General features: G+C 61.2%; 52 protein-coding genes and 1 tRNA gene (2 of these 53 cut by a window edge). 23 read left to right on the forward strand and 30 right to left on the reverse strand.

Translation table 11 applies throughout. From position 1 onward, the window contains the following. The 5 genes from lnt to miaB form a co-directional block, all read right to left on the reverse strand. Positions 1–1460: the 5' portion of an apolipoprotein N-acyltransferase gene (gene lnt / locus BM194_RS12090; RefSeq protein ID WP_092847104.1), read on the reverse strand. It extends 13 nt beyond the left edge of the window; 1460 of the gene's 1473 nt are visible here — the first part of the coding sequence; it begins with the start codon at positions 1458–1460; the stop codon falls past the left edge of the window. Between the two features lie 80 nt (positions 1461–1540). Continuing rightward, entirely contained in the window at positions 1541–2425 is an 885-nt protein-coding gene (locus BM194_RS12095) for an HlyC/CorC family transporter (protein ID WP_092847106.1), read from the reverse strand. Between the two features lie 49 nt (positions 2426–2474). Beyond that, a complete protein-coding gene (gene ybeY / locus BM194_RS12100; RefSeq protein WP_092847108.1) occupies positions 2475–2972 on the reverse strand; it encodes an rRNA maturation RNase YbeY in 498 nt (165 codons plus the stop codon). Beyond that, positions 2969–4048, reverse strand: coding sequence for a PhoH family protein (locus BM194_RS12105; protein ID WP_092847110.1), 1080 nt, complete (start codon positions 4046–4048; stop codon positions 2969–2971). Before BM194_RS12105 ends, ybeY begins: the two co-directional genes overlap by 4 nt. Positions 4049–4124: 76 nt before the next feature. Next, complete coding sequence (miaB, locus tag BM194_RS12110) at positions 4125–5468, reverse strand: tRNA (N6-isopentenyl adenosine(37)-C2)-methylthiotransferase MiaB (protein ID WP_092847112.1); 1344 nt, start codon at positions 5466–5468, stop codon at positions 4125–4127. Between the two features lie 220 nt (positions 5469–5688). On the opposite strand from miaB, the gene BM194_RS12115 reads away from it, so the two are divergent. The 3 genes from BM194_RS12115 (at position 5689) to tmpT (ending at position 7548) form a co-directional block, all read left to right on the forward strand. Beyond that, complete coding sequence (locus BM194_RS12115; RefSeq protein WP_092847114.1) at positions 5689–6018, forward strand: DUF1820 family protein; 330 nt, start codon at positions 5689–5691, stop codon at positions 6016–6018. A gap of 213 nt (positions 6019–6231) precedes the next feature. After that, positions 6232–6843 carry a TIGR04211 family SH3 domain-containing protein gene (locus BM194_RS12120; RefSeq protein ID WP_092847116.1) on the forward strand — a complete coding sequence of 204 codons (612 nt, stop codon included), beginning with the start codon at positions 6232–6234 and terminating at the stop codon, positions 6841–6843. Between the two features lie 54 nt (positions 6844–6897). Next, positions 6898–7548, forward strand: a complete 651-nt coding sequence (gene tmpT, locus BM194_RS12125; protein WP_092847117.1) for a thiopurine S-methyltransferase — start codon at positions 6898–6900, stop codon at positions 7546–7548. Here the strand turns inward: tmpT and BM194_RS12130 are convergent. From BM194_RS12130 to ggt, 7 genes are all read right to left on the reverse strand, one after another. Then, positions 7545–8138: a YajG family lipoprotein gene (locus tag BM194_RS12130; protein WP_092847118.1), complete on the reverse strand. Its 594-nt coding sequence runs from the start codon at positions 8136–8138 to the stop codon at positions 7545–7547. The two genes, tmpT and BM194_RS12130, sit on opposite strands and share 4 nt — an antisense overlap. 98 nt (positions 8139–8236) lie before the next feature. After that, complete coding sequence (locus BM194_RS12135) at positions 8237–9319, reverse strand: sulfate/molybdate ABC transporter ATP-binding protein (protein ID WP_092847119.1); 1083 nt, start codon at positions 9317–9319, stop codon at positions 8237–8239. After that, positions 9316–10143, reverse strand: a complete 828-nt coding sequence (gene cysW, locus BM194_RS12140) for a sulfate/thiosulfate ABC transporter permease CysW (RefSeq protein WP_092847120.1) — start codon at positions 10141–10143, stop codon at positions 9316–9318. The genes BM194_RS12135 and cysW overlap by 4 nt, the downstream gene beginning before the upstream one ends. Continuing rightward, the gene (gene cysT, locus BM194_RS12145; RefSeq protein ID WP_092847122.1) at positions 10143–11000 is read right to left on the reverse strand and encodes a sulfate ABC transporter permease subunit CysT; all 858 of its coding nucleotides are present in this window, start codon (positions 10998–11000) and stop codon (positions 10143–10145) included. Before cysT ends, cysW begins: the two co-directional genes overlap by 1 nt. After that, positions 10997–12019: a thiosulfate ABC transporter substrate-binding protein CysP gene (gene cysP / locus BM194_RS12150; RefSeq protein ID WP_177223403.1), complete on the reverse strand. Its 1023-nt coding sequence runs from the start codon at positions 12017–12019 to the stop codon at positions 10997–10999. Before cysP ends, cysT begins: the two co-directional genes overlap by 4 nt. Positions 12020–12155: 136 nt before the next feature. Further along, positions 12156–13334 (reverse strand): MFS transporter, encoded by a 1179-nt coding sequence (locus BM194_RS12155; protein WP_092847124.1) that lies wholly within the window; start codon positions 13332–13334, stop codon positions 12156–12158. A gap of 108 nt (positions 13335–13442) precedes the next feature. Next, positions 13443–15179 carry a gamma-glutamyltransferase gene (gene ggt / locus BM194_RS12160; protein ID WP_092847126.1) on the reverse strand — a complete coding sequence of 579 codons (1737 nt, stop codon included), beginning with the start codon at positions 15177–15179 and terminating at the stop codon, positions 13443–13445. A gap of 109 nt (positions 15180–15288) precedes the next feature. On the opposite strand from ggt, the gene rpe reads away from it, so the two are divergent. Beyond that, positions 15289–16020, forward strand: coding sequence for a ribulose-phosphate 3-epimerase (gene rpe, locus BM194_RS12165; RefSeq protein WP_244890952.1), 732 nt, complete (start codon positions 15289–15291; stop codon positions 16018–16020). Then, positions 16001–16294 carry a GIY-YIG nuclease family protein gene (locus BM194_RS12170; RefSeq protein WP_244890953.1) on the forward strand — a complete coding sequence of 98 codons (294 nt, stop codon included), beginning with the start codon at positions 16001–16003 and terminating at the stop codon, positions 16292–16294. The genes rpe and BM194_RS12170 overlap by 20 nt, the downstream gene beginning before the upstream one ends. Positions 16295–16316: 22 nt before the next feature. Here the strand turns inward: BM194_RS12170 and BM194_RS12175 are convergent, their stop codons facing one another. Then, entirely contained in the window at positions 16317–17615 is a 1299-nt protein-coding gene (locus tag BM194_RS12175) for an NAD(P)/FAD-dependent oxidoreductase (RefSeq protein WP_092847130.1), read from the reverse strand. A gap of 194 nt (positions 17616–17809) precedes the next feature. Between BM194_RS12175 and BM194_RS12180 the strand changes: the two genes are divergently transcribed. The 9 genes from BM194_RS12180 (at position 17810) to trpC (ending at position 26216) form a co-directional block, all read left to right on the forward strand. Then, positions 17810–18475, forward strand: coding sequence for a phosphoglycolate phosphatase (locus BM194_RS12180; protein WP_092847132.1), 666 nt, complete (start codon positions 17810–17812; stop codon positions 18473–18475). Between the two features lie 231 nt (positions 18476–18706). Then, positions 18707–20206: an anthranilate synthase component I gene (trpE, locus tag BM194_RS12185; RefSeq protein ID WP_092847306.1), complete on the forward strand. Its 1500-nt coding sequence runs from the start codon at positions 18707–18709 to the stop codon at positions 20204–20206. 95 nt (positions 20207–20301) lie between these two features. Further along, positions 20302–21408, forward strand: a complete 1107-nt coding sequence (locus BM194_RS12190) for an acyl-CoA dehydrogenase family protein (protein ID WP_218155395.1) — start codon at positions 20302–20304, stop codon at positions 21406–21408. Next, on the forward strand, positions 21405–22172 hold the full coding sequence (locus BM194_RS12195) for a PIG-L deacetylase family protein (protein ID WP_092847134.1): 768 nt from the start codon (positions 21405–21407) through the stop codon (positions 22170–22172). The genes BM194_RS12190 and BM194_RS12195 overlap by 4 nt, the downstream gene beginning before the upstream one ends. Continuing rightward, positions 22169–22768, forward strand: coding sequence for an SAM-dependent methyltransferase (locus tag BM194_RS12200; protein WP_092847136.1), 600 nt, complete (start codon positions 22169–22171; stop codon positions 22766–22768). Before BM194_RS12195 ends, BM194_RS12200 begins: the two co-directional genes overlap by 4 nt. Positions 22769–22791: 23 nt before the next feature. Beyond that, a complete protein-coding gene (locus BM194_RS12205; RefSeq protein ID WP_092847138.1) occupies positions 22792–23454 on the forward strand; it encodes a glycosyltransferase family 2 protein in 663 nt (220 codons plus the stop codon). A gap of 272 nt (positions 23455–23726) precedes the next feature. Next, on the forward strand, positions 23727–24317 hold the full coding sequence (locus BM194_RS12210; protein WP_092847140.1) for an anthranilate synthase component II: 591 nt from the start codon (positions 23727–23729) through the stop codon (positions 24315–24317). Positions 24318–24357: 40 nt separating this feature from the next. Continuing rightward, entirely contained in the window at positions 24358–25386 is a 1029-nt protein-coding gene (gene trpD / locus BM194_RS12215) for an anthranilate phosphoribosyltransferase (RefSeq protein WP_092847142.1), read from the forward strand. Between the two features lie 23 nt (positions 25387–25409). After that, positions 25410–26216 (forward strand): indole-3-glycerol phosphate synthase TrpC, encoded by an 807-nt coding sequence (gene trpC / locus BM194_RS12220; protein WP_092847144.1) that lies wholly within the window; start codon positions 25410–25412, stop codon positions 26214–26216. 60 nt (positions 26217–26276) lie between these two features. Here trpC and BM194_RS12225 read toward each other — a convergent pair whose 3' ends face one another. From BM194_RS12225 to BM194_RS12240, 4 genes are all read right to left on the reverse strand, one after another. Further along, on the reverse strand, positions 26277–28352 hold the full coding sequence (locus tag BM194_RS12225) for a TonB-dependent receptor family protein (protein WP_177223409.1): 2076 nt from the start codon (positions 28350–28352) through the stop codon (positions 26277–26279). A 90-nt stretch (positions 28353–28442) separates the two neighbouring features. Further along, positions 28443–30245: a cation:proton antiporter gene (locus tag BM194_RS12230; protein ID WP_092847146.1), complete on the reverse strand. Its 1803-nt coding sequence runs from the start codon at positions 30243–30245 to the stop codon at positions 28443–28445. A gap of 124 nt (positions 30246–30369) precedes the next feature. Beyond that, a complete protein-coding gene (locus BM194_RS12235) occupies positions 30370–30570 on the reverse strand; it encodes a DUF2905 domain-containing protein (protein WP_092847147.1) in 201 nt (66 codons plus the stop codon). Positions 30571–30642: 72 nt separating this feature from the next. Further along, positions 30643–33888 carry an FAD-binding and (Fe-S)-binding domain-containing protein gene (locus BM194_RS12240; RefSeq protein ID WP_092847148.1) on the reverse strand — a complete coding sequence of 1082 codons (3246 nt, stop codon included), beginning with the start codon at positions 33886–33888 and terminating at the stop codon, positions 30643–30645. Positions 33889–34056: 168 nt separating this feature from the next. Between BM194_RS12240 and crcB the strand changes: the two genes are divergently transcribed. Next, entirely contained in the window at positions 34057–34434 is a 378-nt protein-coding gene (crcB, locus tag BM194_RS12245) for a fluoride efflux transporter CrcB (RefSeq protein ID WP_092847149.1), read from the forward strand. A gap of 24 nt (positions 34435–34458) precedes the next feature. Next, positions 34459–35736, forward strand: a complete 1278-nt coding sequence (serS, locus tag BM194_RS12250; RefSeq protein WP_092847151.1) for a serine--tRNA ligase — start codon at positions 34459–34461, stop codon at positions 35734–35736. A gap of 74 nt (positions 35737–35810) precedes the next feature. Here serS and BM194_RS12255 read toward each other — a convergent pair whose 3' ends face one another. Both BM194_RS12255 and cobO read right to left on the reverse strand, forming a co-directional pair. Continuing rightward, a complete protein-coding gene (locus BM194_RS12255) occupies positions 35811–36584 on the reverse strand; it encodes an SIMPL domain-containing protein (RefSeq protein ID WP_092847152.1) in 774 nt (257 codons plus the stop codon). Between the two features lie 37 nt (positions 36585–36621). Beyond that, positions 36622–37221 (reverse strand): cob(I)yrinic acid a,c-diamide adenosyltransferase, encoded by a 600-nt coding sequence (cobO, locus tag BM194_RS12260; RefSeq protein WP_092847153.1) that lies wholly within the window; start codon positions 37219–37221, stop codon positions 36622–36624. 314 nt (positions 37222–37535) lie between these two features. Between cobO and BM194_RS12265 the strand changes: the two genes are divergently transcribed. Further along, positions 37536–39053, forward strand: a complete 1518-nt coding sequence (locus BM194_RS12265; RefSeq protein WP_177223404.1) for a sensor domain-containing diguanylate cyclase — start codon at positions 37536–37538, stop codon at positions 39051–39053. Positions 39054–39067: 14 nt separating this feature from the next. Here BM194_RS12265 and BM194_RS12270 read toward each other — a convergent pair whose 3' ends face one another. The 6 genes from BM194_RS12270 to BM194_RS12295 form a co-directional block, all read right to left on the reverse strand. After that, complete coding sequence (locus BM194_RS12270) at positions 39068–40135, reverse strand: PA0069 family radical SAM protein (RefSeq protein ID WP_092847156.1); 1068 nt, start codon at positions 40133–40135, stop codon at positions 39068–39070. Between the two features lie 76 nt (positions 40136–40211). Then, positions 40212–41825 (reverse strand): OpgD/OpgG family glucan biosynthesis protein, encoded by a 1614-nt coding sequence (locus tag BM194_RS12275; protein ID WP_092847157.1) that lies wholly within the window; start codon positions 41823–41825, stop codon positions 40212–40214. A gap of 93 nt (positions 41826–41918) precedes the next feature. Next, positions 41919–43163, reverse strand: coding sequence for a NupC/NupG family nucleoside CNT transporter (locus BM194_RS12280; protein WP_092847159.1), 1245 nt, complete (start codon positions 43161–43163; stop codon positions 41919–41921). A gap of 125 nt (positions 43164–43288) precedes the next feature. Beyond that, positions 43289–43951: an OmpA/MotB family protein gene (locus BM194_RS12285; protein ID WP_092847161.1), complete on the reverse strand. Its 663-nt coding sequence runs from the start codon at positions 43949–43951 to the stop codon at positions 43289–43291. A gap of 3 nt (positions 43952–43954) precedes the next feature. After that, positions 43955–44767 carry a motility protein A gene (locus BM194_RS12290; protein ID WP_092847163.1) on the reverse strand — a complete coding sequence of 271 codons (813 nt, stop codon included), beginning with the start codon at positions 44765–44767 and terminating at the stop codon, positions 43955–43957. A 71-nt stretch (positions 44768–44838) separates the two neighbouring features. After that, positions 44839–45588 (reverse strand): glycerophosphodiester phosphodiesterase family protein, encoded by a 750-nt coding sequence (locus BM194_RS12295; RefSeq protein WP_092847165.1) that lies wholly within the window; start codon positions 45586–45588, stop codon positions 44839–44841. 144 nt (positions 45589–45732) lie between these two features. Here BM194_RS12295 and BM194_RS12300 point away from each other — a divergent pair, with 144 nt between their 5' ends. Continuing rightward, entirely contained in the window at positions 45733–46302 is a 570-nt protein-coding gene (locus tag BM194_RS12300; RefSeq protein ID WP_092847166.1) for a hypothetical protein, read from the forward strand. Between the two features lie 24 nt (positions 46303–46326). Here the strand turns inward: BM194_RS12300 and kduD are convergent, their stop codons facing one another. Then, a complete protein-coding gene (gene kduD / locus BM194_RS12305) occupies positions 46327–47079 on the reverse strand; it encodes a 2-dehydro-3-deoxy-D-gluconate 5-dehydrogenase KduD (protein WP_092847168.1) in 753 nt (250 codons plus the stop codon). 116 nt (positions 47080–47195) lie between these two features. Between kduD and BM194_RS12310 the strand changes: the two genes are divergently transcribed. Together BM194_RS12310 and BM194_RS12315 are read left to right on the forward strand one after the other, a co-directional pair. Then, positions 47196–48320, forward strand: coding sequence for an NADPH:quinone reductase (locus tag BM194_RS12310; protein WP_092847170.1), 1125 nt, complete (start codon positions 47196–47198; stop codon positions 48318–48320). Further along, a complete protein-coding gene (locus tag BM194_RS12315; protein ID WP_092847173.1) occupies positions 48317–48703 on the forward strand; it encodes a septal ring lytic transglycosylase RlpA family protein in 387 nt (128 codons plus the stop codon). Before BM194_RS12310 ends, BM194_RS12315 begins: the two co-directional genes overlap by 4 nt. Before the next feature lie 79 nt (positions 48704–48782). On the opposite strand, the gene BM194_RS12320 is transcribed toward BM194_RS12315, so the two are convergent. Next, complete coding sequence (locus tag BM194_RS12320) at positions 48783–51233, reverse strand: acyl-CoA dehydrogenase (RefSeq protein ID WP_092847176.1); 2451 nt, start codon at positions 51231–51233, stop codon at positions 48783–48785. 265 nt (positions 51234–51498) lie between these two features. Here BM194_RS12320 and BM194_RS12325 point away from each other — a divergent pair, with 265 nt between their 5' ends. Further along, the gene (locus BM194_RS12325) at positions 51499–52401 is read left to right on the forward strand and encodes a DMT family transporter (RefSeq protein WP_092847177.1); all 903 of its coding nucleotides are present in this window, start codon (positions 51499–51501) and stop codon (positions 52399–52401) included. 88 nt (positions 52402–52489) lie between these two features. On the opposite strand, the gene betA is transcribed toward BM194_RS12325, so the two are convergent. The 3 genes from betA to betI all read right to left on the reverse strand — a co-directional run bounded on the left by betA (position 52490) and on the right by betI (position 56397). Then, on the reverse strand, positions 52490–54175 hold the full coding sequence (betA, locus tag BM194_RS12330) for a choline dehydrogenase (protein WP_092847179.1): 1686 nt from the start codon (positions 54173–54175) through the stop codon (positions 52490–52492). Positions 54176–54262: 87 nt separating this feature from the next. After that, positions 54263–55747, reverse strand: a complete 1485-nt coding sequence (gene betB, locus BM194_RS12335) for a betaine-aldehyde dehydrogenase (protein WP_092847181.1) — start codon at positions 55745–55747, stop codon at positions 54263–54265. Between the two features lie 47 nt (positions 55748–55794). Further along, positions 55795–56397 (reverse strand): transcriptional regulator BetI, encoded by a 603-nt coding sequence (gene betI / locus BM194_RS12340; protein ID WP_177223405.1) that lies wholly within the window; start codon positions 56395–56397, stop codon positions 55795–55797. Positions 56398–56614: 217 nt separating this feature from the next. Between betI and BM194_RS12345 the strand changes: the two genes are divergently transcribed. Further along, positions 56615–57568 carry a choline ABC transporter substrate-binding protein gene (locus tag BM194_RS12345; RefSeq protein WP_092847185.1) on the forward strand — a complete coding sequence of 318 codons (954 nt, stop codon included), beginning with the start codon at positions 56615–56617 and terminating at the stop codon, positions 57566–57568. Positions 57569–57670: 102 nt separating this feature from the next. After that, a tRNA-Met gene (locus BM194_RS12350) sits at position 57671 on the forward strand; it runs 76 nt beyond the window's last position.

A 57671-nucleotide genomic window follows, 5' to 3' on the forward strand; every position in this document is an offset into this window, starting at 1 on the left:
CGACTCCGCTGCCAGCGTAGCCCGGGCACGATCAGCAATGCGGCCAGCAACCAGGTGGGCCAGCTACCGATCCGCGTGAATGGAGTCAGCCCTTCCATCGCCCATACTTCAGCGCTGATGCTCGTCGTTTCGAAACGTGGTGCTCGTGTTGTTACCTCGCCAAGCGGGTCGATGATGGCGGTAACGCCATTGTTGGTTGCCCGGATGACATAGCGACCATTCTCGAGGGCGCGCAGGCGCGCCATCTGCAGGTGCTGCAACGGGCCGATGGAGTCGCCGAACCAGGTATCGTTGGAAACGGTGAGCAGCACATCGGCATCGGCGGCCCGGTTAGCAACGAGTTCTGGATAAATGATCTCGTAGCAGATCGCCGTGCCGATGCGCAGGCCCGCGGCCTGTATCGGTGCCTGGTCCGATGCGCCCGCCGAAAAGTCAGACATGGGCAGGTCGAAGAAATTGATGATGCCCCGCAGCAGACTATCCAGCGGCAGGTATTCGCCGAACGGCACCAGGTGCTCCTTGCGATAATCCCCGTCGACATTGCCCAGGCCGATCACGGCATTGTAATAACGGCCTTTCGGATCGCGCTGGACGATACCCGTGAGCAGGGCCGACTCCGGCGGCAACGTGGCCTGGATTCGTTCAAGTATCGGCATGGCCTGCTGCTGGAACATGGGCAGCGCGGTTTCCGGCCAGATGACCAGATCGATGTCGTCACTCTGCTCGCGTGTCAGCGCAGCATACGTATTGGCGGCGTTGCGCTGGCCCTCGGCGCTCCACTTCATCAACTGGGGCAGGTTGCCTTGCAACAGGGCGACCCGTGGCGACGCGCTTCCCTGGGTGGTCCATTGTTGGGGCAGTGCCAAGGGGATCAGCCATAGTGCAGCGATAGGCAGGGCGGCCCACCAGCGCCGACGCAGGAACTCCACGCCCAGTGTGCCGGTCAATGCCGTGATCAGGGTCAGCAGGTATACGCCACCGACCGGTGCCAGGGAGGCCAGGGGAGAGCCGACATGCGCACTGCCCAGCAGTAGCCAGGGAAAGCCGGTAAACAGGTAGGTGCGCAGTACCTCGGCAACTACCCATAGGCCGGCGAAGCTGAGAAAGGCCAGGCGCGGGCCGGTAAAGCGCCGATAGGCCCAGAACGGGACGGCATAGAACAGCGCCAAGGTCACCGCGAACAGGCCTGTCAGGAACACGGCCAGCGGAACGCCGGTGTAGCCATAGTCGTGGATCGAGACGTAGATCCATGAGCTGCCGGTGGCGAACAGCGCCGTGCCGTAGCACCAGCCACGTAGGGCTGCCTGGCCTGGTGTCAAGTCGTGCAGGCCGATGTACATCAGTCCCACGGCAATCGGGCCGAGCCACCACAGCTCGAAGGGAGAGAAGGTCAGCGTGGTCAGGCCACCGGCGACCAGGGCAGCGAGATAGCCTACCCAAGGGCGAGAATAAGACAGCATCGAAGGGGCACTCCTTGTCAGACGTGCCCCTTATACCAGAGCCATTGCATGAACACGACTCGAAGCGTGTCCGGGGTGAGTTATCGGTCGCTGTCCTCGCTGGCGGCGACTTCCTCGAGCCGTTCGGCCTGGAGGAGACGGATTCGGCGATTGTCGGCGCCCAGCACTGTGAAGCGCCACCCTCCCAGGTCGGCGTACTCGCCACGGCGAGGTAGGTGCCCAAAGCGCTGCATGACCAGGCCGCCCACGGTATCGAACTCCTCGTCGGAGAACTGGGTATCGAAGCGGTCGTTGAAGTCGTCGATCGGGGTCAGGGCGCGGATGGCGAAGATCCCGTTGCCCATGTCCCGGATATCTTCTTCTTCCTCGATGTCGTGTTCGTCCTCGATGTCGCCGACAATCTGCTCAAGAATGTCTTCGATGGTGACGATGCCGGCAGTGCCTCCATACTCGTCGACGACTACCGCCATGTGATTGTGCGTATCGCGAAATTCCTTGAGCAGGCTGTTCAGCCGCTTGGACTCGGGGATGAACATGGCGGGACGAATCACGTCGCGCAGATCTATCCTGCCCCGGGTTCCGTCCTGTATCTGAAGCAGGGGTAGCAGGTCCTTGACCAGCAGGATACCCAGCACTTCATCGATATTCTCGCCGATGACGGGATACCGGGAATGACCGGTGTCGAATATGACCGGCAGGTAATCGGCGGGATCCTGGTCGACTTCGAGGGCAGTGACCTGCGAGCGAGGAATCATCACCTCGCGAGCCTGCTGGTCACTGATCTGGAATGCCCCCTCGATGATGGTCAGGGCATCCTGATCGAGACGAAGCCGGGCACCGGCTTCGCGCAGGAAGACAAGCAACTCGTCACGTGAGCTGGGTTCGTCGGAGTCGCTGGAAAAGGCGCTGAACAATTTATCGAGCCAGGACTTGCTGCCCTGGCCGCTCGATCGGTCTTCGCTCATGCGTCTGGTCTCATATCCTCGTTGTCAGGCGTTGCCGCGAGCCTCGGAACTAGTCTTGTCGAGCATCCGAGGCATAGGGATCGGCGATGCCGAAGTCGCTGAGAATCTCGCGCTCGAGCGCTTCCATCTCCTCGGCCTCTGCATCTTCTATATGATCGTAGCCCAGCAAATGCAAGGTGCCGTGTACGACCATATGGGCATAATGGTGAGCGAGCGGTTTGTGCTGCTCCTGTGCTTCGCAAGCGACCACGGCATGACAGACGATCAGGTCGCCCAGCAGGGGCGCAGCCTCTACGCCAGGGGGCATCTCGAAAGGGAAGGAAAGTACATTGGTCGGCTTGTCCTTGCCCCGGTAATCGCGGTTGAGCGCCCGGCTTTCCTCGCAATCCACCAGGCGGATCGTCACCTCGGTGTTCGGCGCCACCTCGTGGCGGGCGAGGACGGCGCCCACCCAGGCTGTCAGTGCCGTCTCATCAGGCAGCCATGCGGGCTCGTCGCCACTCACAGCGACCTGCAGGTCGACGATCGGGGCCGGGGCGGGGCTCATGCCGAGTCGCCCCCGTCGATACCATTGCTGCGTGCCTGGTCCTCCCGGCGGGCCTGCTCGCGTGCCTCCTTGCGGGCACGTTGCTGGGCCTCCTGCTCGGCTTCGAACAGGTCGTAGGCCTCGATGATGCGCTGGACCAGCGGGTGACGGACGACATCCTTGGCGGCGAAATGGGTGACGCCGATCCCCGGGGTATCCTTGAGGACATCCAGTACCTGGATCAGGCCGGAGGACTGGCCGCGAGGCAGGTCGACCTGCGTCACGTCACCGGTGATGACCGCCGTGGAGCCAAAGCCGATACGCGTCAGGAACATCTTCATCTGTTCACGAGTGGTGTTCTGACTTTCGTCGAGAATGATGAATGCGTTGTTCAACGTCCGCCCACGCATGTAGGCCAGCGGCGCGATCTCGATGACCTGGCGTTCGATGAGCTTGCCGACCTGTTCGAAGCCGATCATCTCGTAGAGCGCATCGTAGAGCGGACGCAGGTAGGGATCGATCTTCTGGGCCAGGTCACCGGGCAAGAAACCCAGTTTCTCGCCGGCCTCGACGGCCGGGCGGACCAGCAGGATACGCCGCACTTCCTGAAGATTCAGCGCTTCCACGGCGGCGGCGACGGCCAGGTAGGTCTTGCCGGTACCGGCCGGGCCTATGCCGAAGTTGATGTCGTGCTTGCGAATGCTCGACACGTAACTCTGCTGGTTGTTGCCACGGGGCTTGATCAACGAGCGCGGGGTACGGATCACCACCTCGCCGTCATCGGCAACACCTTCTTCTTCCTCGAGGGCCTCGATACCGGACTCCTGAAGAAAAAGATGCACGGTATCCGGTTCGAGCTGGCTGCCTTCGGTTTCGCGATACAGGTGTTCGACGACGTTGGCGGCTGCCTTGACCCGTGGTCCCGGGCCGGCCAACTGGAAGGTATTGCCCCGGTTGCGAAGCGTTACCCCGAGACGGGACTCGACCAGCTTGAGGTGCTCGTCCTGCTGGCCGCAGAGATTGGCCAGCCGCATGGGGTCGTTGGGTTCGAGGGTCAGCGTAAGGATGCGATGTGCCTGAGAACTGTTTTGACTCAAGACGAGAAGGCCCGTTGTGTGCGAAATGGTAAGTTGAGCTTATGCCCCAACCAAGATTGGGGCAATGGCACAATTTTCAATGAACCTCTGCTGTTACCAGTTCACCGCGCAGCGAATTGGGCAGGGCTTCGCTGATCTCGACATCGACGAAACTGCCGATCAGCTCGGTAGGGTCAGGAGCGCGGAAGTTGACGACTCTGTTGTTCTCGGTACGCCCGGAAAGCTGGCCAGGGTCCTTGGGCGAGAAGCCGGTGACCAGGATGCGTTGTGTCGTGCCGACCATGCGCCGGCTGATCTGCATGGCATTCTGAGTGATGCGCTCCTGCAGGATGGCAAGGCGCTGCTTCTTGACCGCTTCCGGCGTGTCGTCTTCCAGGGCGGCGGCCGGTGTCCCGGGACGGGCCGAATAGACGAAACTGAACGAGACGTCGAAGCCGATGCGGTGGATCAGGTCCATGGTGTCTTCGAAGTCCTGCTCGGTCTCGCCCGGAAAACCGATAATGAAGTCCGACGAGAAGCTGATATCGGGGCGCAGCGCGCGGATACGTTCCAGCTTGGCCACGTATTCCTCGACTTCATGGCCACGCTTCATGGCCGCGAGAATACGGTTGGAGCCCGACTGTACCGGCAGGTGCAGGTGACTGACCAGTTCCGGGATTTCGCCGTAGGCTTCGATCAGGCTGTCAGAGAACTCCACCGGGTGCGAGGTGGTAAAGCGAATCCGGTCGATACCGTCGACAGCGGCAATGCAGGCGATCAGCTCGGCCAGGTCGATTTCCTCGCCGAGGTCGTTCTCGCCGCGATAGGCATTGACGTTCTGGCCCAGCAGGTTGACTTCACGTACGCCCTGATCGGCCAGATGCATGATTTCGTCCATGACCGCCTCGAAGGGGCGCGAGACTTCTTCACCACGGGTATAGGGCACCACACAGAACGTGCAGTACTTGGAGCATCCTTCCATGATCGAGACGAAAGCCGTCGCCCCGTCCGAGCTCGGCTTGGGAAGGTGATCGAACTTTTCTATCTCGGGGAACGTCACGTCGACCACGGAAATCTGGTTGTCGCGACGAGAGTCGAGCATCGACGGGATACGGTGAAGGGTTTGCGGGCCGAACACCATGTCGACATGTGGGGCGCGCTTGCGCAGGTTCTCGCCTTCCTGGCTGGCCACGCAGCCACCGACACCGATGACCAGGTCGGGATTGGCCTGCTTGAGCTTTTTCCAGCGTCCGAGTTGGTGGAACACCTTCTCCTGGGCCTTTTCGCGGATCGAGCAGGTATTGAGGAGGATGACGTCGGCTTCGCGCTCGTCGTCGGTCAGCTCCATCTTGTGGGATTCGCCGAGCAGATCCGCCATGCGGGCGGAGTCGTACTCGTTCATCTGGCAACCGTGTGTCTTGATGAAGAGTTTCTTCGTCATAGCGTGCCGTCGGGACGATAAAGGCCCGACTTGTCCGTGATAGGAGTGAATGCGTGGCCGATGTGGCCGGACCCAAGGTGTCCGACAGGCCATGGAACAGGATATGGCGATGAATTATACGTAGGGGACAGGGGGCTTGACCAGTCTTCCCCCTGTGCGCTTCGAAGCGCGAGCGTCTGTGATATTCTTGGCGCTTTGCCAATGAGCAGATGGGAGCGGTATGGCAGCGAAGCCGATTTATCGGGTGGTTTTCTATAACCAGGGTGAAATCTGGGAACTTTACGCCCGCGACATCTTCCAGAGCGATCTGTGGGGCTTCATCGAAGTCGAGACCTTTGTCTTCGAAGACAGTTCTAAGCTGGTCGTCGACCCGTCGACGGAGAAGCTCAAGCGGACCTTCGAAGGCGTCAGTCGCAGTTATATTCCGCTCAATGCGATCGTGCGTATCGACGAGGTGGAACGGGAGGGAACGCCCAAGGCCGTCACGGCCCAGGGCAAGGTGGCCGAGTTCCCGCGCCCGTTCAGCTTACCGCCCAGAGAAGATAATTGATGGTCAAAATTTGACCGAATCGTGGCCTTGCCAGGCAGTTCGCCGTTCCCGAAATGACCCGGCCGAGGTTTTCCCAAGGTTTATCCACAGAAAGTGTGGATGAGTGCCGGATCTGCCATGGCACCCTCGGGCCTGAATGGATTGATAGCCCGGACATCGCGTGGAGCAGTAGTTCCCAGAGCCATCCAAAGGTCAAGATGACGGCAGTTTAAAATGCGTAAAATCAAATGCTTGTTTGCCTGTTTGACGCTCAGCCTGGCGGCTCTCGAAAGTCAGGCCCAGGAAATCCGCTGGGTCGCGGATGACCTGGAAACCTATGTGCGCAGTGGACCCACCAATGAATACCGTATCGTCGGCACGTTGACCTCCGGCGACGAAGTGACCGTACTCGAGACCCAGGGCGACTATAGCCGGGTCAGGGCGCCGAGCGGCGACGAAGTGTGGATAGAAAGTGATCAGCTTCAGGCGGAGCGCAGCGTCAGTGAGCGCGTACCCGAGCTTCAGGAAAAAGCCGAGACGCTGAGCACGCGCCTCGAGGGGATCGACGAAGAGTGGCAAGATCGTGTCGCGACCATGACCGAAACGCTCCAGCAACGTGAGGCCCGTATTGCCAAGCTGGAGAGTCGCAACGCCGAATTGAATCAGCAGGCCAGTCAGGCCATGGAGCAGATCCGTGGTCTACAGGCTCGCCTCGACACGCAGGAGCAGGATCTGCTGATGCGCTATTTCATGTATGGCGGTGGCGTAGCCGGCGCCGGGCTGGTAGTCGGTTTATTGGTCCCGCACCTGCCGCGTCGTCGCAAGAAGCGCGATCGCTGGTTCTGAGTGGCCCATGTACGTGCGGTGACAACTTCACCGTGACAAGCCGGAAGGACGACGATGCCTCAAGAATGGCTGCAGCGCTGGCGTGAAGGACGTATCGGCTTTCATCGCAGCGAAACGCACCCCGTACTGCGCAAATACTGGAAGACGTTGGGCGTGCCGGTAGGTGCCAAGGTGCTCGTGCCGTTATGCGGCAAGAGCCTGGACATGCGCTGGCTGGCCGAGCAGGGCTATCCGGTGCTGGGCATCGAACTTGCCCCCGAGGCCATCGAGCAATTCCTGGCCGAGGGGGAGGGTGAGGTATCCCGCTATCATCAGGGCTATTTCGGGGTTTATCGGCAGGCCAATGTGGAGCTCTGGTGCGGTGATTTCTTCCACGTGCATGTGGAGCAGGCCAAGGAGTTCCAAGCCTTCTACGATCGTGCGGCTCTGATCGCCTTGCCGCCCGCTACACGCCAGCGCTATGCATTTCATCTAGCTCAGCTTTTGCCGCCGGGAGCGCGTGGGCTGCTGGTCTCGTTGACCCATCCCGGTGGGCCGGATGCCGGGCCACCGTTCTCGGTAGGTGAGGAAGAAGTGCATCAATTGCTTGCACCCAATTTCGAGCTGGTACTGCTGGAAACCTGCCCGCCCGACGACCGGGGCCTCAGCGAGCAGGTCTGGTCTTTATGCCGCCGTGGCCCCGGTCGGGTAGACGAGGGGGCTTAACGAGCCAGTAGCTGGCCAACCTGCGGGTCATTGAAAGTTCGCGCCAGAGCGCGACTGAGGACGTCATTGACCATTTCGGTATTGGCTTCGCGGTTTGGCGAGAGCGCAGTGGTCTGCTCACGCTTAGCGGTGTAGGTGCCGGTATAGACGAGACTGTCGTTGGCGACTTCGGCGCGCAGGCGAGCCAGCAGCTGCGTCTTGTCGATGACGGGCTCGGCGTCGGCCTTGTCGTAGCTCAGTTGGGCCAGTGTCAATGTCATGCTCGGGCGGTTCGGAGCGGGTTCCGTCGTTGGAGAGAACCCCATCTGCGATAATGCCGCCTCGGCCTGGGCCTGTAGCTTGGGAATCACGTCATAGGCCTCGACGGTAATGGTGTCGTTGGCCATGGCAGCACCGCTGCGAGTGCCTAGGACATTGGACTCCCGGCCATCCACGACCGTGACTGTCACACGCTGGCCACTGCCCACCTGGGGCAGGTTGCCGCTTACCTTGGGGTTGGTCTGCAGGTAATGGGGGCTGCTCGCGCATCCGGCCACGATCATGAAGGCCAGCAATCCGCCCAGCCAGGCTACCGTCTTGAACAAGCGCATAAGGAACTCTCCTCGCTATCAATGAATACTGCCGCACGATGGCATATCGTGCGGCAGTATAACGTTGGTCAATACAGAAGCGCAGGTCGTCTGCAGTTTCAAGAGATCAGGCTAGCCCGGGAGCGATGGGCCGCTGAATCCTCGAAGCGGTGCCAGCGGCGCGGTGTGACGAACAGACGCTGGCCGCGCTTGATGGTCAGGCGTTCGAAATCAGCATGTCTTACCGTGGCCATCCATGGCTCGGCCAACCAGTCGGCTTCCAGCTCGACGCGAACTTCCGCACCTACCGGTGATACTGCGGTCACGGTAACCGGCAGATGGGCATGGTTGCTGGCGCTTTCGCTCAGCTTGAGCTCATGGGGGCGCAGCAGCAGTTCATGGGGGCCGTCGTCGAGATCGACGGAAAGCCTGGCATCGCCGCAGGTCAGCGTGCCGTTACGAATCGTGCCTTCCAGGCGATTTACGTCACCCAGGAATTCGAAGACGAAGCGGTTGGCCGGCTGGCGATACAGGGTATCCGGATCGTCGATCTGCTCGATTCGCCCGTTGCTCATCACAACGACGCGGTCGGACAATTCCAGCGCTTCCTCCTGATCGTGCGTGACGAATACACTGGTGAAGTTGAGTTCGTCATGCAAGTGACGCAACCAGCGACGCAGGTCCTGACGAACCTTGGCATCCAACGCCCCGAAGGGCTCGTCGAGCAACAGCACGTCAGGCTTGAGGGCCAGCGCGCGGGCCAGCGAGACTCGCTGTTGCTGTCCGCCGGAAAGCTGGGCCGGGTAGCGGTTGGCGAACTCTTCGAGACGTACCATTTCCAGCAGGCGATGAACGCGGGCGCGAATATCGCCGCTTGAGGGGCGAGTGCGACGGGGCAGCGCAGTGAGCCCGAAGGCGACGTTGTCGAACACGCTCATGTGCCGGAACAGGGCATAGTGCTGGAATACGAAACCGATGCGCCGGTCGCGCACGTGCATGCGCGTGACGTCGCGGTCGCCGAAACGGATCGTGCCGCTATCGGCCTGCTCGAGGCCGGCAATGATCCGCAGCAGCGTGGTCTTTCCCGAACCGGAGGGACCGAGCAGACCAACGAGCTCGCCCTCGGCGATGTCCAGAACCAGCGGCTCCAGCGCCGTGTTGCGGCCAAACGTCTTGGCAACGTTCTCGAGACGGATGCTCATGCGGCATTCTCCCGGCGCGTGGCGCGCCATTCCAGAAAGGCCTTGGCGGCCAGCGTGAACAGGGCAATCAGGGCCAGTAACGCAGCCGCGGTGAAGGCGCCGACCGTATTGTAGTCCTGATAAAGCAGTTCGACGTGTAGAGGCAAGGTGTTGGTCTCGCCGCGAATCGAGCCCGACACGACGGAGACGGCACCAAACTCGCCCACGGCGCGGGCGTTGGTCAAAATCACGCCATACAGCAGCGCCCACTTGATATTGGGTAGCGTGACTCGGCGAAAGACGGTCCAGCCCGAGGCGCCGAGCGTGACGGCCGCTTCCTCCTCTCGGGCTCCTTGGGCCTGCATCAGCGGAATCAGCTCACGGGCCACGAACGGGCAGGTAACGAAGATGGTCACCAGTACGATACCCGGCCAGGCAAACATGATCTGGATGTCATGGCTGTCTAGCCAGCCCCCGATCCAGCCATTGCGTCCGTAGAGCAGAAGGTAGACCAGGCCAGCCACCACTGGCGACACCGCAAACGGTATGTCGATCAGGGTCTGCAGCAGGCGTCGCCCCGGAAACGCGAAGCGCGTTACCAGCCAGGCCAGGAAAACACCGAAGACCAGATTGACCGGGATGGTCAGCGCCGCAACGAACAGCGTCAGTCCGATCGCCGCCAGGGTGTACTCGTCGCTGAGGTTGGCCCAGAACATTTCCAGCCCTTCGGCAAAGGCCTGGGCAAAGATGGCTACCAACGGCAGGAGTAGGAACAGTGCCGAGAAAAATATGGCTAGCCCGACCAGCACCCGCCGGACGCGTGGCGAATCACCGATACGTTGCATCAGCCCTTGCCTCCATGCAGCCGGCGAATGAAGCGGCCCTGCCAAAGGTTGAGTACCAGCAGCAGCAACAGCGACACTGCGAGCACAACCGAAGCAATGGCCGACGCGCCGACGTAATCGTATTCCTGCAATTTGACGAAGATCATCAGGGAAGTGATTTCCGTCTCGTAGGGCATGTTGCCGGCAATGAAGATGACGGCACCGAATTCGCCAAGCGAACGCACGAAGGCCAGGCCGGTGCCTGTGACCAAGGCCGGCCACAGGTGGGGCAGGATCACGCGACGAAACGCCATGGCATCACTGGCACCCAGGGTCAGGGCGGCTTCGTCGACCTCGCCTGGCATGTCCTCAAGGACAGGCTGGACGGTACGCACCACGAACGGGATGCTGGTGAAGCCCATCGCCAGGGCGATGCCGACCCAGGTATAGGCGACTTCGAAGCCCAGCGGTGCCAGTAGCTGGCCCATCCAGCCATTGCTGGAATAGAGCGTGGCCAGGGTGATGCCGGCCACGGCAGTCGGCAGGGCAAAGGGAAGATCCATCAGGGCATCCAGCAGACGCTTGCCGGGGAATTCGTAGCGCACCAGCACCCAAGCCATCAGCAGGCCGAACAGGGCGTTGAATAGGGCCGCAACTGCAGCGGCGCCAATCGTCACCAAATAGCTGGCCACGACACGCCCTTCGGTGATGATGGCCCAATATTCCGCCAGGCTAAGGCCGGACAGTTGACCGACCAGGCTGGTCAGCGGAAGCAGCAGGACCAAGGAGATGAAAAGCAGCGTCACCCCCAGCGAGAGCCCGAAACCCGGGAGCACTCGCTTGGGGGAGGCCGCCGTCAGGGAGGCGATCCTGTTCATCGACGCTGCAGCTGATCCAGTTCGCCGCCGCTGGCAAAGTGCGTTTCCATCACCTCATTCCAGCCACCGAAGACATCTTCGACACGCAGCAATTCGGTTTCAGGAAACTCGTCGGCGAATTCGGCCTTCACGGTCTCGTCATTGACCCGGTAGTTGAAACCGGCGAGCAGGCGTTGGGCCTCTTCCGTGTAAAGGTAGTCGAGATAGCCGCGCGCCAGGTCGAGGTTGTCGTTGCGCTCGGCATACTCCTTCACCACGGCCACCGGGAATTCCGCCAGGATACTGACCGGCGGCACGACGACATCATAATCGTCCTGTCCGTATTCCTTGCGGATATTGTTGACCTCGGACTCAAAGCTGATCAGCACGTCGCCGATGCCACGCTCGACGAAGGTTGTCGTGGCGCCGCGACCGCCAGTATCGAAGACCTTGACGTTGTCGAGGAACTGATTCATGAACTCGTGAATCTTTTCTTCGTCACCATCGAACGCCTTGTCCGCATACGCCCAGGCAGCCAAGTAGGTGTAGCGTCCATTACCTGAGGTCTTGGGATTGGGGAAGACAATCTCGACATCGTCACCGACCAGGTCGTCCCAGCTCTCGATGCCCTTGGGGTTGCCCTCGCGGACCAGAAAGGCCGTCGTCGAGTAATAGGGGGAGGCATTGTTGGGAAATTGCTGTTGCCAATCCTCGGCCACGAGTCCGGCATCGGCCAGAACATTGACGTCGGTGACCTGATTGTAGGTGACCACATCGGCGGAAAGGCCCTGCAGGATGGCACGCGCCTGCTTTGATGAGCCGCCATGGGACTGTTTGACGTTGATCGCCTCGCCGTGCTGCTCCTGCCACCAGTCGATGAATTCGGGGTTGATGGTAGCGAACAGTTCGCGAGCGATATCGTAGGAGGAGTTCAACAACTCGCGATCGGCTGCCATGGCAGGTGCTGCTACGCCAGTCGCCAGGGTGGCGGTCAGCGCGCTGGCAAGCGTGCCACGGCGTAAAATCATAACGAAGTTCATGATTGCTCCAATAAGGAATGGATTCTTTGAGCCAAGGCTAAACCAGTCAATATGGAATGACAATGTAGTCGCTTATTCATAATTATAATAAGCAATGATGGGCGAACACTATCGCCATCGACCCGCGCCAGTGGGGTCAGGCGGCTTCAGGCATGTCGGTAATGGGCTGCCGGATCAGCCAGAGCCCCGCGAGCGGACCCGGCAGGAGTAGCCAGGCAACCCAGTGCTCCAATAGGGGCCATACGGGAACGAGCAGGACCAGTGAAAGCACCGAGATGCCAAATCCGATGGCATTCTGCAGAGTCAGGGCAGTACCCAGCCGCTGGGTGGGTACGGCACGCGCGGACAGGGCCGAGAAATGTGCCGAGTCGACGACCGCCAGGGCACTCCACAAGCCGAGAAAGACAAGAGTTGCTCCGGCAGGCAGCGCTGTCATCCATGGATAGATGAGGCAACAGGTACCAGAGCCGGCCAGGCCGAGCATGGCAACATGGCGGCTGCCGATGCGCTGGCTCAGCCAGCCTCCTAGCCAACAGCCGGGGCCGCCGATGGCGATCAGGGCAAAGCTGCCCAAAGCCAAGGTCACGGGCGACGCCTGGGGAACGGCCGAGGCCAGCAACAGCGGAAGCAGGGCCCATAGGGTATACAACTCCCACATATGGCCGAAATAGCCGCCCGCAGCGCGCCGGTAGCCGGGAATCGTGAAGACGCCGAAGTCGAGCCCGGCACGCGCTGCTGTCGCACGGCGCTTGCTTGCCCTGACCTGCGGCGCTTCGCCGAGTCGCCAGATCAATAACCCTGCTAGCATGGCCAATAGCGAAGCGCCCCATATTCCGCTCGCCCAGGGCAAGTCGAACATGCCGGCCATGCTGATGCCGTGCAGTGCATGTGGCAGCGCCGTGCCCAGCACCAGCATCCCGACTAGCCAGGCCAGGCCCAGGCCAGTGCGCCCCGGCGCCCATCCGACCATCAGTTTCATGCCGATCGGATAGATGCCGGCCAATGTCATACCGGTGATCAGGCGCAGGAACACGGCGGGCCAGAAACCGCCCGCCAAGGGCAATAGCGCATTCGACGCGGCACCGACCAGGCAGGCGCCGGCGAACAGCCGGCTGGCGTCGAGCCGGTCGGCCAGGCCGCTCAGCCCGATGCCTAGCGTGCCCAGTAGAAAGCCGGCCTGTACCGCGCCGGTCAGCCAGCCGAGATCCGTCGCGGCCAGCCCCCAGGCTTGCTGCAAGGCGCCGATCACGGCATTGGGAGTGAACCACAGTGCCGTGCCGAACAGTTCGGCAACTGCAATCAGGAAAATGGTCATGAGGTGCTCACCGGCAAATCATCATTGAGGCACGAGGCCCGCCAAGCGTCGATGGCACCTTGGTGGCGTGTCGCAGGGTGGTCCCCGGCAGGGGCCGGGGACGGGCCGTCAGAGGCCGATAGCCGACGAGGTGGAGCGTCGCGGGTCGGCGCCACCATAATAGGTGTTGTCGTCAATCATGATCGATTGGGCAGCGCCCATGGCATCCTGGCGGCTGACGGTATGGCCGAGTGCCTCCAGCAGGGCGATGGTATCGGGGCTTATGCCCTGCTCGATGCGAATCTCGTCGGGCAGCCACTGATGATGGATGCGCGGCACGCTGACCGCCGTCTGGATGTTCATGTCATGATCGATGACATTCATCAACACCTGCAGTGTCGTGGTAATGATCCGCGAGCCGCCAGGACTGCCGGTGATAAGGAAGTTCTTGCCATCCTTCTTGACGATGGTCGGCGTCATCGACGACAGCATGCGCTTGTCGGGCTCGACCTTGTTGGCTTCGCCCCCGATCAGGCCGTAGGCGTTGGGTACGCCTGGCTTGGCGGAGAAGTCGTCCATCTCGTTATTGAGCAGAAAACCGGCGCCATCGACAACGATGCCCGAACCGTAGCTGAAGTTGATGGTGTAGGTGTTTGAGACAGCCAGCCCGTTGTCGTCGACAATCGAGAAATGCGTAGTTTCGTTGGACTCGTAGGGTAGCGGATTGCCCGGTGCGATGCTGTCGCTGGGCGTGGCAGCATCCCTGCTGATCTGGCTGCGTAATTCATCGGCATATCCCTTGGAAGTGATGCCTTCCAAGGGCACGTCGACGAAGTCAGTGTCGCCGAGATACTTGGAGCGGTCGGCATAGGCGCGTTTCATGGCCTCGGCCATGACATGGATGGTCGCCGCGGAATTGAACCCCATGGCGCCGATATCGTAGCCCTCGAGGATGTTGAGCATCTGCACGATATGCGCCCCTCCCGAGGAGGGCGGGCTCATGGCATAGACATCGTAACCCCGGTAAGTCCCATGGCTGGGCTCGCGTATCACGGGTTGATAATTGGCCAGGTCCTCCAGGGTCATCAAGCCGTCATGGCGCTGCATTTCCGCTGCGATCAATCGTGCCGTTTCGCCTTCATAGAATTCCCGCGGTCCCTGCTCGGCGATACGCTTGAGGGTGGCGGCCAGGTCCGGCTGACGGAAAATCTCGCCTGCCTGGTAGAGGCTACCGTCGGGCTTGAAGAACACTTGACGTGTCGACTCCCACTTCTCCAGACGTTCACGGGTGTCACGAATGCCCTCGACAAAGCGCTGAGGCACCGCAAAGCCCTCTTCGGCCAGGCGGATGGCCGGCGCCAGCGCTTCGGCCAGGCTCAACGTGCCGTACTTGTCCAGTGCCAGGGCCAGGCCGGCCACGGTGCCAGGAACGCCAGAGGCATTGTGGGTATAGCGTGACAGCTCCGAAACCGCTTCTCCCTGTTCGTTCTGGAACATCGTCTCGTAGGCGGCGGAGGGGGCTTTCTCACGGTAGTCGATGGCGATGACTTCCCCGCTGCTTTCGTCAGACACCAGCAAGAATCCGCCGCCGCCGATATTGCCCGAGCGTGGCTGAGTCACGGCCAGCGCGAAGCCGGCAGTCACGGCAGCATCCACCGCATTACCGCCTTTGGCAAGTACATCCTGGGCAACCTGCGAGGCCAGGAAATGGCTGGTAGCTACCATGCCTCGTGTGCCTACCTCAGGGTGAAAGCGTTCTCCCTCGAGGATGGCCTCCTGGGCGCTCGCGACCGGCGCCATGGTCATGACGAGCGAGACAGCCAGCCAGCGACACCAGCCGGAGGAAGGGGCAAAGGGTAGGGTCATGATCGACTCCCGTTTTTTCTGATTCTAGGGGTTAGCGTACTCACTATCGTCACGTAACGCAGCGCGCGCAAATTTCCATGACCGACATCGCGACGGGAGTACTGCTAGAATGACCGCTTTCCGTGCGACCCGACCAAGAGCCATGCCTGACGTGAATTACGACTTCCAGATTGCCCCCTCCATCCTGTCCGCCAATTTCGCCCGTCTGGGGCAGGAGGTCGACGACGTGCTCGCCTCGGGGGCGGATATCGTGCATTTCGATGTGATGGACAATCATTACGTGCCTAACCTGACCATCGGGCCAATGGTCTGCGAGGCACTGCGCAGCCACGGCGTCACGGCTCCCATCGATGTCCATCTGATGGTCAAGCCGGTGGATCGCCTGATCGGGGATTTTCTCTCGGCTGGCGCAAGTTACATCACCTTCCATCCCGAGGCGTCGGAGCACATCGATCGATCATTGCAACTGATCCGAGACGGTGGCGCCAAGGCCGGACTGGTCTTCAATCCCGCAACGCCGCTGAGCTATCTTGACCATGTCATGGACAAGGTCGACATGATTCTGCTGATGAGCGTCAATCCAGGGTTCGGCGGACAATCCTTCATTCCCGGAACGCTCGACAAGCTGCGCCAGGCGCGCGAGCGCATCGATGACAGCGGCCGCGCTATCCGGCTCGAGATCGATGGTGGTGTCAAGGTCGACAATATCGCCGAGATCGCCCGGGCGGGGGCCGATACCTTCGTGGCCGGTTCCGCGGTGTTCAAGGCGCGTCGCGAGGAGGATCCGCATCGTTATGACAGCGTGATCCAGGCATTTCGCGATGAACTCGCCAAACTCTGAAATGCAGCCAAGCGGGCAGGCCTGCTGGTACCTCTACGTGATCGAGACGGCAGCGGGTGCGCTTTATACCGGAATCACCACGGATGTCGAGCGCCGCTTTGGCGAGCATTGTGGCGGGCGACGCGGGGCGCGATCGTTACGCGGCAAGGGGCCGCTGAGGCTGGTGTATCACGAGCGCGTGGGAAGCCAGAGCGAGGCCCTGCGGCTTGAGGCTTGGCTCAAGAGACAAAGCGCCAAGAGCAAGCACGCCTGGCTCGAGGCCAGGCGTGCTTGATGGCAAGGCGAGTTACCGCCGTTCAGTGCAGCTTCATCTTGGGCCGCAGGAAACGGTTGAGTCCGTCCACGACCACGGTCATGCCGGTTTTTACCGTGCCGTGAATGGCCTGCTGGTGCATGCGGTAGAGCGAAGCATAGAACAGTTTGGCGAGCCGTCCCTCGACGAACAGGCTGCGCGCGGAGGCGCCCCGCATCAGGCTGCCCACGGCGTCGAAATGCGCCAGCGAAATCAGGGAGCCGCGATCGCGGAACACGAAATCCTTAAGTGGATGGCCTTGCAGGGCGGCAGACAGATTGCGGGCCATCAGGCTGGCCTGCTGGTGTGCCGCCTGGGCGCGCGGAGGGACACGCTTGTCACCGGGCTGCGGGCAGGAAGCGCAGTCACCGAAAGCAAAGATCCGCTCGTCATCGAGGCTCTGCAAAGTGGCGTTGACCTTGATCTGGTGGTTGCGCTCGGTGGACAAGCCCAGTTCGGAAAGAAACGCCGGAGCACGAATGCCGGCGGCCCATACGCTGAGATCGGTTTCGATGCGCTTGCCGTCGGCTGTCACGAAGCCTTCCTCATCGGCGCAAGTGACTCGCGTATCGATGTGCACATTCACACCGAGCTTCTCGAGTTCACGATGCACCGTCCGCCCGAATCGCTCTGGCAGGGCCGGCAGGATACGTGGGGCAGCCTCGATGAGGTGAACGTCGAGCTTGCCGCTATCCAGTGCGGTAAAGCCGTAGCTGTGCAGCATTTTCGAGGCATCGAACAGTTCCGCCGCAAGTTCCACGCCGGTGGCCCCGGCACCGACGATGCCCACCGTCAGCTTGGGGTGAGCGCGTCGCTCCGGGTCGCTGTAGCGCAGGAAGGTATTGAGCATATCGTGGCGAAAGGCCTCGGCCTGCTGCGGACTGTCGAGGAAATGACAGTGACTGGCGACGCCGGGCGTGCCGAAATCGTTGGAGACGCTGCCCAGGGCCAGGACGAGATAATCGTAACTGATGTTGCGGGCGGGCAGGACGACCGTCTCGTCCTCGTCGAGGATGGGAGCCAACGTGATGGTGCGGCTTTCGCGATCCAGGTCGCTGAGCGTGCCTCGCTGGAACTGGTAGCCGTGTGCCTTTGAGTGGCCCTGATAGGAGACTTCGTCGAGGCCGGAATCGAGAACGCCTGTCGCGACTTCGTGAAGCAGGGGTTTCCAGATGTGCGTGGGGTTGCGGTCGACAAGCACGATCTCGGCCTGCTTGCGCCTGCCGAGCTTGTGCCCGAGCCGGGTGACCAGCTCGAGCCCGCCCGCGCCTCCGCCGACCACCACGATACGTGGGGTAGCCATGTGGGCTCCTTACGAAAGGTTAAAGGAAAATATCGAAAACGATTCGCCAGGGTCAGGCGTTGTGGCGCCTGGAGTCGGCGATGAATGGGACCTAGCATAATCCCCTTGTAACGAGATTCCTATGCCGTGAGGCCGGCATGGGGTATGTTTTTTCGTAATATTACATGCATGGCGCACAGCCAGGAGGACAGCCCATGGCACCGAGTCTGGAAGACATACGTCTGGTGACGTTCGATCTCGATGGCACCTTGATCGATTCCGTCCCCGATCTGGCGGTAGCGGTTGATGCCGTGCTAACCGAACTCGGCTATCCGGCGGCAGGGGAAGCGAGAGTGGCCGACTGGGTCGGCAACGGCTCGCGAACGCTGGTCAAGCGAGCCCTGTGGCATGCCTCGGGGCATGAGCCCGGCGAGCAGGCCTTGAGTCAGGCTCACGATGCCTTTCTGATCCATTATGGCCGGGCTCCCAGCGAACATACCCGCGTCTTCCCCGGCGTCAAGGAAGCCTTGGCTGCCTTGCATGCGCGAGGGTTGACGCTGGCAGTCATCACCAATAAGCCCTACGCCTTCATTGCGCCGATTCTTGACGCGCTGGAGCTGGATAGATATTTCGACTATGCGGTGGGGGGAGACTCGCTGCCACAGAAGAAGCCTGATCCGGCACCGCTGCTGCATGTCGCCGAGCGCTTCTCGGTGCCGCCGCATGCCTGCCTGATGGTGGGGGACTCACGACACGATATAGAAGCCGGTCGGCGCGCGGGATTCCGCACGCTGGCAGTGCCGTACGGTTACAATCATGGTGAGCCGGTGGCCGACAGCCGCCCCGATTTCCTGGTTGAATCGCTGGCAGAACTCGTTTAGGGTGCCAGAGTGGTTATAAAAGCCGCCAAATCAACAAGATTCAGCAATCACGAATACGTCGGGTTCCCCCATGACGCTGAATGCCCGCCATTCCTCCCAAGGCAATGCCACGCTGATGCGCGAAGTCAAGCGCTGGCGATGGTGACGCTCCGGCAGTTACCAGGCTAGCCGCCATCGCTCGGATGGCTCTCCATCGCTTTATCGTCTCATCTCAAGGAAACGACGGGCATGATGACTCCCGAACGCTTCGCCGACCTGGCGCAGGCCGGTTATAACCGTATCCCGGTCACCCGCGAGGTGCTGGCCGACCTCGATACGCCATTGTCCACCTACCTCAAGCTGGCCGATGCGCCCTGGACGTTTCTTCTGGAATCCGTCCAGGGCGGCGAGAAGTGGGGCCGCTATTCCATCATCGGGCTGCCGTGTCGCGAGCGCATCGAGGTGCGTGGCTATCAGGTGCGTCACATTGTCGATGGCGAGCAGAGTGGGGTCAGTGAGGTCGAGGATCCACTGGCCTGGATCGAGCAGTTCCAGGCGCGTTTCAAGGTGCCCGATCTCGACGGCCAGCCGCGATTCGATGGCGGGCTGGTGGGGTATTTCGGCTACGATACTATCCGCTATATCGAGCCGCGCCTGCGCGGTCCGCATGTCGATGCCAAGCCCGATCCCATCGGCGTGCCCGATATCCTGTTGATGGTCTGTGACGAACTGGTCGTATTCGACAACCTGTCGGGGCGTCTGACGCTGTGGACGCATGCCGATCCGTCCCAACCCGAGGCCTATGCCCGCGCCTGTCATCGTCTGGAGTCGCTGGAAAGCCAGTTGCGCAGCGCTGTTGCCAGGTCGGCAAGCCCGGGTACGGGGCGTGCCGCCGTGGAGGAAGGTCACTTTACCTCGGGGTTCACCGAGGAGGGCTTCAAAGCGGCCGTCGAGAAGATCAAGGAATACGTGCTGGCCGGCGACGTCATGCAATGTGTGCCCTCGCAGCGCATGTCGATCCCGTTCCAGGCGCCGCCGCTGGATCTCTACCGGGCGCTGCGCAGCCTGAACCCATCGCCGTACATGTTCTTTTTCAACCTCGACGATCACCACGTGGTCGGTTCGTCACCGGAGATCCTTACCCGTCTGGAAGACGGCGAAGTGACGGTGCGCCCTATTGCCGGGACCCGCAAGCGTGGCCGCAACGAGGAAGAGGACAAGGCCCTCGAGGCCGATCTGCTGGCCGACCCCAAGGAAATCGCCGAGCATGTCATGCTCATCGACCTGGGACGCAACGATGTGGGACGCATCAGCGAGACCGGCAGTGTCCAGGTAACCGACAACATGGCCGTGGAGCGTTATTCCCACGTCATGCATATCGTCTCCAACGTTACCGGACGTCTCAAGCCGGGCATGTCGGCCATGGACGTACTGCGGGCGACCTTCCCGGCCGGCACGCTCTCGGGAGCGCCCAAGATCCGCGCACTGGAGATCATCGACGAACTCGAGCCGGTCAAGCGTGGCATTTATTCCGGCGCAGTCGGCTACCTCTCATGGCACGGCAACATGGATACCGCCATCGCCATCCGCACGGCCGTGATCAAGGACGGGGAACTGCACGTGCAGGCAGGGGCCGGCATCGTTGCCGACTCGGTGCCCGAACTCGAGTGGCAGGAAACCCTCAACAAGGGGCGTGCCTTGTTCCGTGCCGTGGCCATGGCCGAGCGGGGGCTGGATAACCTGGATAACTAGCTTCCAGGCTAGCGTAGCGACGTTTCACACCATTGCAGACTCTGGTCTATGGTGAAGGGCGTCGCTTCGTTTTTCATGTCTAAGGAAAGACATACATGCTCCAGGGGAAGGATCATTCTTCCGTGTCGTCGCATCGGGCCATCGCTGAGCTGCGTGCGGCCGATGACAGTCCCGCCACCGATAGTTCAACACTCGCCTCTCGCCTGCGTTATCTCATCGAGGCCGGTGCCGACCGACTTCCCTTGCCTGGCCAGGGCAATACCCTGTCCCGTTGGCGGGCACTCGCCGATGTGGCCAGTCTTGACCTCGGCCTGGTCAAACTCTTCGAGGGTCATACTGATAGCCTGGCTATCCTGGCCGAGCATGACGCTGCCTGGCTTGCCTCCGGTGCATCCTCCTGGGGCATGTGGGCAGCCGAGCCACCGTTCGCCAAGGTTCGCGTATCGCCACGCGGGGATGAGGGGGAACTTCCGGCGGGCCAGGACGCCACGGGAATCGAGGTGCGTCTCGATGGTGTCAAGGCATGGTGTTCCGGAGCACCGATGCTCAGTCATGCACTGCTGACCGCCTGGGATGACGACCAGCAGCAACGCCTGGTGGCCATTTCCCTCGACCAACCGGGTGTGACGGTGACCAACGAGGGATGGCAAGCGGTTGGCATGGCAGCTACGGCCAGCGTCGATGTGCACTTCGAGGCGGCCATCGGGCAACTGGTGGGGCCGTGCAACGGTTATCTCGACCGACCTGGCTTCTGGCAGGGCGGTGCCGGCATCGCGGCCTGCTGGTTCGGTGGTGCGCGGCGTCTGGGCGAGGTGCTTGAAGAGCGTGGCGAGCGGGGTGGCGATGGACACCTGCTGGCGCACCTGGGGGCGGTAGACGTCTTGCTGGGTGCCGCGTCTTCGGTACTTCGTGAGGCAGCCGAGTGGATCGATACCTATCCCCGGGAAGATGCCTGGCATGTGGCTCAGCGGGCACGCTCGATGCTCGACACGGTGGCCAGCGATGTTCTCGGTCACTGCTCTCGAGCGCTGGGGGCGGGGGCGTACTGTCGCAACGCGGCGTTTGCACGCATGGCGGCTGACTTGCCGGTGTTCATTCGGCAGAACCATGCCGAACGGGATCTCGAGGCACTGGGACGTTACCTGGCGGAAAGACGAAGCAGAATACAAACCCTGCGTGGACATGGAGCCTGGAGCCTATGAACGAAGACGCGCAGCAAGCCAGGCATATCGTTGGTGCCGGGACTCCGGCCGAGGCCTGGGAGGCATGGCCCGGGCTGGCGGCATTGCCAATGATCAATGCAGCGTCGCTGGTTGGCGAGAAGAGGCGGGCCGTTATCGTGGCGCCGCATCCGGACGACGAGGTGCTCGGCTGCGGCGGACTGATGCGACAGTTGGCGGCACTCGGGCGCGACATGCTGCTGGTATCGGTGACCGACGGCACTGGTAGCCATCCTGGCTCGATATTGTGGCCACCCGAGCGACTGGCGAAGGAAAGGCCCAGGGAAAGCGCCGATGCGCTGCGGCTCATGGGACTGGCTTCGATGCCGGTCGTGCGAGCCGGCTTCACCGATACCCGGGTGGCCGATGACGAGGCGGCACTCACGGACTGGATGAGCGATATATTACGCATCGGCGATACCGTGTTTACCACGTGGCGTGGCGATGGACATCCCGATCACGAGGCGACCGGTCGTGCCTGCGCCCGTGCTACGGTCGCCATGTCATGCCGTATGATCGAAATGCCGATCTGGGCCTGGCATTGGGCCGTGCCGGGAGACTCCCGCATTCCCTGGGCGAGCGCCGCCAGGCTGTCATTGAGTGAGGAAGATCTGGCTCGTAAACGCGCTGCAATGACGGCTCATGTCAGCCAGGTGACATCCGACGCGGCTACCGGAGAAGAGCCGGTGCTGACACCGCACACACTGCAACGCCTGCTGCGCTCTGACGAGGTCCTGTTTCTGTGAGTTTCACTCGCGAGGACTTCGAGTCGCTGCACGCAAGCAATGCGGACCCCTGGGGGTACGAGAGCCGCTGGTATGAATCGCGCAAGCGTGCATTGAGCCTGGCCATGCTGGGCCGGCCGCGTTACCGCAATGCCTTCGAGCCAGGCTGTTCCATCGGTGTGCTGAGCGGGGCGCTTGCAGCTCGTTGCGACTCGCTGCTGTGCTGCGATATTAGTTCCCGGGCTGTCGAGGCGGCCCGGTGCCGCTTGGCCGATCAACCCCATGTTCGACTGGAGTGTCGGGATATCTCGGTGGCGTGGCCCGAGTCGACGTTCGATCTGATCGTGCTCAGTGAAGTTGGCTATTACCTGGATCGTGACTCGCTGGACCGCGTTCTCGTCAATCTGCAGCGCACATTGAGTGATGACGGAGAGCTGTTGGCCTGCCATTGGCGTCACCCGATCGAGAAAGGCAGCCTGCGGGCCGAGGACGTGCATCGGCAGATTCAGGAGCGCTTGCCGTTGACACATCTGGGGCATTACCAGGATGTCGATGCAAGGCTCGATTTATGGGCACGCGATGAGCGATCAGTGGCGCGTCGCGATGGATTGCTATAGCCCCGGCAAGGAAGAAGAGCGCAATGATCGGTGTCGTTGTCCCAGTTCATAATGAGCAGGATTATCTGGCTCAATGCCTTGAGTCACTGAGCCTGGCCGTTCGGCATCCTGGCCTGGTTGGTGAGCATGTCGTTGTTGTCGTTGTGCTCGACAATTGTAACGATGCCTCGGCGGCAATCGCCGAGGCCTACCCTGTCGAGACAATCCGCACTACCTCGTGCAATGTGGGCGTCGCGCGGCACGAGGGGGCGCGTTTGCTGCTGGACCGAGGAGCCCGCTGGCTGGCATTCACCGATGCCGACACCTGTGTGCAGGAAAATTGGCTGGTGTCTCAATGCCAGGCTGGCTGCGATGCGGTGTGTGGCGACATACGGCTGATCGAGTGGGAATGCCTGCCGTCCCATTGGCGTCGGCGCTACCTGGATCACCGGCGCCTGACGGGAGAAGGGCGGCACGTTCATGGCGCAAATCTCGGGGTAAGTGCCGATGCCTATCGCGCAGTGGGCGGCTTTCCGCCGTTGCGGGCGCACGAGGACGTCATGCTTGTTCATGCCCTCAAGGCCCGTGGCTTTCGTATCGCCTGGAACCGGACCTCCCGGGTCATGACCAGTGCCCGTCGCGAGGCGCGCGCTCCTGAAGGGCTGGGCTCGCTGCTGGCCACGATCGCCGGCGAGGCGGCTCAGTAACGGGCAGAACCGGGGCTTGCCTTGACAGGTCGAATCCGTGACGACACTATAGCGGGCATGCATACTTCAGCTTCTATCCGTTCAAGCCAGTGGTGGCGCTCCTGAGTGGGGCGGCACACGCGTGTCTTGAACGTATGCCGCCGTCAGGGCGGCATTTTTGTGTCTGGACCCCCTGCACGGCTGGCAAGGAAGCACTGACCCACCGGCGGATTGCCGGGTGAAAAAAGCGGGGCAGTCATATGAATACCGAATCGAATCAAAGGTCTAGCGCCATGTCCGTGTTGATGATCGACAATTACGACAGCTTCACCTTCAACGTCGTGCAGTATCTGGCCGAACTCGGCGCCGACGTCGAAACGCATCGCAACGATAGTCTGACTGTTGCGGACATAGAGCGCATGGCGCCGACGCATATCGTGATCTCACCGGGGCCCTGCACGCCAAACGAGGCGGGCATATCGCTGGAGGTCATTCGGCATTTTGCCGGCAAGCTACCCATCCTGGGGATCTGCCTGGGCCACCAGGCAATTGGCCAGGTCTTCGGCGGCAAGGTGGTGCGCGCTCCCCAGGTCATGCATGGCAAGACCTCACGCGTCCATCATCGGGGTGAAGGCGTGTTTGCAGGCCTTGAGGATCCTCTCGAGGTGACTCGCTATCATTCGCTGGTCGTTGACGCCGATAGCTTGCCCGAGGCACTCGAGACCACGGCATGGGTAGGCGATGACGACGTCACGCCCGGCTTGATCATGGGGCTGCGTCATCGCGAACTGGATGTCGAAGGCGTCCAGTTCCATCCCGAATCCATTCTGACGCGCCAGGGGCATCAGTTGCTGGCCAATTTTCTCGAGCGCGGCCGGTCCTGAGTGACCGGGCCGACACGCCGCTACCCGAAGGAGACCCGACATGCAGATGCGTGAGGCGATCGACGCCGTGATGAATGGACGTCATCTGAGTTATGCCGAGACGCATGCCGTGATGCGCCACATCATGACTGGCGAGGCGACCGATGCCCAGATCGGCGGCTTTTTGATCGGCCTGTCGATGAAGGGAGAAACGGTCGATGAAGTGGCGGCGGCGGCGCAGGTCATGCGTGAGTTGATGACGCCCGTCGAGCTCGCCTCGCTCGACAACGTGGTGGATATCGTCGGCACCGGTGGAGACGGTGCCAACCTCTTCAACGTCTCGACGGCCTCGAGCTTCGTGGTGGCGGCCTGCGATGCGCATGTCGCCAAGCATGGCAATCGCAGTGTGTCGTCCTCTTCCGGAAGCGCTGACCTGTTCGATGTCGCGGGCATCAAGCTCGACCTGTCTCCCGTCCAGGTGGCTCGCTGCATCGACCAGGTCGGTGTCGGTTTCATGTTTGCACCCATGCATCACAAGGCAATGCGTCATGCGATCGGGCCGCGTCGCGAGATGGGGGTACGTACGGTCTTCAATATCCTTGGCCCGCTGACCAACCCCGCCGGGGCACAGCACCAGCTGCTGGGCGTGTACAAGCCGGAACTGGTGACACTGATGGCCGAGACCCTGCAGCGCCTGGGTAGCCGGCACGTACTGGTGGCGCATGCCGAGGATGGCCTCGATGAAATATCACTGGCGGCGCCGACCCGTATCGCCGAATTGCGCGACGGTGAGATCACTGAATATGTCGTTACGCCGGAAGCGCTTGGTGTCGAGCGGCAGCCGCTCGAGCCGCTCAAGGTCGTGACTGCCGAAGATAGCCTGCGGTTGGTCAAGGAGGCGCTGAGGGGCGAGGGAGCGGCCGCCGATATCGTGGCCTTGAATGCCGGCGCGGCGCTCTACGCTGCCGATGTGGCAGACAGTATCAAGGAAGGGGTGGCGCTCGCCCAGGACGCCATGGCAACCGGCCTGGCGCTGGAAAAGATGAAAGAGCTGACCGACTTCAGTCGTGTATTCACGGACCAGGCATAAGCCGCTGTAACCAGGATCATTTCATGAGCCCATCCGACAACCTGCCTACAATCCTGGCCCGTATTCTCGCCCGCAAGGACGAAGAAGTCGCCCAACGGCGAGCCAGTGTCTCCGAGCCGGCCCTGCTGGAGCGCGCCCGTGAGCAGAGCGCGCCGCGGGGATTTATCCATGCCCTCAATCGCACCATCAATGAAGGCGACCCCGCTGTCATTGCCGAGATCAAGAAGGCCTCACCGTCGCGTGGAGTGATTCGCGAGGACTTCCGTCCCGCCGAGATTGCCCAGGCCTACGCCGATGCCGGAGCCAGCTGCCTGTCGGTACTCACCGATGCCGACTATTTCCAGGGGCACGAGGAATACCTGATTGCTGCGCGAGAGGCCTGCGACTTGCCGGTGATTCGCAAGGACTTCATCGTTCATGGCTATCAGGTCAGCGAGGCGCGCGCCATCGGCGCCGACTGCATCCTACTGATCGTGGCCGCGCTGGACGATGCCCAGCTCAAGGACCTGCATCAGCAGGCAGGTGAACTGGGGATGGACGTGCTGGTCGAGGTGCACGATGCCCTGGAGCTAGAACGCGCCATGGCGCTGGATCTGGCGCTGGTGGGGGTCAACAATCGCGACCTGCGCAGCTTCGAGACCAGCCTGGATACCACCTTCCAGTTGCTCTCACGGATTCCCGATCACGTGACGGTAATCACAGAGTCCGGCATCAACACGCGCGGCGATGTCGAGCACATGCGTGAATACAACGTGAATGGTTTCCTGGTAGGGGAGGCCTTCATGCGCGAAGAAGACCCTGGCGCGGCGCTGCGCCGGCTGTTTTTCTAGCGTATGGCTTATTTGATGCGTTGAACGGGCCGCCCTTGGGCGGCCCGAGTCGTTGCTGGTTCAGAAGTCCAGCTCCAGCCCAGCATAAAAGGTCCGCCCCGGCGCGGTGTCGAAGTAGCGCTCGCGAGTCGCATTGATAATTAGATTGGCGTAGTGCTCGCGGTCGAAGAGGTTGCGCACGCCCAGATAGCCCTTGAGCAGTGTGTCGCCGCCCAGCCGCCAGCCATCCCCGGCGCGCAGGTTGACCAGCCAATAGTCGTCGATCTCGACCTCATTGGCGTCGTCCGCCACCATATCGCCGACATACTGCGTCTCGAGTGTCGCGAAGCGCTCCTCGAGGCCCTGCCAGGTGAGCTGGTTGTTCCAGGTCTGCTCCGGCAGGCCGGGAATACGATTGCCGTCGTAGTTGTTTCCGTTGGCGGTATAATCATCGAATTCGTAGCGAGCCAATGTCAGCGCACTATCGATGCGCCAGGCCGGCGTGAGCTGCCAGCCCAACGAAGTTTCGATTCCTTCCTGCAGGCTCTTGCCGGCATTGCGGTAATAGCTTTTTCCGGCCTCGTTTTCGTAGGCAATTAATGAATCGCGAACGCGGGTCGAAAACATCACAATGTCGTAATTCAGTCCATTGGCGAAAGTCCCACGCAGGCCGATTTCGCGATTCCAGGCCTTCTGCGGCTCTATACCGGGATTAAAACCGTCGCCATTCGGGTTGGAAAACTCCGAAAATGTTGGAGTCTCGTAGGAAGTACCCGTAGAAAGATAGAGCTGGTGAGTGGGTAAATAACGAAAGCTCAGGCCCGCGCTGCCACTCCACTGATCGAAAGTGCGCTCGCCACTGCCATCCTCGCCGTCGCTCAGAAGCTGGTCATCGATATTGAACTTTACCCGGTCGTAGCGGGTACCCAGCGAGAGCATCCAGCGATCGGACAGATCCAGATCCCCCTGCACGAACGCGCCGATGGAGGTGGCTTTTTGCGTTTCGTCTTGGGAGCGGCGTATGTGTTCTCCGTCGATCAATACATCGTCGCTATGGCGATCATCGGCCTGCCGAGTAACGTCGACACCCGTCATGTATCGCAGGGGGAGGCCGCCCAGCTCCAGCGTTTGGTGATACTCGGCGCTGCCGCCGTAATAATCGCGATCATAGGCGATATAGTTCTGAACATCCGTTAGCGATCGGCTGCCGCCCGCAAAAGCCAATTGCTGCTGATAATCGCGATGTAAATAGAAGCCTTTGAGATAAAACTGGCCAGGTCCGGCAGAGAGATCCTCGTATTGCAGGCCGAACACTTGCTGATCGACTTCCTGCCCGGAGTCGATTCTTTCGGGCGAATAGTCATAGTAACCTTCGCTATCGATCGTACCGCGACGGTCCTCTCTGACCAGTTTCCGCGTCATGCCGCCCGGGTCTTCCGCATCAGGACTATCGAGCAAATTGACGATGGCAGTGATGGCGCGGTCGTGGCCCAGCTCGCGGCGCAGCTTGGCGTTGAAGAGATACTTCTCCGCCGAGCTGTGATCGCGGTAGCCTTCAATGTCGAGGGCGGAAAAGCTCACATGGTGTGACCACGAACCGTTCACGCCGCCGTTTTGCGTCGACAACTTGCGATAGCCGTCGCTACCTACGCCAAAGCGAACACTGCTGCCTGGATCGTCCCGCCCATCCGCCGTGGTTACGCTGATCACACCGCCCGACGCGTTGCCATATTGGACCGCCGCCGGGCCACGGATGACTTCAATACGCTGAGCGCTATCTAGATCGATAGCATCAGTCTGGGCCTGACCATCCGGCAGCGTATAGGGAATTCCATCGACCATCAGTGTTATGCCGCGTACTCCCCAAGGGGTACGCGCACCAAAGCCGCGAATGGAAATACGTTCGCCCTGGGCAAAGTTGTTGCGGTTCTGGAGGTACACACCAGGCACCATGTCCAGCGACTCGTCGAGCCGAACACGCTGCTGACCGCGCTGAATGGCCTCTTGCTCGACCACCGAGATGGCCCGAGGCGTAGCATAGAGTTCCCGTTCCAAGCGAGGGGCAGTGACTTCCAGGGTGGGGAGTGTGCTCGGCGTGGCTTCCTGGGCCTGGGCCGGTATGGGAGCCACCGATCCCAACAGGCAAAGCGACAGCATCCTGCGTCTATTCACACGATTCCTCGTTTTTCGTCATTCTTTTGGCTGCCTAAGTGTTGCAGGCACACCGCAGGGCAGCAAGTCGAAGCGTCAGGCAAACTCCGGCGAATCGGCATGAATCAGGCTGATCAGGGTGTCGCCGGGCTTCGGGGCCAGAGGGGTTCGCGTATTAGCGACACGGACGCGTCCGTTGGCACTGACGCTGAACATCGGCAGCAGTCGCTGGTCATGGATGGCGCAGTAGTCTTTCAGGCCAAAGTTGTCGGTCATGCGTGCGCTGCGCAATTCGCCGCCTTGCTCAATCAACTGAGACAGCCGGGCATAGGTTGCCTCGCCATCGAACAGCACCGGCAGATGTTCCAGGGCCTGTTCTCGATGACGGCGCGCGTTGCGGATATCTTCCTCGGCCAACAGGAAGACCTTGCCGTGACCGAGAATGTGCTCGAAGTGCAGCACGGCCAGGTTATTGAGTTCGCGATAGGGCGACAGGGGCAGCAGGTGACCGATACCGGTGAGCTCCAGGTGCTGGGCAGCATGCTCGGAGAGCGGGTTGCCATAGTAGACCGGCAGGCCTGCCATTCGCGCCTCCTGTACAGCGTCCCAGTTATTGTCGGCCAGGCGCACGGCGATGCCGGCTTCGGTGAGCTTCAGTGCGATGGTCCGAGCCACTGGGTTGGCGCCAATGATCAGGAAGCCCGACGCCTCCGGTTCGCTGACCTTCAGCAACCGGGCCAGCGGGCGTGACAAAAGGCTCTGCATGACGACAGTACTGATGATGACGAGGAATACCACCGGCACCAGCATGTTAGCGCCTGGGATGCCGGCTTCCTCGAACTGGATGGCGAACAGCGAGGCAACGGCGGCGGCCACGATACCGCGGGGCGATAGCCAGGCGAGCAAGGCCTTCTCGCGCCATTCAAGCCCACTCCCCAAGGTACACAGCCAGACAGCCAAGGGCCGCGCGCCCCACAGCAGAATGGCGAGGAAACCCCACGCCGGCCAGGAGAGCAGGGCAAGCTGTTCAGCGGTCAGGCGGGCGGCCAACAGTATGAACAGACCGGAAATCAGCAGGACCGACAATGTCTCCTTGAACTCGATGATGTGCTGCGTGGGCACGCCACGCATGTTGGCCAGCCACACGCCCATCACCGTCACCGTGAGCAGGCCCGACTCATGGAAGAGAGTGTTGGACAGGGTAAACAGAGTCAGCACGATCATCAGCGTGCCGAAGCTGTGCAGGCGCTGTGGCAGCCAGTGATGGCGCAGAACCAGCCCCCACAGGTAGCCGCCGAGCATGCCCAGGCCAAAACCGATGGCGGCGGTACGCGCGAACATCGACAGCGTATGAGAAAACGCCCCCTGGCCCTGGCCGAGCACCACGAACTCGAAGACAAGGACGGCACCGATGGCACCCACGGGGTCGATCAGGATGCCTTCCCAGCGCAGGATCTGGGTCAGATGGGCACGAGCACGCAGTGTCTGGAGCAACGGCAGGACGACGGTAGGTCCAGTGACGACGAGGACGGCGCCCAGCACGCTGGCCATTTCCCAAGTGAGATCGAGTAACACATGCGCTGCCACGGTAGCGACCGAACCGGTGATCAGTGCGCCCCAGGTCACCAGGCGTCGAACCGTGCGGCCATGACCGCGCAGATCCCTGAAATCCAGGGTCAGGCTGCCTTCGAACAGGATGACTGCCACTGCCAGGGAGACCAGCGGAAACAGCAGGTCGCCCAGCAGGCGATCCGGCTCGAGCAGGCCGGTGACCGGTCCCGACAGGATCCCCGCGACCAGCAGCGGCAGTATGGCAGGAAGGCGCAACCGCCAGGCGGCCCATTGGCAGATGAGGGCCAACAGACCGATGCCTGTCAGGGCGATGGCCGGTGTCTGCATTGTCACGTTTTCCTGATCGACGCATGGGAAGAGCCGCGCAGCCTAGCGTTGGCGGCCTCGGGTTGCAATGCTGCAGGAAAAATCGATTCACCTTGGCGCGTCAGGGCGCCACGGCCAGGTGCGGTCAACGATGGAAGAGCCACACGAGACCGGAAATGACGGCGCTAAGCAAAATCATGGTGGTAATGGGGAAGTAGAACGCGAAATTGTCTCGCTTGATGACGATATCCCCCGGCAGATGGCCGAGAGGCAGCTTGGACAGCCAAGGCCATAGCAGCCCGATAACCACGATGACAATTCCGATGACGATCAGCGGACGCGACATGCCGACCTCCCGAAGGCGATGATGAATTGGCAGGGCCGAGACAACGAGATATAGGCGTTGTCCCGGTAGCGTTCATGCCTGTTTGAGGGCTTGCAGAAGTCCCTGAAGCGGATGTTTCAAAGGAACGTTCGACAGACGCTTGGTCTGGCTGCGGCACGAATAGCCCGTCGCCAGCAGGCGTCCGGCATAGGCCGGATTCTCCGTCACCTCCCGCCAGGAGAGGTCGTAGATGCGCTCGGAGGTGGCGCGGTTGCGCGCCTCGTGGCCATAGGTGCCGGACATGCCGCAGCAGCCGGTGGCGACCAGCTCGAGCTCCAGGCCGAAGGCGGCAAATACCTGCTGCCAGGCTCGGGGGGATCCCGGCGCCGTGGTCTTCTCGGTGCAGTGCGAGAGCAGCCGGAAGCCGGGATCGGCGAGCGACAGCCCGCCCGGCACCAGGCGAGGCCCTAGCGAGACCAGCCATTCCTGCAGCATCAATACTTCCGGGGCAGCGTCCGGCCCCAGCGCCTTGGCGTACTCCTGGCGATAGGTCAGGGTCATCGCCGGGTCGATCCCCACCAGTGGCACGCCGAACTCGGCCAGGCTGCGCAGGCGCTCGGCCTGCCTGGCGGCGGTGCGCTCGAAAGCGCCGAGGAAACCCTGCACCTGCAGCGGCTTGCCGTTGGCCGAGAATGGGGCGACGAATACGCGAATGTCGAGGCGCGACAGCAGCTCGACGACATCCATCACCAGCCGCGACTCGAAATAGCTGGTGAAGGCATCCTGAACCAGGACCACGCTGCGCGCCTTCTGTGCCTCGGTGAGCAGGCCCAGGCTGGTCGGCGTGGCCTCGCTGATGCCCCAGGCCTTCAACTGCCTGGCCAGGCTGGCGCGGGAAATCAGCGGGCTGTCGACCATGCCGATCGTGTCGGCCATCAATCGGTCCACCAACCGGTGACGCATCAATGCGTTATACAGCGGGGCGATACGCGACAGGCCCGGCACCATGAACTCCAGGCCGCCAATCAGGTAATCGCGTAGCGGACGCTGGTAGCGGCCGTGGTAGACCTCGAGGAACTGCGAGCGAAACTCGGGCACGTTGACCTTGATCGGGCACTGGCCGGCGCAGGACTTGCACGCCAGGCAGCCGGCCATGGCATCGTAGACTTCATGGGAAAAGTCCGTCTCGCCACGACGCTTGCGCCAAGTATTGGCCAGGCGCAGGGGCAGGTCGCGCACGAAACCCCAGGTGCCCTCGGCCTTCTTCTTGCGCGACTCCTCGACGACGTCGGTACCGGCGTTGCCCTGCAGGCGCAGCCATTCGCGCATCAGGCTGGCACGGCCCTTGGGCGAGTGGATGCGCTGGCGCGTGCCCTTCCACGACGGGCACATGGCATCGGCCGGGTCGTAGTTGTAGCAGGCGCCGTTGCCGTTGCAGTACACCGCGGCCTGATGCGCCTGCCACACGCGCTCGTCGATCTGACGGTCGAGCTGGCCGCGGGTGGTCACGCCGTCGATAGTCAGCAGGCCCGGGTCGACGAGCTTGACCGCTTCGGCCGCGACATCGGCCGAGTCATTGCCGGTGTCTTCGGGCCGGATAGCGTTACCGGCGTCTTCGGGCCGGATAAGGAGCGGCGTGGCGATCTTGCCCGGGTTGAGCTGGTTGTGCGGGTCGAAGGCGCCCTTGAGGCGCTGCAGCGCCGGGTAAAGGTCACCGAAGAACTGCGGGGCGTACTCCGAGCGCACGCCCTTGCCGTGCTCGCCCCACAGCAGGCCATGATAACGCTGGGTCAGCTCGGCGACCTCGTCGGAGAGTTCACGGATCAGGCGCTCCTGAGCCGGATCCTTCATGTCGATGGCCGGGCGCACATGCAGCACGCCGGCATCGACGTGGCCGAACATGCCGTACTCGAGACCGCGGGCATCGAGTGCCGCGCGGAACTCGGCGATATAGTCGGCCAGGTGCTCCGGCGGCACGGCGGTGTCCTCGACGAACGGGATCGGGCGCTTCTCGCCCTTGGCATTGCCCAGCAGACCCACGGCGCGCTTGCGCATGGCATAGACGCGGCCGATCTGCTCGCGGCCCTCGGCCAGGGTGTAGCCCAGGCGCTCGACGCTGGCATCGACGGCCAGGTGGGCGGTAAAGGCCTGGACCTTGGCGGCGAGTTCCGCTGGATCGTCGGCGTTGAACTCGACCAGGTTGATGCCGCGAATGGCCGGTGCCGCCACCGGGCGCGTCGCGGTCGCGGTGTCGCCGTCAATGGCCGTGGCCTGTTCGGTGGCTTCGGCTTCGCCAGCGGGGAAGAATTCCGCCACGCTGTCCCAGACGAAATCCTCCATGGCCAGCGCCAGCACCTTGTCATCGACGGTCTCGATGGAGGTCGGGCGGGGCAGTTCGGCCGACGCGGTAGCGTCCCCCAGGCCCATCAGCGCCCGGGCGTCGCGCAGGGCATCCATGAAACTGGCGTAGCGTACGTTGACCAGCGTCGAGCACCTGGCCATCGGCAGCACGTTGAGGGTGGCCTCGTTGAGCAGGCCCAGCGAGCCTTCCGCGCCACACAGCACGCTGTTGAGGTCGAAGCGCCCATCGGCGGTGCGCAGGTGCGCCAGGTCATAGCCGGTCAGGCAGCGGTTGAGTTTGGGGAACCTGGCCGCGATCTGCTCGCGCTGGGTGTCGATGATCTCGCGGGCGGTGCGGTGGATCTCGCCGACGATGCCTTCGTGCTCGCACAGCGAATCCAGTTCATTCTCGGTGACGGGACGGCTCTCGAAACGCGCGCCGCCGAGCAGCACCGTATCGAGGGCGAGCACATGATCGCGGGTCTTGCCGTACTCGCAACTGCCCTGGCCGCTGGCGTCGGTGGAGATCATGCCGCCGAGCGTGGCGCGGTTGGAGGTCGACAGCTCGGGGGCGAAGAACAGTCCGTAGGGCTTGAGTGCGGCATTGAGCTGGTCCTTGACCACCCCGGCCTGCACGCGCACCTGGCGCCTGCCGACATCGATCTCGAGGATGCGGTTCATGTGGCGGGAGACGTCGACCACCAGCCCGTCGGTCAGCGACTGGCCATTGGTGCCGGTGCCGCCGCCACGTGGCGTGAGCACGATGTCACGAAACGTCGCCTGGCCGGTGAGCCGGGCAATGCGCACCAGGTCGTCGGCATCGCGCGGGTAGAGCACCGCCTGGGGCAGGCGCTGATAGATGGAGTTGTCGGTGGCGAGCACCGTGCGATTGGCATAATCCGGGGCGATGTCGCCAGCGAAGCCTGCCTCGCGGAGGGCGTCGAGGAAAGCGACGTAGCGGGAGTCGACCCGGGATAGAGAGTCCAGTCGTGCGATCATGATCTCGAATTATCAAGCTGGTCGGTGCAGGCGCTACCTTACCCGAGATAGTGCCGTGACGCACGGTTACCGCACCTGGAGAGGCGGTGGCTCACGAGACGGCGTGGCCCGAGGCTACGCTTTTCCTTACAATGGAAGACCATTTTTCGGACAGTTGCGAGTCTGTACATGACGACATGGCTGGCCGTGGCGGCAGGCGGGGCGCTAGGCGCCCTGAGTCGCTATCTGCTGAGCGGGTGGCTGACAGGGTGGCTGGGCAAGGGCTTTCCCTGGGGCACGTTCGGCGTCAACCTACTGGGCTGTTGCCTGATCGGCGCCTTCTACGTCTGGTTGACCCAGGAACTGAGGCTGGCTCCCGTCTGGCAGGCCGTGTTGGTGGCGGGGTTCACCGGTGCCTTCACCACGTTTTCCACCTTCGCGCTCGAAACGCTCACCCTGTTCGAGTCCGGGCGAGGACTCGTGGCCGCGCTCTATGTCTCGGCCAGTCTGGTGCTGGGTGTCGCCGGCGTAGCGCTGGGCATGAAGCTGGCACGCGTATTACTTTAACGATTCACTGACGGATAGAATTCCATGCTCGATCCCAAACTGCTTCGCAGCGATCTCGAACAGGTCGCGCAACGTCTGGCCAAGCGCGGTTATACGCTGGATGTCACGCAATTCGAGGCCCTGGAAGGCCGGCGCCGCGATCTGCAGACCGAGACTGAACAGCTGCAGAACGAGCGTAACACCCGGTCCAAAGCGATCGGCAAGGCCAAGGCCGCGGGCCAGGACATCGAGCCGCTGCTGGCCGAGGTCAGCGATCTGGGCGATCGCCTGGACTCCGCCAAGACGCAGCTCGCCGAAGTGGCGAGTGAAATGGATGCACTGATGGCCAGCCTGCCCAACCTGCCGCATGACAGCGTGCCGGAGGGGGCAGACGAGAGCGATAACGTCGAGCTGCATCGCTGGGGAACGCCTCGTGCGTTCGACTTCGAGGTCAAGGACCATGTCGATCTCGGTGCCAAGCTGGGCTATCTCGATTTCGAGATGGCGGCCAAGCTGACCGGGTCGCGCTTTGCGGTGATGCGTGGGCCCATTGCCCGACTGCATCGCGCCCTGGCGCAGTTCATGCTCGACAAGCAGACACTCGAGCATGGTTATGAGGAATGCTACGTTCCCTATATGGTCAATCGCGACTCGCTGATGGGTACTGGACAATTGCCCAAGTTCGGCGAAGACCTGTTCCGCCTCGAGGGCGATCAGGAGTATTACCTGATACCCACCGCCGAGGTGCCGCTCACCAACTTCGCCAGGGATCACATCTTCGAGGCCAGGGAACTGCCGGTTCGCCTGACGGCCCATACGCCGTGCTTCCGTAGCGAAGCCGGCGCTTATGGCAAGGATACCCGGGGAATGATTCGCCAGCATCAGTTCGATAAGGTCGAGATGGTGCAAATGGTTGCGCCCGAGACCAGCTATGACGCATTGGAAGAGATGCGCGGCCATGCCGAGGCGATCCTGCAGGCGCTCGGGCTGCCGTATCGTGTTGTAACGCTGTGCACCGGTGACATGGGCTTCGGTGCCGCCAAGACCTACGACCTCGAAGTGTGGTTGCCCAGCCAGGAGACCTATCGCGAAATCTCCTCGGTCTCGAACTGCGAGGATTTCCAGGCGCGGCGCATGCAGGCACGCTTCCGTTCACCCGAGCAGAAGAAGCCCCAGCTGGTGCATACCCTGAATGGCTCGGGCCTGGCCGTGGGCCGCTGCCTGCTGGCGGTACTCGAGAACTACCAGAACGCCGATGGCTCGATCAGCGTACCGGAAGCGCTACGTCCGTACATGGGCGGCACTCAGGTCATCAATGCCTGAGACAGTCGTAATACCCTGGCTAGAAAAGGAACGAGCCTCGCTTAGCGAGGCTCGTTCCGTTCCGGGGCTGTCCGTTACTCCGCAATTCCCCAATCCACACTGACCGCCGTCTCGATGGTGATCTCGCCGGGACGGTATTCGGCTTGCACCTTGCTTTCCATGCCGTCGGCACGCATCGCGGCCATGCGCGGGGCAAAGGTGGGTGGGGTGTTTTCCTGAACGTTCTGCACCCGGCCCAGCTCGATGCCCAGGGTGTCGGCGATCAGTTGGGCCTTGCCCCGGGCCTTTTGCAAGGCCTTGGTCAACGCCTGGTCACTGGCCGCATCGCGGTCCTTGAGCTCGTAGTTGATGCCATCCAGTGAATCGACACCGGCCTGGGTCAGGGCGTCGAGAATCGTCGGGACGCGGTCGAGAGTGTCGATGCGCACGCTGATGGGACGTTCCAGTTGTGTCCGTACCAGCGGCGCTTCGCTTTCGCCCTGGCGTGATGGCGCCTGTACGTAATCGGGCCGAATCAACAGGGAGCCTGCACTGATGGCGCTGCTGTCAAGGCCGGCCCGTTCCAGCGCACGAATCAATTCCCCGGTTCTCTTTTCCAAGCGCTCGCGTGCCTGGGCCAGTGCTTCGGGGTTGGTCCGGGACGCTGCAGCCTGGGCGATGGCTGGTGTCCGCTCCCACAGACGCGCTTGCAAGGTGGCCATGTCGGGCGCTACCGAGATTTCAGCCTGTGCCTGGACTTGAATGCGCTGAGGAAGTTCTTGCGGCGCAATCTGGGCGGACGCTGTTCCTGCCAGGCACGTACTTAGCAGCAATACCAGCGGTAAGGTCTTGCCCATGGAAGCAAACATGACGTCTCCTTTAATACGCTGTTGAACAATTTGTCGTTCAGTAATCAATGCCACGGCGGGCCTGTATTCCCGCATTGAAAGCATGACGGACTTCCTGCATTTCGGTCACGGTATCGGCCATCTCGAGCAGTTCGCGGTGGGCGTTGCGGCCGGTAATGATGACGGTTTGCTCCTTGGGGCGGTTGACGAGTGCCTGCCTGAGCGTCTCGAAATCCAGATAGCCGAACTTGAGCATGTAGGTGATCTCGTCGAGCACGACAAGATAGACCGACTCGTCGGCCAGCATACGTGCCGCATCTTGCCAGACTGCTTGGCAGGCAGCAGTGTCGGTTTCTCGGTTCTGGGTTTCCCAGGTGAACCCTGTCGCCATGATAGACACTTCCAGGTTGGGGTCGCTCTCGAGCCGATCCCGCTCTCCGCAATCCCAGAGACCCTTGATGAACTGTACGACGCCAACCCGATAGCCGTAGCCCAGGGCGCGCGTCACGGTTCCCCAGGCAGCCGTTGTCTTGCCCTTGCCATTGCCGGTGAATATCAGCAAAAGACCGCGTTGTTCCTGGGCATTGGCGACTTTCTCATCGACATGGGCCTTGAGCTTTTCCATGGAGCGCTTGTGGCGCTGACTACGGTCGTTCATTGACGTCTCCTGGCTAACTCTATCGATGAGGAAAATAGAGAAAGGGTAGGATTTAGCATAATCCAAGTTAGAAAAATAGCGCTCATCGTGAACGCCAGATAATAATTAATGCATGCTATCAAATAAGTTCCTTTGCGAGTTGACGGCTAGTCGCGAAGTGGCAAGTATTGGCCTGATGGAAGAGCTGTAACGTTTGATGACGTTTCTCTCGTCAAGGGATGCCAGGATTGGCAAGCCCTACGTTAGCCTCATGCCGTATTCCCGCCAGGGACCTGGACTCGGTGTCAGTCCATGATGCCGAAAGGAGAACAACAATGTTGTCGTATGGATTGCGTCAATCTCTCGAGCAGTGCAACAGCTTGCCTTCGCTACCCACTGCTGTGCTGCGTGTCATTGAATTGGCCAAAGATCCCGAAAGCAGCATTCAGCAAATCGTGGCGACGTTGGGAACCGACCCGGCTCTCTCGGTACGCGTGCTGTCTCTTGCCAACACCGTTTACTTTACTCGTACAGCACCGGTGGAGGAGTTGCATCAGGCGGTGAGTCGTATCGGGGTGGAGAGGACCCTGTCCATGGCATTGGGCTGTAGCCTGATCTCAGCGACGGATAATCGGCGACTCCCCGGCATGGATCTGGAGCGTTACTGGCAACGTTCGTTGATCTGTGCGCTAAGCGCGAAATCGCTCGCCGAAACCCTGGGTTTGGAGTCGGAGGGCGGAGCGCTGTATACCGCGTCGCTACTGCAGGATATCGGTATGCTGGCATTGTATGCCCTTGATGCCGAGCGGTACCGGCCTTTGCTGGAAAATGCCATGGACCATGGGGCGCTGATCGATGCAGAGCGTGAATGCTATGCGTTGGATCATGCAGAAGTGGGAGCCTGGTTGGCGGCTCGCTGGAATTTGCCTCAACGGACCATCGAATGGATCGCGCATAGCCACGCAGAATTGACGAGCGCTACATCGCGAGAAGCACAGGCTCGAAACTGTCTCATCGCATCGGGTAGGCTGGCTGATGCCTGGCTGGAGGGGGAGGCTGCATTGAGTGTGGCAATCGCTTCGCTGGAGTCGTATTTCGGCCTCAATACACCCGACATGATTTCCAAGATCATGTCGCTGCAGGAACAGCTTCCTTCGGTAGCTGCGCTCTATGAGGTGTCAGTCCCTCAACCGCTCGATGCCAACCAGTTGATGTTCGAAGCCAAGTTGTTGCTGGCGGAAAAGAATGCACGCCTGCAGCAGGATCTTTGGAGGCAGCAGCAGGAGATCGAGGCGTTACGGCGTCAGCAGGAGGCGCTGAACCATCAGGCGCGTGTCGATCCGCTGACCAATCTCTATAACCGTCGCTACATGGAACAGCGTCTTGATTCGCTTTTCCAGCAGGCCCGAGCCCACAGGGAGAGTTTGTCGCTGGTCTTCATCGACTTGGATCGCTTCAAGGACATCAATGATGAATTCGGTCACACGATTGGCGATGAAGTCCTGAAGGGATTTGCCACGATCCTCGCGGACATGCTGAAAGGCGACAACCTTGCCGGGCGCTATGGTGGCGAGGAGTTCATCGTCGTCCTGCCAGAGGCGGATAGCGAGATGGCTTGCCAGCGAGTGAGTGACATTCGGCGCCAGCTAGAAGGCAAGGTATTGGCTCATGCGCGTGGCGTCCCCATTCGGGTAACGGCGTCGTATGGTATTGCCTCCATGGAGGGCGGCGAGCAATTCACCGATGTTGACGAACTCATCGAAACGGCCGATCAATGCATGTATCGCTCGAAGCGTCTCGGAAGCAGTCGCGTCATTGCTGTCACCTCGCCGACAAGTGAAGTGGGTGCCTGACATGAGGGTGCTCATTAAGCGAAAAGATCGCCTTGCCGGGTAGGAGGGCGGAAGGCCTGACAGTCGAGGCCCAGAGCGGCGCGGCCCTCCAGGCCTAGGCGCCGGCTGGCCGCATCGAAGCGCTGGCGGAGCATGTCGGCGAAAACGCCTTGCCCTCGCATTCGTTGACCGTAGCGGGAGTCATTGTTGGCGCCGCCGCGGCATTGGCGAACCAGGCTCATGACCTTGCCGGCGCGTTCAGGATAGTAAGCTTGCAGCCAGTCCTCGAATAGTGGAGCAACTTCATGGGGAAGGCGCAGCAAGGTCCATCCTGCCGTCCTGGCTCCGGCATCCTTTGCTGCCTGAAGCAGACTTTCCATTTCGTGATCGTTCAATCCAGGGATCACCGGGGCAACCAGGGCTCCCGTGGGCACATCTGCCTGGTTGAGTACACGCAGGGTCTTGAGACGGGCCGCTGGCGACGCCGTGCGGGGCTCCAAGGTACGCTTGAGGTCGTCGTCCAGCGTGGTCAGGCTGATAAACACCCGGACCAAACGCTGTCTGGCCATGGCGGAGAGCAGATCGACATCGCGTAGGATGAGGGCGCTCTTGGTCACCAGCGTGACGGGATGCCGACACTCCAGCAACAGCTCGAGAATGGCGCGTGTCGTACGTCGCTCGGCTTCCAGAGGCTGGTAGCAGTCGGTGTTACCGGCAAGGTTGATCGGGCGGCAAACGTAGCCTGGCTTGCACAGTTCTTCCCGCAGCGTATCCACCAGCCCGGTTCGGGCGATCAAGCGCGTTTCGAAATCGATGCCCGGAGACAGGTCCCAGTAGGCGTGGCTGGGGCGAGCAAAACAGTAGATGCAGCCATGCTCGCATCCGCGATAGGGATTCAGTGAGCGGTCGAAGCCCAGGTCCGGTGAGTCGTTCCAGGAAAGCGCAGTCCTGCTGCGTTCATCGCGAACGCTCGTGGGGATACGATCCGCCAAGGCTTCCTGCCACCAGCCATCGGTCTCAGCCTCGCTGAATGTCGGCGCAAAACGGTTATGGGGGTCAAAGGTCGCTCCGCGACCCTTGCGCGAATGAGAAGGATGACGCATGAGTCGGACCCGATATACTGTATTTAAATACAGTATATCGGGTGGCTGGAAGGCTTGCCAGCCGCTGAGCGAGCTCCTAGAGATGGCCCGGATTACGCAGATGGCGCTCTTCAACGGGTGGTGGTGTCCATTGATAAACCCAGGTTTCGGTCAACGGGCGGCCATCGCTGGTCTGCAAGAACAAGCGTAGGTTGATCGGGTCAGTGCTGTCATCGGGGGGCACCACATCGAACATGGCCCGGTACCCTTGTATCGATGCCAGCGGGCGTGCCGAGGTGATCTCGACCCGGCCGTCAGAATGATCGATGACCGGTTCGACCTTGACTTCCTCACCTTCATTGAAAGGGAAGGGGCCGCCCTGGAAGTCGACGACGAAGCGCCAGCTAAAATACTCGCGCCGCTGGCCGACGACACCGCCCAGGCCCGTGCGCGTCGCCACACAGCGGGCCAGCTCGGGTTCTTCCGGAGGGCGCCCCCGCCAGAAGATGCGATAGCCATAAAGCATTTCCTGGCCGGGAGTTGCCGGCTCGCCCGGGTTCCAGAAGGCCACGATGTTATCGAAGGTCTCGTCCAGCGTCGGAATTTCGACCAGTTGAATCGCACCGGCACCCCAGTCGCCCTTGGGTTCGATCCAGACGCTGGGACGACGATCATAAAATACGCCATCGTCCTGGTAGTGATCGAAATCGCGATCGCGCTGGATCAGGCCGAAGCCTCTGGGGTTATTGTCCTGATACGAGTTGAACCGCAGCTGGCGCGGGTTGACGAGCGGCCGCCATAGCCACTCGCCGCTGCCGGTGTGCATCGACAGGCCGTCCGAATCGTGGATTTCCGGCCGCCAGTCCCAGTTTGCATCACGGTCGTTCTCGCCGATCATGTACATGCTGGTCAGCGGGGCAATGCCCAGGCGCTCGATATCCTTGCGCGGATAGAGGGCGGCATCTACTTCCATGACGACGCCGTCGATGTCGGTAATCGCGAAGCGGTAGGCGCCAGTGATGCTTGGGGATTCCAGAAGGGCGTAAACGTTGACCACGTCACTGTTCGGTTCCGGCCGCTCGAGCCAGAAACGGGTGAAGTCGGGGAACTCTTCCGGCCTGTCCAGGGCGGTATCGATGGCCAGCCCGCGCGCCGACATGCCGTACTGCATGGATTTACCCACGGCGCGGAAGTAGCTGGCACCCAGAAAGGCGGCAATGTCACGTTTCCAATCGCTTTGGTGATGCAGACGGAAGCCGGCGAAGCCCAGGTCTTCGGGCAATGCCTCGCCGTTGATACCGGATTTCCCGTAGCCGAACATCGCCGGATCGTAGGCGATTTCCTGCGCCTGGCCGTCGACGATCTCGTAGATATGCACGGGTTTCTTGAAATACAACCCGAGGTGGAAGAGCTGGGCGCGAAAAGGGGACTGCGCCCTGTCGGACCATAGCGCATGATCCGGTTTGAAGACGATGGATTGGTAGTCGTCCCAGCTCAGGTCCTGTAACTGCTTGGGCAAGGCAACTTCCGGCGATTCGTAGTCCTGTGTCGCCAGGTTCCTGGCCAGCCCTTTCAGCCAGGCGTAGTCGAAGGACTCACTAGGCCCGATCGACTTGGTCTGGTTCTCGACGGCGGCGAATAACGGGGCAAAGGGAAGAAAGGCGCTACTGCCAATGAGGCTGGAGGCTTTCAAAAAGTCGCGTCGGTTCATCGGTGTCTTTCCTAGACAATGGCGGTTCCGTGGCGGAGGGTTACCGAAATCGATGTCTGCTGCCGGATGTGTCACGCTTAATCTAAAGGCATTTCACAGCGAAAGAAAGAAGCCGGCCAAGGCAGCGCTCATCAGGTTGGACAGCGTGCCTGCAGCTACTGCCTTGAGGCCGAGCGTCGCTATTTCGCTGCGGCGATTGGGGGCCATGAGTCCAAGCCCTCCCATGAGAATGGCAATCGACGACAGGTTGGCGAAACCGCACAGGGCGAATACCACGATAGCCTGGGCATGCGGACTCAAGGCTCCTGGATCGCTGGCAAGGTCGGCGAAGGCCACGAACTCGTTGAGGATGAGCTTCTCGCCAATGTAGCTTCCGGCCAATATGGCTTCTTCCCATGGCACGCCTATCAGGAAGGCCAGGGGCGAGAACACGTAACCCAGCAGGAGTTGCAGGGTCAGTTCATCGTAGCCGAACCAGCCGCCTACCCAACCGAGGCAGGCGTTGAGCAGTGCAATCAGCGCGATGAAGGCCAGCAGCATACCGCCGACATTGATGGCCAGTTGCACGCCTGAGCTGGCCCCCGTGGCGGCGGCCTCGATGACATTGGCAGGCTTGTCGTTGGCGCCGGCTTCGATGACGTCTTCCACGGCCTGGGTTCGGGATTCGGTCTCGGGCACGATCAGCTTGGCCATCAGCAGGCCGCCTGGCGCCGCCATGAAAGAGGCGGCCAGCAAGTATTCCAGAGAAATACCCATGGCAGCGTAACCGCCCAGCACGCTGCCGGCGACCGAGGCGAGGCCGCCGACCATGACCGCAAACAGTTCCGAACGGGTCATGCCGGCCAGAAAAGGCCTGACGACGATAGGCGCCTCGGTCTGACCGACGAAGATGTTGGCTGCTGCCGACAGCGATTCGGTGCGGCTGGTCTTGAGCAACTTGTGCAGGGCACCGCCGATCAGATTGATGACCCAGCGCATGATCCCCAGGTAATACAGCACTGAGATCAACGAGGAAAAGAATACGATGATCGGAAGCACGCGCAGGGCGAAGACGAAACCGCCATTGCCGAATACCTCGAACATCGTGTCGCTGACCAGTCCCCCGAACATGAAGTCCATGCCCGCCTGGGCGCTGTCGATCACCGCCTGTACCCCTTCGGTCATGGCCAGCAGCATGCGCTGTCCAAACGGAATGTAGAGTACCAGCAGGCCCAGGCCGGCCTGGATCAGCAGGGCGCCGACGACGGTGCGCAGGCGTATGGCGCGACGGTTTTCCGAAAGAAGAACGGCCAGAAGCAGAACGACGGCAATACCGACCAGGCCCATCAACGTTTGCATAGGGGATCCGGATAGCGAGTTGTTATGAGCCTGGAAGGCTACCATCCCAGGCCAAAAAGCTACACCTTGATGCCTTTTTCTAAGGCCTTTAGGGGCATTCCCGGCTCGTTTGGCAGGGCATCTTGCTATTGTTGCCTTTCGTGTAGCACTAGCTCGACGCGACGGTTGGCTGCACGTCCGTCACGATCGTCATTCGAAGCCAGGGGACGGGTGGCAGCATAGCCGATGGCGCGCAGGCGTGCGGGGTCGATGCCTTGCAGAACGAGATAGCGCAGGACGGCGCTGGCGCGGGCGCTCGATAGTTCCCAGTTGGAAGGGTAGCGCGGAGTGTCGATAGGCAGGTTGTCCGAATGGCCTTCAACGGAGATCTCGCCGGTGGAGTGCTCCAGCAAGGCAACGATGCCCTGCAATACCTGCTGGCCTGGTACGGTCAGGGTCGCCTGGGCACTGTCGAAAAGCAGGTGGTCCTGAATGCGTAGGTTCAGACCCTGCGCATTGCGCGATACGCTGACGCCATCAAACTGGGGAAGCATGCCGTCATGATGTGGCTTGATGCCGCTTGTCTCCGGTGCGGGGACCTCTGGGTAAGCGGCTTCGGCGCTGCCTCCGTTATCAGCGATCCGGTCTTTTGTGCTCGGAGAGCCTTGATCGGCCAAGGCCAGCAAGAGAACGAATAGCGTAATCAACAAGGTCAGTACGTCGAGATAGCTCATCAGCCAACTCTCGCCATCCTCGCTGCCATCGGCAGCGCCTAGAAGATCATCATGTTGTCGGTCCAGGTCGCTCATGGCCTAGGCCTCTGTGCGCATGGCGCTTTCGGGTTCCGTGGGGGCCGGCCCACGGATCTCGTCATGATGGTTGGCCATGAACGAGTTCAGCGTTTCTTCGATGAATGAGGGAAGCCGGCGTTTGGAAATCAGCGAGATGCCTTCCAGGACCATGTTCATGGCGATCAGGCGTTCCTCGGTGCGCCTCTCCAGCTTCACGGCGATCGGCTTGAAGATCAGGTTGGCCAGTAGAATGCCGTAGAAAGTGGTCAGCAGTGCCACTGCCATGCGCGGTCCGATCGATGCCAGTTCGCCGGTATCCATCACTTCGAGCATGTTGACCAGTCCGACCAGCGTGCCGATCATGCCGAAGGCCGGGGCATAGGCGGCCATGGTGCGGAAGATGTGTGCTTCGGCGCGCTCGCGCGCCTTGAGCCGGGTGATGCGCCAGCGCAGCAGGTCGAGGATTTCCTCTTCCTTGGTATTGGCGATGACCAGTTGTACCCCCGTGCGCAGGAACGGGTTGCGTGTCCCTTCCAGGGCCCGCTCGACGGCACGTACATCGCCCTTGAACCAGAGCCGTGAAATATCGACGAGTTCCCTGATGTCATCGTGGGTATAGGTGTTTTCGCGCCGGAATACGATGCCCACCAGGCGAATCACCCGTACGACCTCGCGTAGCGGATAGCTGATGAACGTAGCCGCCAAGGTGCCGGTAAGTACGATGGCTAGTCCGGGCAGGTTGAGGAAGCTCTCGGGAGTTTCGGCGGTGAATAGCAGCACGCTGGCGAGCAGCAGGCAACTGACGACCATGCCGATCATGGTGGATGCATTCATGGCAAGCCTGACCTGTATCGATGAAATACATTGGTTGTCTATCGGCCAGGCTGCCGGTAACTTGAGCGAGACTAGCGGGTTAGGCGTCCAGGGTCATCGCTGATGACGGCATCCACGCCCCACTGGCACAAGCGCTGGTAGGCTTGCGTGTCGTTCACGGTGTAACAGAGCAGGCGATAATCGCTTGCCGCGACTGCCTGCGCCTGGGCAAGCTTGAGACGCCGCCAGTCGAGATGCAGGCTGAAGGCTCCGAGTCGCGAGGCACGATCCTCCCAGTCACGGGGAAGCTTCTCGTAGAGCAGCCCCAGCGCCAGTGCCTGCGGGTCGGGAACGAGACGACGCGCGGCATTGAGGGCGGTCATGTCGAACGATGACACAAGCAGCCGTTCGCGGGGCAGTGACTGCATGGCAGCGGGCAGGACGCTCTCGACCAGTGCTGAGGCATCACGCCCGCGATTGACCTTGAGCTCCAGGTTGAGCCCCATGCCCAGTTCGTCTAGCAGGGCCAGCATCTCCTCCAGCGTTGCCATGCGTTCACCACTGAACGTGGTATCGAACCAGCGCCCGACATCCAGTCGACTCGCTACTTCCCAGTTCAGTTTTTTGAGCTTGCCTCGACTGTTCGAGCAGCGACGGACTCCGGCGTCATGCCAAATGATCGGTGTGCCGTCGCCAAGTAACTGCACATCGAGTTCCACCCAGGCATGGCCGGCGGCATGTGCGGCCTTGACGGCAGCCAGGGTGTTTTCGGGAGCGTGTGCCGAAAGCCCACGGTGGGCGATGGTCGCGGGAAGGGCTATGCGAGAAAAAATGTCGCTCATGCCAAGGGTCCAATGTCGTCATGTCGTGGCAGAACATCGGCGAAGCCACAATGAACGTCAAGGGCTGCGCGCAAGGCCCGGCGATATGCTAGGCTTCTGCGCTTTTACGTCAGCGCGGTGCGGTGGAAGGTACGAGGTCGAACGATGAAAGTAGTCCATATCAAGAATGAACAGCAACGCGATGCCTGTCTCGCGAGACTGTGTGCCGAGGTGTATGGGCATGACGCGGGTATAGCGCCTTTGGTGAGCTTCGCGGGAACGCTGAGCGTCCTGGTCCGACAGGATGCGGCACGTATCCTGGCCTTGGTCGACAACGCCTCGCAACCGGCGGCCTTGGCGCTGCTGGTGCTCGACAAGCAGGGCCAGAGCATGGAGATCGCATTGATGGCGGGACTGGAGACCGACGTGAACGAGCCGGCAGAGCGCCTGGTCAGCGAGTTGGCAACACGAGCGCCACTCAAGGTCAATGCCCTCAATGCCGAGCAGGAAGCCATGTTTCGCCGTTGCGGCATCGCGCGCTGGTTCGACGGAGAGAACGGAACTCGAGTCGGCCTCAGCGATGTGCATCCTGCCAACTCACTGGAAGAATTGCCTAGCCCGATGCGCTTCGATGAACGCGCCGTGGTGCAGTCCTTCAAGCAGGACCGCACCCTGTTCGAGGGTTACAAGAAGCGTTTCATCCGTGGGCTGGAAAGCTTTCCCCGCGTGCTGTAGCTCTGGTCTGGCGAGGTGTGCCACTCAGCGTGCCAGCCAGCCCCCGTCGACCGCCAGTGTATGGCCGTGAACATAATCCGACGCAGGGGAGGCCAGGAAAACCACGGCACCGGCCAGATCATCCGGATTGCCCCAGCGACCCGCGGGGATGCGCCCGAGAATCTCGGCGCTTCTTTCCGGGTCGTCGCGTAGGGCCTGAGTATTGTCGGTAGCCATGTATCCCGGTGCGATGGCATTGACGTTCACGCCCTGGGAGGCCCACTCATTGGCCATCAAGCGTGTCAGGCCAAGAATGCCGCTCTTGCTGGCGGTGTAAGAGGGCACGCGTATGCCGCCCTGAAACGACAGCATCGAGGCGACATGGATGATCTTGCCTCCCGTCCCGCGCTCGATCATGTGGCGTGCCGCATGCTGGGCAAGAAAGAAGGCGGCCTTCAAATTGACGTCGATCACGCTGTCCCAGTCATCTTCGCTGAATTCAAGGGCCGGTGCGCGCCGGATCATGCCGGCATTATTGACGAGAATATCGATCTGGCCGGCCTCGGTAATTGCGCGCTCGACAATGTCGGCGGGACGATCCTTGCCCAGTTCCGCCTCGATGGAACTATAGCGTCTGCCCAGTGATTCGACTCGCTGGCGCGTCTCGTCGGAGCCGCGGCGACTGACACCGACGATGTTGGCGCCGGCCTCGGCCAAGGCCACGGCCATGGCCTGACCCAGCCCCTTGTTGCAGCCTGTGACCATCGCGACTCGTCCTTCCAGCGAAAATATCGGCATATCGTTTCCTCCTTGCACTGGGTGTTGATATAGCATGCCATGGTAACGATCTGGCGCTGTGAACACGGTGCTTGTATGGTGTAGCCATTCAATTGACTGATATAAGGACATTTTTCATGGCCAAGCGAATTCAGTTCTCGCAGACCGGTGGTCCCGACGTCCTCGAGTATAGCGATGTGTTACCGGAGGAGCCCAAGGCCGGCGAGGTTCGCGTCAGGAACCATGCGGTCGGCCTTAACTTCATCGATATTTATTTCCGTACCGGGCTTTACCCGGCCCCGGGGTTGCCCTCCGGGCTTGGCACGGAAGGGGCTGGCATCGTCGATGCCGTGGGCGAGGGTGTCACCCATCTCAAGGAAGGCGATCGTGTCGCCTATGCCCAGGGGCCACTCGGTGCCTATGCCGAGTTGCACGTGCTGCCGGCAGATAAGGCAGTAAAGCTGCCTGATGCCATCGAGTTCGAGACCGCGGCTGCCTGCATGCTCAAGGGGCTGACGGTACAGTATCTGCTGCGTCAGACCTATCGCTTGCAGAAGGGTGAAACGATCCTGTTCCATGCCGCTGCAGGCGGCGTCGGTTCGATTGCCTGCCAGTGGGCCAAGGCGCTGGGGGTCAAGTTGATCGGTACCGTCAGCTCCCCCGAAAAGGCTGAATTGGCCATGAAGAATGGCGCTTGGGCGACCATCGACTACACCAAGGAGAATGTGGTCGAACGCGTGCGTGAACTGACCAAGGGCGACATGGTCCCGGTAGTCTACGACTCTGTGGGCAAGGATACCTGGGAAACTTCGCTCGACTGCCTGCAGAAGCGTGGCCTGATGGTCAGCTTCGGCAATGCATCCGGCCCGGTGGAAAACGTCAACATCGGTATCCTCAACCAGAAGGGCGCGCTCTACGTGACCCGCCCGAGCCTCAATGGCTATGCCGACACGCGCAAGCGTCTCGAGACCATGTGCGGCGAGTTGTTCGAGATGCTCGAGAGCGGCAAGATCAAGGTCGACATTGCCCAGCGCTATCCACTGGAGAAGGCAGGCGAGGCCCAGGAAGCCCTGGCGTCGCGCAAGACGACCGGGTCGACGGTGCTGGTACCGTCCATGCAACAGGATACCCAGGCGACGCAGGACGCTGACCAGTCGCAGGATGTACAAGTGCCCGCCGAAGAGACACCGGCGGCGCAGGACGCCGGGACGAGTCAGGATCATGGCCCAGAGAATAACCAGGACCAGGACCCGCGGGCATGAAAACATGGTTGGCCGGGCTGAGCCTGGCCTCTGTGGCATTGTTCTTGGGTGGATGTGCCAGCCATTCCGCTGACCCCGGCCAGGGAGCGTACACAGCTCAGCAGGGCCAGGCGGCGTATTACAGCGATGCCTACCAAGGCAATCGAACAGCCAATGGTGAGCGCTACGACCGCAATGCACTGACGGCAGCGCATCGCTCCCTGCCGTTCGGCACTCGTGTGAATGTCACCAACCTGAATAACGGGCGGAACGTCACCGTGCGCATCAACGATCGGGGTCCCTTCACTCGCGGTCGCATCATCGACTTGTCGCGGCGGGCGGCACAGCAGTTGGGGATGATTCGTAGTGGTACGGCGCCGGTGCGCGTGATCGTGTTGAACTGAGTCCTGCTCTACAGGAAAACGCCCGGTCATTTTGAACTGACCGGGCGTTTTCTTTTGATGCGCTGGCTAACTGCGCCGCTCAGGCTGCATCGTGCCAGACGACCTTGTCTTTATGTGTGGCGAAGGCATCGAAGGCGAAGTCGTCGACGGTCAGCATATCGAGTACTTCGCGTTCGTAGTGACGCATGAACCTGGCATCGTCCTCGCTAACCAGCCCGGCGTCCAGCGCAGCTTCCAGTCGCTGTTCGGGGTGCAGTGCCTCGGCAGGCAGTTCGCCCTTGGCATAGGCCTTGCTGATGGCGCGATAGATCGGCTCGGCTCGCTCATATTCCGCCAGCAGCGCATTGTAGCGAGCCAGCGGATTGTCCTGCTGCCCCGGGCCCTGCTGATCCCAGGTATCGGAAATCAACTTACGGCGCAGGGGCGTGTCCATGGAAACGGCCTTGGCGATATCCCGGGTCAGGCTGTCCTGAGGTTTCTCCCAGCGACGTCCCAGCGGCATCACGATGAACTTCAGTGACTTGGCCAGTGCGCGATTCGGCAGGTTGTCGAGCAATTCGACCAACGCCTGCTCGGCACGGAACAGCAGGGTACGGCAGCTGTAATGCAGCAGTGCCGCTTCATGCTCGACATTGTCGCCGGCCTGCCACTGCTTGAGCACCATGGACGTCAGATAAAGGTTGGACAGCACGTCACCCAGGCGCGCCGACAGCATCTCGCGCTTCTTGAGCCCCGAGCCGACACTGATCATGGCAGCGTCCGCGCACAGGCCGAAGGCGGCTGACAGGCGCGACACGTCGCGCGCATAGGGGGTGGCTACCTCATCGAAAGGAACGCTCGGCCTGCCGATGCCCAGGCCCTGCAGCCAGGCTCGGGCAGCATTACCAAAGATCAGGCCGATATGACCGAAGAAGGCCTTGTCGAAGGCTCGCAGGTCCTGGGCTTCCTTGGCAGCCAGTTCCTTGAGCACGAACGGGTGGCAGCGAATCGCGCCCTGACCAAAGATCATCAGGTTGCGTGTCATGATGTTGGCGCCTTCCACGGTGATCGATACCGGTACGGCGCTCCAGCCCAGGCCCAGGTAGTTGCGAGGCCCCAGCGTCACGGCGCGGCCGCCATGGATATCCATGGCGTCGGCCAGGATGTTGCGCTGGAACTCGGTCAGTTGGCTCTTGAGAATGGCCGATGGCACTGCCGGCTTTTCACCATGATCGATCAGGTTGGCTGTCTGCATGACTGCCGCCTGGGCAATGTAGGCATGCGCCGTGAGGCGAGCGAGCGGCTCCTGCACGCCTTCCATGTCGGCTACCGGCATGTTGAACTGACGACGGATACGGCTGTAGCCGCCCGTCCAGCCGATGGCGTAGCGACCGACGCCTGAGGCGCCCGAAGGCAGGGTGATGCAGCGTCCAACGGAAAGGCATTCAACAAGCATCCGCCAACCCTGGCCGGCCATGCTGGGGCCACCGATGATGTAATCGAGTGGAATGATTACGTCCTTGCCGACGATCGGACCATTCATGAACGGACTGCCGACGGGGTGATGGCGGCGACCGATTTCCATGCCCTCGGTGTCGCGTGGAATCAGTGCGCAGGTGATGCCCAGGTCGGTGTCTTCACCCAGCAGGTGCTCGGGGTCGAACATCCGGAAGGCCAGCCCGACCACGGTGGCAATAGGAGCCAGTGTAATCCAGCGCTTTTCGAAGTTGAGGCGCAGGCCCAGCACTTCCTCGCCGTTGTGCATGCCCCGGCATACGATGCCCGTATCTGGCAGCGAGGTGGCATCGCTACCGGCTCGCGGCCCGGTCAGGCCGAAACAGGGAATTTCCCGCCCATCTGCCAGGCGAGGCAGATAATGATCTTTCTGCGCCTGGGTACCGTATTTGAGCAGCAGTTCGCCTGGCCCCAACGAGTTGGGCACACCGACAGAGACCATCAGCGTCTCGTTGACCGCGAGCTTCTGCAATACGGCCGACTGCGCCTTGGCGGAAAAGCCAAGGCCACCGTACTGCTTGGGTATGATCATTCCGAAGAAGCCTTCTTTCTTCAGGTAGTCCCATAGCGCCTCGGGCAGGTCGGCACGCTCGCGGGCGATCTCCCAGCCATTGCACATGCCGGCGGCAACCGAGCACTGATGATCGATGAAAGTGCGCTCTTCTTCGGTCAGTCCATCATCCCGGTAGTCGAGCAGGCGCTGCCAGGTCGGCTTGCCCGAGAACAGTTCGCCATCCCAGGATACCGTGCCGGCTTCCAGGGCGGAGCGTTCAGTATCCGACACCTTGGGTGCCGCCTTGTCGAAAAGCGCAAAGATGCGGGGTGATAGCAAGCGACGACGCAGGGCTGGCACGCCAGGAATGGCAAGTAGGGTCCCAGCGATAAGCAGCAGAGCGCCAAGAATGGGCGTGCCGAAAAGCACACCGACAAGTCCGGTGATAACGAGTACGCCAATGGCCGGAACGGCACCGGCCTCGCGGCGCATCACTTCCAGCAGGCCGCCTAGGGCGACGAGTATCAGGATGAATTGAAGCATGGGGATCTCCAGCAACTGCGCAAGCATTCGAACGATTGTTTGAATTTTTACAGGCTAGACGATTTTTGCTGACATGGCTAGACCATACCTGTTCAAAAGCGAAGCAAGAATAGAGACAAAAAGACACTCCCGAATCGGCGTCTCAGCCAGGCGAGGCTACAAGGCATGAGTTGCCTTTGGGCCTGGGGCGGTGCCAGGCCGTAACCTGCAGGCAACGGTGTGATTCCCTTACAACATCTATGCTGTTCCTTTATTCGGAGATTCCATGGTGTTCACGTCTTCAGCACTCGTCATTGCAGCCGCCATTCAATGGGGACTGGCCGGGGGGCTTGGTAGTCTCCTCATGTCTCGAGGGTGGGCACCTGAACTGATCTCTTTCTGGCGAGCCTTGATAGGTCTGGGGTGCATGACAATCTGGCTGGCCGTGATTCGCTTGCAAGGAAAGCGTCTTGATTTCAATCGACACTTGCTATTCTGGTCGGTCGTGGCGGGACTGGGGGTCGCGGGCAACTTTACTTTCTACTTCATCAGTATCAGCGAAGGAAGCGTGGCGGTGGCCGCCACACTGATGTACAGCGCGCCAGTCTTCGTCTATCTCGCTTCCTTCCTCGTCGGCGCGGAGCGCCCTACGTTAGTCAAGCTTTTCGCCATTGCACTGGTGATGAGCGGCATTGTTCTGCTGACCGGCATCTACCGTGCGGAAGCGGGCGTGATAACGACGCTGGGCATCATCAGCGGTTTACTTTCCGGGCTTTCCTATGCCTTGTTTATCTTTGCCTTCAAATACGCAGGCGCCTATGGGCCTGCGCCAAGCGCATTGTCGATCGCTTTCGCTACTGGCACGCTGGTCCTGGTTGCGTTGATCAACCACGAACAGGCATTGACTGTACCAGTCTCCGCTGACGCGTTCTGGTTCGTTCTGCTTGGCTTGCTGGGGGCGGGTTTGTCCTTTTACTGCTATATCGTCGGGCTCAGGGGCACGCTGCCCACCACGGCCTCGATCGTGGCCATGGTGGAACCTGTCACCGCTGCTCTCTTTGGCCTGGTCATACTTGGTGAATTATTGAATCTGACGCAAGTGGTGGGCATGGTACTGATTCTAGGCGCCGTCACCGGCTTGAGTATTCTGCAGAGCCGTTCCTCGCCCAGCGAAGCATCCGATCGATAGTTGGTTTGTGAGTTAGCCAGGTCGAGACCAAAAAAGCCCCGCGAAGGTGCGGGGCAGAAGGGGAAGTCGAGTCACGGCGGGATGAACGTCATGCTTTGGCGGGCGCCTTGCGTGCAGGAGCGTCATCGGCAACGTAGTAAGACACGGCGGCTTTGGGCAGCGGTTCGCGGCCACGAACCTTGTCTGCCATCTTTTCCGCGATCATGATCGTCGGCGCATTGAGGTTGCCGGTGGTGATCACAGGCATGATCGAGGCGTCGATGACACGCAGGCCGTCCAGGCCATGAACGCGCCCAGCTCCGTCGACGACGGCCATGGCGTCCGTGCCCATCTTGCAGCTACCGCTGGGATGATAGGCGGTTTCGGCATGCTGGCGCACGAACTCGTCGAGCTCCTCGTCCGTTTGCACGTCGGGGCCCGGAGAGATTTCCCGACCGCGGTACGGATCCATTGCTGGCTGGGCTATGATTTCGCGAGTGATGCGAATGGCGTCGCGGAACTCTTCCCAATCCTTGGCATGGTTCATGTAGTTGAACAGGATGCTCGGCGGTGCACTCGGGTCACGCGATGTCAGGCGAATCCGGCCGCGGCTCATCGAGCGCATCGATCCCACGTGAGCCTGGAAACCATGCGCTTGCACGGCACTCTTGCCATTGTAGCTGATGGCGATCGGCAGGAAGTGGTACTGCAGGTTCGGCCACTCTTCCTGATCGTTGGTGCGAATGAAGCCGGCTGCCTCGAACTGGTTGCTGGCACCGATTCCCTTGCCGAAGAACAGCCACTCGGCACCAATCTTGGGCTGATTCCACCATTTGAGGGCAGGGTAGAGTGAAATCGGTTTCTTGCACTCGTACTGGATATACATCTCCAGATGATCCTGAAGATTCTCGCCAACCCCTGGCAGGTCATGCACGACAGGAATATCGAAGTCCTTGAGGTGCTCGGGGTTGCCCACGCCGGAACGCAGCAGGATTTGCGGCGAGGCGATGGCACCGGCGCACAGCAGCACTTCGCGGCGAGCGCGGACTTCCTGAGCCTGCCCTTTACGTGAGTAGCTCACGCCGACGGCCCGCTTGCCCTCGAAGAGGATGCGGTCGGTCATGGCATGGGTCTCGACGGTCAGGTTGGGGCGCTGCTTGGCAATGTCGAGATAGCCTCGTGCCGTGGATGCACGTCGCCCATTGGGCGTGGTGGTGCGATCCATGGGGCCGAAGCCTTCCTGCTGATAGCCGTTGACGTCCTCCGTTTCCGGATAACCCGCTTCGATACCGGCACGAATGAAAGCACCGTAAAGCTCGTTGTTTCCTTCCTTGGGTGTGGCGACCGAGACCGGTCCGTCACCGCCATGGTAGTCGTTGGGACCGATATCGCGAGTTTCCGCCTTCTTGAAATAAGGCAGACATTCCAGATAGTTCCAGTCCTCCAGGCCGGGTGCCTTGGCCCAGTTGTCGTAATCCAACGCGTTGCCGCGCAGGTAGCACATGCCATTGATCAGCGACGAGCCACCCAGTCCCTTGCCGCGCCCGCATTCCATGCGCCGATTGTTCATGTAGGGTTCGGGATCGGTCTCGAAGGCCCAGTTGTAGCGCTTGCCCTGCAGGGGGTAGGCCAGGGCGGCAGGCATTTGTGTGCGAAAGTCGAAGCGGTAGTCGGGGCCGCCCGCTTCCAGCAGCAATACCTGGACGTCAGCGTCCTCGGTCAACCGAGTGGCGAGAACATTGCCGGCGGAGCCGGCGCCGATGATGATGTAGTCGTATTCACGTGCCTGCGTCATGAAGCGGGCCTCCTTAACGGTACCAACAGTCGAACGGGTATGCGGTAGGCGCAGGCGGCTGAAGCGCCGCCTGCGGAGCAGCCGGTATCAGAAGACTGCGGGGAAGGGGCCCATCTCGACCTGGATAGACTTGATCTGTGTGTAGTGCTCGAGTGAGGTGAGGCCATTCTCGCGACCGATGCCCGATTGCTTGTAGCCGCCCACTGGCATCTCGGCGGGTGAATCGCCCCAGGTGTTGATCCAGCAAATACCCGCCTCGAGGCGATGGATCACGCGATGGGCGCGATTCAGTCCTTCGGTGAAAAGGCCGGCGGCCAGCCCATAATGGGTATCATTGGCGCGACGAATGACCTCTTCTTCGTCATCGAAATCGAGGATTGCCATGACCGGACCGAAGATTTCTTCGCGCACGATTCGCATGTCATCTGAGCAGTCGGTGAAGACTGTTGGCTCGGCCCACGCCCCCTTGGCGTAATCGAAACCGGACTCACCGCTTCCGGTCATGCGGTTGCCGCCGGCGAGCAGGCGGGCACCTTCCTGCTTGCCGATTTCCAGGTATGACAGCACCTTTTCGAGATGCTCGAAGCTGACCAGCGGGCCAAAGTTGACCGAGGAGTCGAGCGGGTCGCCAGCACGAATCCGGGCAACCCGTTCACGAATCTTGGCCTCGAAAGCGCTCTTGACCGAACGGTGCACGAAGACCCGGGTGCCGTTGGTACAGACCTGGCCGCTGGAGTAGAAGTTGGCCATCATCGCGGCGTCGGCGGCGCGGTCGAGGTCGGCATCGTCGAACACGATCAGCGGCGACTTGCCGCCCAGTTCCATGGTGACTTCCTTGAGCGTGGAGGCCGCGGCCGCGGACATCACTTTCTTGCCGGTACCCACTTCACCGGTGAAGGTGACCTTGTCGATATCCTGGTGCTCGGTGAGCATGGCTCCGACGTCGCCTGCACCCTGAATGACGTTGAATACGCCATCCGGCAGGCCCGCTTCGGTAAAGATCTCGGCTAGCTTGATCGCGGAAAGTGGCGTCACTTCGCTGGGCTTGAAGACCACGGCATTGCCGGCGGCCAGGGCTGGAGCAGATTTCCAGCAGGCAATCTGAATCGGATAGTTCCAGGCACCAATGGCGCCGATCACCCCCAGCGGTTCGCGGCGGGTATAGACGAAAGACGTTTCACGCAGCGGAATCTGGGTGCCTTCGATGGCAGGTGCCAAGCCGGCAAAGTACTCGAGGGAGTCGGCGCCGGTAACGATATCGACGGCGATGGTTTCGCTGATCGGCTTGCCGGTATCCAGGGTTTCCAGGTTGGCCAGTTCGTCATTGCGCTCGCGCAGCAAGGCCACGGCACGATTGAGAATGCGGCTGCGTTCCATGCCGGACATCGCGCCCCAGACCTTCTGCCCTTCGCGAGCGGCGGCGACGGCATCGTCGACATCGGCCTGCGAGGCCTGCTGGACGTTGGCCAGGACCTCGCCATTGACGGGGTTGATGGTTTCGAAGGTTTCGCCGGAGGTGGCGTCCACCCGACGACCGCCGATATAGAGTTGCTGGGTTTCGAATGTGGCCATGAAATCCTCCTGCGGAACGGAAAAGAATGACTGGGTGATGGCTGAGGTCAGGCGTAGCTCTCGCACTCGGCACGCGCCAGTTGCTCGTCCAGATAGTCATAGGCCAGACGCCGAGCACGATCCACGTCAAGGCCTTCGGGAGCCAGCGCGCCGCGAAGCCATAGTCCGTCGATCAGGGCGGCCAGGCCGCGCGCCGCATCGCGGGCCTCACTCCTGGGAAGGCAACGCCGAAACTGATAGCAGAGGTTGGAATACAGGCGCCGATCATTGACATACTGCAGCCGCTGCAAGTCGTTGCGGTGCATGCTCGAGGCCCAGAAAGCCAGCCATGTCTTCATTACCGACTGGCTGACCTGGCTACGGTCGAAGTTTCCGTCGATAATCGCACGAATGTGGGCCCGTGGCGTGTCGCTGGCCTTGGCCCGACGGCTCGAGACCGCTTCGCCGAGATCGCCAAGGATCTTGCGCATCGTGGCTTCCAGAAGGCCATCCTTGCCACCGAAGTAGTGGCTGATGATGCCCGCAGATACGCCTGCCCGTCGGGCAATGCGCGCCACCGTGGCATCGGCCAGGCCGGCTTCGTCGATCGCTTCCATGGTTGCCTGGATCAGTTGGCGTCGACGAATGGGTTCCATTCCGAGCTTGGGCACCGATCGTTCTCCTCTGCAGGTTGCCCCGGCTTGATGTGGCATGCCTATGCCATCAACCGTTGGACTATAGTTTGCTATATTTTTATTGAACGTTCAATCAATAAAAAATCTATTGTATAGTGAAATGGCAATCGAGGCTTACCATAAGCTGATTTTATCGAAGTTCTTTTCGGCGTGCCTGACTTAGGCGCTTACACATATACAGGAGATGCTAACGATGGCGAACATGACCCCCGCTAAACTCTTGGTTGGTGGCCTGATAGTCGGTGCGGCCCCCCTGGCCATGGCCGAGGTGCCCGAAAGTTGCCAGACCGTGCGCTTCGCAGAGGTGGGCTGGACCGACATTACCGCAACCACGGCGCTGGCCAGCGAAGTGCTCGAAGGGCTGGGCTACAAGACGAGCAGTGACACCGTGTCGGTGCCGATCGCCTATGCCGGCATGAAGAATGGTGACTTCGACGTCTTTCTGGGCAACTGGATGCCCTCGATGGCTTCCATCAGCGATCCATACATCGAGAAAGGCCAGGTTGATCGTCCTGTCGCCAACCTCGAGGGGGCAAAGTACACCCTGGCCGTCCCGCAATATGTGCATGATGCCGGCGTCACGTCGGTGGCCGACCTGGACAAGCATGCCGACAAGTTCGGTCATCGACTGTTCGGCATCGAGGCGGGCAACGATGGCAACATGATCATTCAGGACATGATCGACGACGATGCCTTCGGCCTGGGTGACTGGCAACTGGTCGACTCTTCGGAGGCAGGCATGCTGGCCGAGCTGAAGTCGCGGACCGGCAGCCAGGACTGGATGGTCTTCCTGGGCTGGGAGCCGCACCCCATGAATACCAACTTTGACATGGCCTATCTGGAAGGCGCCGACGACTACTTCGGTCCCAACCTCGGCGGTGCCACTGTTTATACGAACACGCGCGGCGGCTATGTAGAGGAGTGCTCCAATGTTGGTGCGCTGCTCAACAATCTGAAGTTCACCCTGAGTATGGAAAACCAGATCATGGGTGCGATCATGGACGAAGGGGAGGATCCGCGGAATGCCGCCCAGCAATGGCTGCAAAACCATCCCGGCGTGCTTGACCAGTGGCTGGAAGGCGTAACCACGGTGGATGGCCAGCCTGGGCTACCTGCGGTCAAGCAATCGCTGGGGATCGATGGCTGACCATCAAAGGGTGCGGATGGGGTTGCCAAGACCCGTGCCGGTAGGCATAATTCGCCCCCGTTGCAGCAATATCCAAGCGGATTGGCTGTACGCGCAGTCAGTG

The sequence above is a fragment of the Modicisalibacter xianhensis genome, from assembly GCF_900113605.1.
GTDB lineage: Bacteria > Pseudomonadota > Gammaproteobacteria > Pseudomonadales > Halomonadaceae > Modicisalibacter > Modicisalibacter xianhensis.

Coding starts and splice junctions, on each gene's coding strand:
- BM194_RS12230 (WP_092847146.1), bottom strand. CDS start 30,245: ATGCAGACACCGGCCATCGCCCTGACAGGCATCGGTCTGTTGGCCCTC.
- kduD (WP_092847168.1), bottom strand. CDS start 47,079: ATGCCGATATTTTCGCTGGAAGGACGAGTCGCGATGGTCACAGGCTGC.
- cysP (WP_177223403.1), bottom strand. CDS start 12,019: ATGAACTTCGTTATGATTTTACGCCGTGGCACGCTTGCCAGCGCGCTG.
- BM194_RS12235 (WP_092847147.1), bottom strand. CDS start 30,570: ATGTCGCGTCCGCTGATCGTCATCGGAATTGTCATCGTGGTTATCGGG.
- BM194_RS12265 (WP_177223404.1), top strand. CDS start 37,536: ATGTTGTCGTATGGATTGCGTCAATCTCTCGAGCAGTGCAACAGCTTG.
- BM194_RS12130 (WP_092847118.1), bottom strand. CDS start 8,138: ATGCGCTTGTTCAAGACGGTAGCCTGGCTGGGCGGATTGCTGGCCTTC.
- cysT (WP_092847122.1), bottom strand. CDS start 11,000: ATGAACAGGATCGCCTCCCTGACGGCGGCCTCCCCCAAGCGAGTGCTC.
- BM194_RS12155 (WP_092847124.1), bottom strand. CDS start 13,334: ATGACCATTTTCCTGATTGCAGTTGCCGAACTGTTCGGCACGGCACTG.
- tmpT (WP_092847117.1), top strand. CDS start 6,898: ATGCCTCAAGAATGGCTGCAGCGCTGGCGTGAAGGACGTATCGGCTTT.
- BM194_RS12300 (WP_092847166.1), top strand. CDS start 45,733: ATGAAAGTAGTCCATATCAAGAATGAACAGCAACGCGATGCCTGTCTC.
- BM194_RS12195 (WP_092847134.1), top strand. CDS start 21,405: ATGAACGAAGACGCGCAGCAAGCCAGGCATATCGTTGGTGCCGGGACT.
- betB (WP_092847181.1), bottom strand. CDS start 55,747: ATGGCCACATTCGAAACCCAGCAACTCTATATCGGCGGTCGTCGGGTG.
- BM194_RS12120 (WP_092847116.1), top strand. CDS start 6,232: ATGCGTAAAATCAAATGCTTGTTTGCCTGTTTGACGCTCAGCCTGGCG.
- BM194_RS12295 (WP_092847165.1), bottom strand. CDS start 45,588: ATGAGCGACATTTTTTCTCGCATAGCCCTTCCCGCGACCATCGCCCAC.
- BM194_RS12310 (WP_092847170.1), top strand. CDS start 47,196: ATGGCCAAGCGAATTCAGTTCTCGCAGACCGGTGGTCCCGACGTCCTC.
- BM194_RS12255 (WP_092847152.1), bottom strand. CDS start 36,584: ATGTTTGCTTCCATGGGCAAGACCTTACCGCTGGTATTGCTGCTAAGT.
- crcB (WP_092847149.1), top strand. CDS start 34,057: ATGACGACATGGCTGGCCGTGGCGGCAGGCGGGGCGCTAGGCGCCCTG.
- BM194_RS12290 (WP_092847163.1), bottom strand. CDS start 44,767: ATGAATGCATCCACCATGATCGGCATGGTCGTCAGTTGCCTGCTGCTC.
- BM194_RS12170 (WP_244890953.1), top strand. CDS start 16,001: ATGAACTCGCCAAACTCTGAAATGCAGCCAAGCGGGCAGGCCTGCTGG.
- rpe (WP_244890952.1), top strand. CDS start 15,289: ATGACCGCTTTCCGTGCGACCCGACCAAGAGCCATGCCTGACGTGAAT.
- BM194_RS12275 (WP_092847157.1), bottom strand. CDS start 41,825: ATGAACCGACGCGACTTTTTGAAAGCCTCCAGCCTCATTGGCAGTAGC.
- trpE (WP_092847306.1), top strand. CDS start 18,707: ATGACTCCCGAACGCTTCGCCGACCTGGCGCAGGCCGGTTATAACCGT.
- BM194_RS12175 (WP_092847130.1), bottom strand. CDS start 17,615: ATGGCTACCCCACGTATCGTGGTGGTCGGCGGAGGCGCGGGCGGGCTC.
- betA (WP_092847179.1), bottom strand. CDS start 54,175: ATGACGCAGGCACGTGAATACGACTACATCATCATCGGCGCCGGCTCC.
- BM194_RS12315 (WP_092847173.1), top strand. CDS start 48,317: ATGAAAACATGGTTGGCCGGGCTGAGCCTGGCCTCTGTGGCATTGTTC.
- serS (WP_092847151.1), top strand. CDS start 34,459: ATGCTCGATCCCAAACTGCTTCGCAGCGATCTCGAACAGGTCGCGCAA.
- ggt (WP_092847126.1), bottom strand. CDS start 15,179: ATGACCCTACCCTTTGCCCCTTCCTCCGGCTGGTGTCGCTGGCTGGCT.
- cysW (WP_092847120.1), bottom strand. CDS start 10,143: ATGCAACGTATCGGTGATTCGCCACGCGTCCGGCGGGTGCTGGTCGGG.
- BM194_RS12135 (WP_092847119.1), bottom strand. CDS start 9,319: ATGAGCATCCGTCTCGAGAACGTTGCCAAGACGTTTGGCCGCAACACG.
- cobO (WP_092847153.1), bottom strand. CDS start 37,221: ATGAACGACCGTAGTCAGCGCCACAAGCGCTCCATGGAAAAGCTCAAG.
- BM194_RS12180 (WP_092847132.1), top strand. CDS start 17,810: ATGGCACCGAGTCTGGAAGACATACGTCTGGTGACGTTCGATCTCGAT.
- trpC (WP_092847144.1), top strand. CDS start 25,410: ATGAGCCCATCCGACAACCTGCCTACAATCCTGGCCCGTATTCTCGCC.
- BM194_RS12285 (WP_092847161.1), bottom strand. CDS start 43,951: ATGAGCGACCTGGACCGACAACATGATGATCTTCTAGGCGCTGCCGAT.
- BM194_RS12345 (WP_092847185.1), top strand. CDS start 56,615: ATGGCGAACATGACCCCCGCTAAACTCTTGGTTGGTGGCCTGATAGTC.
- BM194_RS12240 (WP_092847148.1), bottom strand. CDS start 33,888: ATGATCGCACGACTGGACTCTCTATCCCGGGTCGACTCCCGCTACGTC.
- miaB (WP_092847112.1), bottom strand. CDS start 5,468: ATGACGAAGAAACTCTTCATCAAGACACACGGTTGCCAGATGAACGAG.
- BM194_RS12325 (WP_092847177.1), top strand. CDS start 51,499: ATGGTGTTCACGTCTTCAGCACTCGTCATTGCAGCCGCCATTCAATGG.
- BM194_RS12320 (WP_092847176.1), bottom strand. CDS start 51,233: ATGCTTCAATTCATCCTGATACTCGTCGCCCTAGGCGGCCTGCTGGAA.
- trpD (WP_092847142.1), top strand. CDS start 24,358: ATGCAGATGCGTGAGGCGATCGACGCCGTGATGAATGGACGTCATCTG.
- BM194_RS12270 (WP_092847156.1), bottom strand. CDS start 40,135: ATGCGTCATCCTTCTCATTCGCGCAAGGGTCGCGGAGCGACCTTTGAC.
- BM194_RS12190 (WP_218155395.1), top strand. CDS start 20,302: ATGCTCCAGGGGAAGGATCATTCTTCCGTGTCGTCGCATCGGGCCATC.
- ybeY (WP_092847108.1), bottom strand. CDS start 2,972: ATGAGCCCCGCCCCGGCCCCGATCGTCGACCTGCAGGTCGCTGTGAGT.
- BM194_RS12095 (WP_092847106.1), bottom strand. CDS start 2,425: ATGAGCGAAGACCGATCGAGCGGCCAGGGCAGCAAGTCCTGGCTCGAT.
- BM194_RS12205 (WP_092847138.1), top strand. CDS start 22,792: ATGATCGGTGTCGTTGTCCCAGTTCATAATGAGCAGGATTATCTGGCT.
- BM194_RS12280 (WP_092847159.1), bottom strand. CDS start 43,163: ATGCAAACGTTGATGGGCCTGGTCGGTATTGCCGTCGTTCTGCTTCTG.
- BM194_RS12210 (WP_092847140.1), top strand. CDS start 23,727: ATGTCCGTGTTGATGATCGACAATTACGACAGCTTCACCTTCAACGTC.
- BM194_RS12225 (WP_177223409.1), bottom strand. CDS start 28,352: ATGCTGTCGCTTTGCCTGTTGGGATCGGTGGCTCCCATACCGGCCCAG.
- BM194_RS12115 (WP_092847114.1), top strand. CDS start 5,689: ATGGCAGCGAAGCCGATTTATCGGGTGGTTTTCTATAACCAGGGTGAA.